The sequence below is a fragment of the Thermoanaerobacterium thermosaccharolyticum DSM 571 genome (assembly GCF_000145615.1).
In the GTDB taxonomy this organism is placed as follows: Bacteria; Bacillota; Thermoanaerobacteria; order Thermoanaerobacterales; family Thermoanaerobacteraceae; genus Thermoanaerobacterium; species Thermoanaerobacterium thermosaccharolyticum.
Window position 1 is genome coordinate 288,358 of record NC_014410.1, and the last position, 57,671, is coordinate 346,028.

Genomic DNA, 57,671 nt, shown 5'->3' on the forward strand with positions numbered 1-57,671 from the left:
CTAGATACAACCCTGCTTATCTTCCACTTCCTGATCTTTCTGAATGGCCTGCAAATGAAGATCTAATACCTTCTATAGTTTCAGATGCTATTAAAAAGGAGGTGAGAGCTGTTCCTGTTTGGGTACCAAATATTCAAGAGGAAGAAATGACGGAAGCAGACAAAACAAATGAAAGTTTGCTATCAAAATTAAGATGAAGGAGGAGATTTTATGCCAACAATTGTTACTGGTGCTTTTAATCTTTTAAATGATGCTTTAACATGGATTCTTTATATCATTCCGGCCGCCAGTGGAGCAGCTATTGGATATCATGCTCTTATGAAACAGATGGGAGATGGTGATCCGTCTGTCACTGCTGCTCATAATCGATCTATAAAAAACGTATTGATTGGAGGAGCAATTGGAATGAGTGCTGCATCACTTGTTAAAGTCTTTTTATCATATTTTAAATAATTAAAAGGGCTACATTTAAGGTCCTTTTAGGAGGTGTTTTTTTGTTAGCTTCAATAGAAAACATGATTATGAATTCAGTGACAAACTTTTTTTCAAATATACTTGACAGCCTTTTAAGCCTTTTTGTCTCCTTTTTAGGAGATGAAATGGCTTTGGCTTTAAAAATCCTTAATACGCCTTATATAACTAACGCGATTTACTTTACTAAGCTTATAGCAGGAACTCTTTTGGGAGTAAAGGTTGCTGCCGAAGCATTAAAGGCATATATTTTATACACTTCAGGTGATTCCTCTGCTCGGCCTTTTGAACTGGTTAAAAGGACAGGCTTTGCTGCTTTAATGGTTTCAGCAGGTCCTTGGGCTGTGAGTACAATTTATGAATGGGGGACGGAACTTGCAAAGGCTGTTGCATCACTGCCTTCAACACAGGCAAACAACCCTGTTGCAGGGCTTCAGAATATACTTTCAGAACTATCTTCTTTTTCTTCTGCAGTTATCTTCATAGCTCTCATAGCATTAGTAGTCTGGATATTGATTTTGGTTCAGACGGGAATAAGGGCAGTAGAGATAGCTTTTCTTTCAGTTTCAGCGCCAATCATGGCTGTAGGACTTACAAGGCCAGATGAAGGCGTATGGACAGTATGGTGGAGAGAGCTTATTGTATTATCTCTCTCTCAAGCTGTTCAAACTTTTATGATAAGAGGATTTCTTTCTACAGGAGTGAATATGCAGTTCAGCTCACCTGTTTTGAACTTGCTGATGCTTATAGGCTGGCTTTGGGTAGCATTTAAGACTCCTGCTGTCTTAAGACAGTTTGCATATCATACCGGAATGGGATCTGCAGTAGGTCAGGCTGGACAGTCGGCAGGAAGCATGTATATATTAAGAAAAGCTATATTGAGGGGGTAATTGAATTTGTATCAGGTACCTAAGAATATTTCAGGAAAATTTGAATTGCTGCCCGGTTTTGGATGGAATGAACTTTTTTTTGTTCTCTTAGGTTTTTTGGCAGGTATTTTTGTCTATGTTGTTTTATCTATTTTTACTCAATCTTTAATAAGATATTTAGTTGTGTTTATATTTACCGGACTTGCATACTTTTTAGTTATTCCAGGACCAGACGGAAGCAGTGTGTTAAGCTTAATAAAATATTACATTAGATGGAGCAAGAAGCAGAAAAGATATCTTAATATACTGGGAGGGAATAGAGGTTGATAGGTGTATTAAAAAGAGAAAAAGTTTCTAGAAAAGAGAAAATAAAAACAGATGAATTGAAAAAGAAGACTGTACAGGATTGGTTCCCTGTCAGAGATGTTGGAGATAATATGATTTTATTGAAAGATGGGAGATATGTATGCGTTTTAAGAGCTTGGCCATTAAATATAGGATTAAAAAGTGAGAATGAGAAGAAGAGAATAATTCAGTCGATGTATGAGGCTTTAAACGGTTTTAAAGATGCTATGCAGATATTTACTATGGGGCGGCCTGTAGATCTTGACCCATATATTGTTTCTCTTCAGCTGAAATCGAAAGAAGAGGTGAATATGACAAAGAAAAGATTGCTTCAAGAATATTTGAAATACGTTGCTTCTATTGTCACCAGCGGTGAGGCAATAGAAAGGCGCTTTTTTATTATGCTTTCAGGTAAGGAAAAAGAGGAGCTGAAAGTGAAGGCACACGAGCTTGCATCTAATCTTGAAAAATCAGGGTTAAAATCGGATGTAATTTCTGATCAAGAAATTATAGATATGCTTTTTAGTTTTACGCATCCATCTCAGGCGGCTTTTGAGAAAGCACCGGCATTTAGTGGACCTTACTTGCCGCCTGTCTTTGAAAGCTAAGTCATAAGATTGGTAAAGAGGTGAAATTATGAGAAAAAAAGAAGCAAATGTACTTACAGGTTTGATTGATATGATATCGCCTCAAGCACTTGAATTTAGTGGAAAGCAGGTTGTTTTTAATGATCAATTTGCAAGGATAATGGTTATTGCAGGTTATCCTCCTAAAGTAAATGCTGCATGGCTTTCTAAGATTGCAGCAATGCCTGGTGTTGTGTGTTCTGTTCACATTGAACCTACTGATCCGACAAATCTCATTTTAAGTTTAAATAAGGCTATAGGGGAATATGCAGGCAGACTTGAAATGGGCGGTAATGCCCTTACAATACAGCGAACTGAGCAATCTTTGAAGGATGCTGAGGAGCTTATGAGAAAAATAGACCAGGAACAACAGCAAGTTTTTTATGTTACTGTGGTTTTAATGGTTCTTGATAATGACCAGCAAAGTCTTGATAGGAAAGTGCGGCAGGTTGAATCAACTTTAGCAGCTTCGGGGATGAGAGGGAGAATTCTTGTCTTTAGGCAGGAGGAAGGTCTTAAGGCTGTAGGACCATGGTGTATGTTACACGATGATGTAAAGGATGCAGGAGGAAGAAATATGCCTGCAGAAACTGTTGCTGCTTCTTTTCCTTTTACTGCATCAGGCATAAATGATGGAAGTGGTGTTGTATTGGGAAAGGATAGAGATGGAGGATTGGTTTTGGTTGATATATGGAAGCGGGGTGGAGACAGGACTAATTCTAACTGGATTATCTTAGCAAAGCCTGGAGCAGGAAAGAGCTTTACTGCTAAAATGCTTCTTTTAAGAGAATACATGCAAGGCAGCAGAGTGATTATTATAGATCCAGAGAGAGAATATAAGGATATGTGCAAAAAGCTTAATGGAGTGTGGATTAATTGCACAGGCGGTGAAGGCAGAATAAATCCTCTACAAGTAAGGTTAAGACCGGTTGAGGAGAAAGAGACAGATGAATCTAATTCTCTTAAGAGTCCTTTGGCACTACATATTCAGACATTAAGGACTTTTTTTAGTTTATATCTTAGAGATTTGACAGATGTTGAAAAGGCAGCATTGGAAGATGCTTTAGTAGAAGTGTATAAAAAGGCTGGCATTTTGTGGGATACGAATCCTGAGGACATTTCAAATGATACGTGGCCAAATATTAGGGAGCTTTATGAGTATTGTGTTAAAGCATCTGAAAACAATCCTGATGCGTATGGAAGACTTTCAGTGCTTCTTAAAAGAGCTGCTGAAGGAGCGGATTCGTACCTTTGGGCTGGGCCAAGCACTGTTGAAGCTGATTCTGATTTTATTGTTTTTGATGTGCATGAACTGCAGAATGCAGAGGATCAAGTAAAAAGAGCACAGTACTTTAATGTTCTGTCTTTTGCATGGAATATTATTGAAAGGGATAGAAAGGAGAAGACAATCTTAGTTGTAGATGAGGCTTGGATGCTTGTAGATCCTCAGACACCTCAAGCAATAGCATTTTTAAGGGATACTTCAAAAAGAATAAGGAAATACAATGGAAGCCTTGTCGTGATAATCCAAAATATAATTGATTCTCTTGCACCAGAGGTTCAAAGATATGGACAGGCACTTCTGGACAATCCTACTTTTAAACTTCTTCTTGCACAAGGAGAAAAGGACTTAGAGACAATATCAGGGCTTATGAATTTGTCTGAAGCCGAGCACGATCTTTTAGCAAACGCAAAAAGGGGAGAAGGACTTTTTGTTGCAGGTACTAAGAAGATTCATATTAAGATTGAGGCGGCGCCTTATGAGCTTCAGTACCTTACTGGAGGCGGAAATTAATGCAAGTTTTAGGAAAGGTGATCATAGCTTTTTTGCCTGATGATCTAGGAAGTGTTTTAAAGTTTGCACTTCTTTTTATTTTGATTCCAATTGTATTTCTTACATTGGCTTTTGCTGGACCTGTTACTGCTTATGAAAAGATACCTCTTGTAAGCTATGAGCAAGTTCAGATGTACATAAGTACTGCAGAAAAGGTAAGTGAAAGTACAAAAAATCCTTATAGCGAAGGTGTAGAAGTTGATTGGAAAGATCTTGTTGCCATAGATGCTGTAAGATTTAAGCAGGATTTTAGTAAGGCAAACCTTAATGAAATTGAAGAACTGGCAAAGATGTTTATAGAGATAACAGGATATATAGAAGTTAAGGAAGGTGATGATGTTGTTAGATATCCTATTTACCGGCTTAGAAGTGTTGATGAAGTTTTAAATATGCTGAACTTTACTAAAGAACAAAAAGATAAGGTTAAGGAATTTCTAAGCATTGATTTTTCTGAGTTTTTGGATTCGCCTGCTACTGATATTTCTAGTGGGTGGACGCCTGTTGAAAATGAACTTAAATGGCCATTGTCTAGTGGGTACACAATAACTTCAGGTTTTGGTACGAGGATTGACCCTGTTTATGGTGGAGAAAGGTATCACTCTGGTGTTGATATTGCTGCACCGCTAGGCACTCCAGTCAAAGCTGCAGCAGATGGCGAGGTAGTATATGCAGGATGGAATGACGGTTACGGATTAGTTGTCTTTATATGGCACAGCAACAATTTAGAAACAAGATATGCTCATTTATCTAAAATAGCGGTAAATAAAGGTCAAATTGTAAGAGCAGGTGATGTTATTGGCTATGTAGGTTCTACAGGGAAAAGCACAGGTCCTCATCTTCACTTTGAAGTGAGAAACGGAGGGAAGGCTGTAAATCCGTTAGACTTTTTTAAATAGTATCTAATTGATTATTTGTGAATGAATAAATTATAATGGAGGCAGAGAGATGGAAAAGCTTTATTATATTTTAAATCCTTATAACAGCTGGGAAAATGATGAGGGAGAAGAAAGGAATTTAGAGGCAAGAAGGGCTTTGCAGGAATTTTACGTGGAATTTAAGAAATTGAAACCTTCCAAAAAATATGAAAAAAGAGATATACTTCATATGTCATACATTTTTCACCTTGTTAAAATTAAAAAGGCCCTTAAAGAGCAAAAATACATGAGGGCGTGTAATGAACTGATATCTTTGATGCATTATGAACCATTTCTTCAAGGCAGGATTTATTACAACGTCATTAAATTGTTAGAAGAGGAGGTGGGACGAAGTTTTGTTTAGAACAATTTTTAAGAGAAGGGTAGAAAATAAAAGTTTTTTAGCTAAGATGGATCCGGCTTATGAGTTTAAGTATGCTCTTGAATTTGCTCAACAAATCTATGAAGAAGAAAAAACAAAAGAAGACCAGATTTTAATATTGGATTATATACTTAGCGTTGTTAGAGAAGATTTAAAATATGATATTTTAACGGATATTTTTTATAGGGAAGAATGGTTTGATAGGGAATTGAGAATACAACTTCCTTTTCCTTACTATTATTACAATAAAGAAGGAATCAGGCTTTCAATATATGAAGCCGATGCTGAAGTAAAAGAGGTTGATTTAGCAAAAGAATGTGTTTTAGTTTTTCCATGGCACAGAGAAAAGATGAGAGAAAGTATTAAAAATATAGGGAGAAATGAATTTGTATATCAAAAAACCAATCATAAGGCCTATTATTTTTCACCTATAAATATCTGTTTTGTATATAATGGAATGCATTCTATAGCTGCAGGTGTTGGATTTAAAAGGGGATATATTGAAGCTGATGAATATGATGTCAGTAAACTTTACGATCATGTATATACAGATGGGTTATGCTGGTATAATAGCCATAATAACCAAAAATTAGACGATCTGCTTGATTTCCGTATCGGAATTATTTATGAGATATCAAGGATGAAATATCAAATTGAAAAAGAATAGAAATAGATTTTTATATTGAAGATATATGGACTTTTATGGTATTATATGGATATGGTAATCGGATATAGCAGGGTGTGGTTGCCACCTCTATTTCGCAAAAGAAAGGAGGTGGTGTGATATGAGTACATACCAAGCAATTCAGATAATGATTGCATTTGGGATGTTTACAATATCACTAATCTCCTTGATTGTTAGCCTGATAAAGGATAACAACAAAGGAAAAAAATAATCACCCTGCCCGCCACGCAGAGTGATTAGATAAATTTTTCGCTGTGTGGCGACCGCACTTTGCGGTGCCGATTACCTATGTTTATTATAACACAAAAAAGTGCAAAAGTAAACAATCATTCTATTATTAACACGTTTATGAATTGAACATGCAAAAATTGTATTAAAAGCAGTACGGATTTTTCATTTTCGTTTTACTCAAAACAAAAATCCGAATTTATAACGCACCTCTGCTTATATTTGCAGAAGTGCTTTTAATTTTATGGAGGTGAAAATTTGCTTCTATCAATTATTGTTACTAAACAGATGTCAGAGAAGATAAAAGATATTTTGGAAAGTGGAGAAGATATTGTTTTTAAGCATATTGGTAAACTGGACTCTGAAAGCGTGAAAGATGTATTCTACTCAGCTTCAAGAATTTCTTCTGAGGCTATACTGGTAGATATAGATGTTTTTCCAGGAAAGGAGATTGTTTCTGCACTTCAAAGTTTTAGAATATCAAGGCCAAATACAAGAGTGATCATTATTGCTCCTGAAAGAAAACCAGGCGATGAGATAATTTCTTCTATAGTTGGCCTTGGTATATACGATATAGTTGCAGAGGTAAAAGATTTAGATTGGAATGAGATAATTAATAATGTTTTGCTGTCTACTCCTGCAACATATTCACAGGCTGCAAGATGGCATACAGGGCAGTTTGTAAGTGATGGTGGACGAAATAGAGAAAGAGTAGTAATAGAAGAGAGACCTTCTGGTGTTATTGTTATAGCAGTTGCTGGTGCCGCACATGGTTTGGGATGTACTCATACAGCTTTTTCTTTAGCTTCTTTTCTTTCACGTTCAGGCTATTCGGTAGCTGTTATAGAGGATAACCAAAGACCTGCGTTCTCATATTTCATAAATGTTTTGAAAGCAAAAGAAGGGAAAGTAAAAGATTCGCATGTGATTCATGGAATAGATATTTTTGCATTAAATGAGAGTAAAGACAGAGGTGATTGGAATTTTGATACGTTGGTCAAAGAGATTAAGGCAGGACAATATGAATATGTCATTAGAGATCTTGGTGTTTTGGATTCGTCAAGGATTAGAGAGATGTATAGAGCAGATGAGGCTTTTATTGTTGCATCGGCTGCAAAATGGAGATGGAATGAGTGTATGGATAAGCTTGACAATGAATTTAGTATTATCTTTCCTTTAGCATCAAACAGTGATGTAGATGAATTTTCTTTTTATACATATATTAAAGGAACGGCTTTTCCTTACTGTCCCAACCCTTTCAGTAAAGACAATGATTCGGTCATTTTAAAGCTACTTGATCCGGTATTACCAAATAGACGGAAAAAGAGAGCTTTATTTGAAAAGTTACTGATTTAGAAACAGATTTTGCATTCTTATGTTGTAGATATCTACGTTATTGTGGTATTATATGGATAGAGTAATCGGATATAGCAGGGTGTGGTTGCCACTTTCCCGCGAAGGGAGGTGGTTGCTTATGATGAATACATATGAAACATTGTCTTTAATGATAATGTTTGGAATGTTCGTCATAGCAATTCTTAGTTTTAACAGAAAAAAATAACCACCCTGCTGCAACCAGAGTGGTTATAACTTTATAACTTACGCTGGGCGACCGCACTTTGCGGTGCCGATTACTCTCACTTATATTATAACACGATGAACATAAAAGTAAACAGTATTTTAGTGTTTTGTTCTTAGTTTAATAAAGGGAGATTTATACATGATTTTGAGAAAGCAGCTAAAAAATAGCAAACTTGGGTATCACTTTATTTTTGCAGGTGCTTTACTGATTTCTTTTACGGAAATTATTAGAAGATACATTGTAGTTGGAGATTTCGTAGATGGACTTTGCATAGGAATAGGTATTGGGCTAGAAATCCTTGGAATCATAGCTTTAAGGAAATACTATAATAGTCAAAGAGTGTCTAATCAGTAAATTGAGATAAAATGATTTTCACTACATTTTGTTTGAAAATTATATTGTATAAAATTCTATTATAGAAGTACGGATTTTTCATTTTCGCTTTGCTAATCAAAAATCCGAATTTATAACGCACCTCTGCTTATATTTGCAGAAGTGCTTTTATTTTTTGTATATTTTTTGGGTCTAAATAATGGAAAGTACTCTTGCGAGTACTTTTTTAAAATTTGCCTCCCGCTTTTTGGATTATACGCCTGCTCGGTTTACGGTCAAGAGGTTCGCTTTTGCCGTGTGAGCATATCCTCCTTTCGCTGCGCTTCAGTCCGGTATCCCTCCCACGCCTCTTGACCTTCAATTCGCAGGCTCTGTTTTTATTCCCTGCCGGGAGGCAAATTTAATTTTGATTTGAGCTTAATGTTTTGGGTCTTAGTAGAGTAGCATGTTTCAATATTATGATTTCTTAAAGGGGGATATCGAGATGGAAGTGATTAATGGTTTTGTTAAATGGAATTATGAGACAGACAGATATAACATAGGAGGGTATGATCTGCATTCTGGTGATTTCGTAGATTTATGGGATAATTGGAGTCTTAGATGGATATGTGGCAGGGTCGAGTTTAGAGATGGTAGATATGTATTATTAACAATAGATAAGGAGATCAAAGAGTTTTCTCTGAATCAAAAAGCAAAATTTTATAATATTTAGAAAAAATAACATGAATATGGATGTTTATGATATAATATAAGTGTAATGTTTCAAGAAAATTCGGATATATTAATGTTTTAAAAATAAGGAGTGATATTAAAATGCCAGAAATAACGAGGTTTTATGGGATAGTAATAAAAATGTATTTTGGAGATCATTTACCACCGCATTTTCATGCTATATATGGTGAATATGTAGGTATGTTTAACATAAATACTTTAGAAATGATTGAGGGAGATCTTCCTAAAAGGGCAAGAGAAATGATTATTGAGTGGGCAAGTAAATATCAAAACGAGCTATTAGATATTTGGGAAAGTCAAAAATTCATAAGGTTACCCGGATTGGAGTGATGAGATATGTATAAAATTATTGATGTAAAGGCTGCAGATGATTACAAATTGATTGTTACTTTTGAAAATGGAGTAATAAAAGAATATGATATCAAACAAAAACTTAATGAATGGCCATTTGAACTATTAAAAAATAAAGCATATTTTAGAGCAGTAAAAGTTGACGTTGGAGGGTATGGCATAAGTTGGAACAGTGATATAGACTTAAGTGAATATGAACTTTGGAATAACGGAAAGAGCATAAGTTTGGCTTGATAAAAATGTCAAATAGGACAGCTTTATACAGGAGGGAATATATATGTCATTACCAAAAGAAAGTAAAAAATATACGTATGCTGATTATTTGACGTGGCCGGAAGGAGAAAGATGGGAGATAATAAATGGAGTTCCATATAATATGAGTCCATCACTGGAGCGGAAACATCAGAAAGTTGTAGGAGAATTATTTGCTTATATCCATAATTATTTAAAAGGAAAGACTTGTGAGGTCTATAATGCTCCATTTGATGTAAGATTGCTTGATGAGAATGTTAGTGATGATGTGACAAATGTAGTACAGCCTGACATAGTGATAGTGTGTGATCCGAGAAAACTGGATGATAAAGGCTGTAAAGGAAGTCCTGATATGATTGTAGAAGTAGTTTCTCCTTCAACATTAAAGAGGGATTTAAAAGAAAAATTTTATTTATATGAAAAGGCTGGAGTAAAAGTATATTGGATCGTATTTCCTGATGAAAAAACTGTGCTGTCGTACCATTTAGGCGAAGATGGTAAATACAAAAGACCAGAAGTATATTCAGAAGAAGACAATATAAAGGTAGGGATTTTTGAATCATTGGAAATCGATTTGAAAGATGTATTTGATTATTAAAATGAAAGAAAGGAGCTTTTAAAATGAGAAAAACTGTTTCTATGGTCATTGCGTTTTTACTAATCTTTTTATCCATTCCTGTTTTTGCTTTAGCTTCAAGTCAGAGTGATGAATTACCTTATCAAGACTGGATAGACAAAGGCTGGATAAAAGCAATATCACCTGATGAAAATGGTCATGACAAATTAGGATGGTATAGTATTATGCCGGGTAAAGAAAAAGAAATAGCATATAGCGATAAGCTTAAAAATACGGACAGATTAATTGTTGTAGTTGGAAGCTTTTTAGCAAATAATAATTTAGAATATTATCAAAGTGAAGGTGGTAGTGCGGTTGCGTTATGCGATGTTACTAAACTGAGAGAAAATTATAAAGAATTATATGGCGAAATCAAGTATAATAATCCTGACACATTAAAATACGATTTTTGGAAAGGACTTGTTACAATAAATCTTGTCAGCATTAATGGTACTCCGTGGCAAGAGACGAAATACAAAGATGTATTGCTTCAAAATTTTTATGATAGATGGGAAGGTTTAAAAGATCCTGCATACAATAGATATTTGATTGATCCTAAGTGGAATGGATATACTGATGAATGTATCTATAATTGGGATGGGGTAGATGTTTGGATTGGAAAAGACGACATTACTGTAAGATATGAGCTTAAAGAAAATAAAGGGAAACTGCCGACGGAAGTCATATCCGATAATGGAGTCTCAATGATACCGCTTAGAGGCGTAATGGAAGAATTGGGTGCGACAGTTGATTACGACTCTAAAACACAAGAAATAACCATAAAAGATAAAGGAAAAACAGTTGTATTAAAAGTAGGTTCTGATAATGCAGTAGTAGATGGAAACACTGTTAAAATGCCAAGAAAAGTATATGTCAAAAGTGGATATACAATGCTTCCTCTAAGATTTGTAGCTGAGAATTTAGACCATGCAGTACAGTATTTAAATGATGGGACAATAATGATATGGAGAGCTAAATATACTACGCCTCCGAGTATATAATGCTTACTTTATAGAAGCTTCAGGTGAAACTGAGGCTTCTTTTTTTATAGAAAAAATTTAAAAGGAGTTGATGCTTTTGTCAAAAAGATTTAAAAGAATTCTATCTATTATCACTTTAATTACTTTTTTGACAGGATTAATTTATATGCCAAAGTCTAAGAATGTTTATGCTGCAGTAATAGATGATTCAGGAGATTTGAATTTAGCCATTGATACTCCTGTAACAATTACGGCAATAATTCCTTTTGCAAACCCAATTCCACCAAAATCTAATGATAAGAAACTTTACTCAGGCAAGTGGAATGTGATGGTAGATGGTACGCTTGCAGGATATGACAAGGTAGTAAGACACATCTATTCAGGTGGCAGTGCAGAACAGTACAATTTTATAAAATACAGCACTATACCACAGTGGATAACAGCGTTTGGTGGTAATCCATCTTTCGTTAATACATATTTAAGTCAAATCAAGCTTAATATATCTGGTTCTGACCGAGTATATATTAGATATCTTACGGAGCTTTGTGGTGCTCATGTGACAGGATATAAGGTATTGGATGAGAAGGGAGGCAAAGGAGAAGTATATGTTGCTACAACAAGACCTCCTTCTGCAAACATATCTATTTCACCAGCAAATCCTAAGGAAAATGATAATGTAAAGATTATGGTTTCTGGAACATCATTTTTTAATTTCTGGAATACCGATTTAAAAAATACTTTAGGACTTCAAGATAAAATTGTATATACAGTTGACATAGATGGACAAAGAGTTATTAGCGCTAAGACATTGTTAAATCAACAAAATTTTACTGATACAATTGCAAAGACTTTTAATGCTGGCCAGCATACTATAACTTTGTATGTTAGAGATGCTGTAGATAGGCTTACAAGAAAAGATTTCACATTTACGGTAAGTGCTGCAGCAACACCACCACCTCCACCAGGAAATATACAAGCGGGAATAAATCTTACGTTAGATCCACCATCTCTTAAAATAGGAACAACAGGAAATGTAAATGCGACCATTGATGCCAGTTCATCAGTATCGAGTGGTACAGGACCTTTTGGTGCAAGATTTTGGCTGCAGGTGAATGGAACAGATTTATTGGGTTCAGATGGCACAGTATTGCAGAATTTAGCGTCTCTTTCACAGGCAAAATATACAAAATTAATAAGTAATGCAAAACCGGGAGATAAAGTTTGGGCGAAAGTCCGAGTTTATGACCAAAGTATAAACAAGACTTCAGAAGTAGAGACGACAAAAATAATTGGTCAATATGAAGATGCGCCAACGCCGGAACCTACACCTCCACCAGCCCCAACACCTGTACCGCCAGTTGCCGGAATAAATGCCCCATCAGAAGTTATACAGGGTGATGATGTTAGAATAAGTTCTTCCAGTTATGATCCAGATGGGGTTATAACAAATTATAGCTGGGGATTCAGCCCGTCAAGCGGCATTGAAGGCTCTATTTCAGGTGACAGTGGAACAATATCTTTTAGCAATATTGGGACATATACAATAAAGCTTACTGTAACAGACAATGATGGATTAAAAGACACTGCAGAGAAACAGATAGAAGTAAAACCTGCTATTCCTGAAGCGTTTTTTGATTATACAGGAGCATTAAAAGAAAACAGAAAAGTAGTTTTAGATGCATCAGGAAGCTATACGTCGCCGAAATATCCAATGGTTTGGGATGCAACAGAATGGGAGATAACACCTGTAAGCAGTGGTTTGACGCAGGATGATATAAAGATAGTGTCATCAACGGATATGAAAACAAGAACAGTTCTCTTTAAGAAAGCTGGAGATTACAAAGTAAGAGTAAAAGTAAAAAACAGTGCAGGAAATTACTCTGATTGGTATGAAAAGACATTAACCGTTGTTGAAGATTTACCGCCTGTTGCTGACTTTTTTGTAATGACAACTGCTTTAAGAGACCCTGCAAACAGTAATATGGCAAAGATACAGCTTATAGATGCTTCTTATTCTCCTGATGGAGATAAAATCGTTCAAAGAATCTGGAAATACAAATATGACAGTAATAATGATGGAAATTTTGATGATGAACAATGGGTAACTTTAGACAGCGGTAATAATGTTAATCTTGTTTTGTATACAAAAGATGTTGGTAAGTATTTATTTGAGCTTTCAGTTAAAGAAGATTTTGGGGAGGAAACTATACCTGAGTTTGTGTCACCATCTGATTACAAAACTGCTGATACTTCAAATAAACCTATGAAAGATAAGATATGTGAAGTAATAAACTTACAGCCTGTAGTAGATTTTGAGATGTATGAAAAGAAAAAAGCAGAATTGGTCATAAGGGTTGGTAAACTGAATAATTATGATGCAAGGGTAAAACAACTGGAGGATGGTATAAATAATTTATTAATACCGCTTTTAAAGAGCAAAAATATTGATGTGAAAGTTATTGATAGCGACTTTGGAACAGGAACATATGGCGGTAATACAAGCTTCAATGGCAGCCAGTATACTGTGTCGAGTTATATTATTAAAGCAACAGTAGATACTACAGGTAGGTTTGGAGTTACTACAGTGGAAGGATTTCCGGGAATTACGACAGATGATAATAAATTTTTGCTTTATGCAGGAGATGTTTCAGGTACATCTGCACTTGTAGTGAAGATAGATGGCAATTTATATAATTTATATGGCTATACGCCTACTTCAATTATTACATCTGATGGAAAGATAACAGTGAATTATGGAACAATAAATGGAGTGGATATACAAGTAATATATACAATATATGATGATAAATATGTACTTATTAACTTCGTCGCGACAAATAAAACAAACGTACAAAAAAATATAGGATTTAAGATATATTATGATACATGTGTTGCAGGTAATGATGGTTCTCCTATAAAAGTAGTAGATAAAGGATTTGAGATTTACAATGATTCTTATCAGGTCAGAGCGGTCGGTGTATTGAAAAATAATGATGTAGTTACGCCTCCAACAGATTGGCGTATGGAACACTGGAGCAGTAGCAATTTTACTTATTTCCCTTACGACGATGGAATTCCGCATTATTCTAACAGCTACTATGTTGGACAAACATATCAGACTAGTGATACAGCCATAAGTTTATGGTGGCATTCTCAAGAAGTTTCACCCAATCAGAAAAAAAGCATAACTACTCTACTTGGTATTGAAAGGCCTACTGAAGCAAAATTAAGTATGATCAGGGATAGTCTTTTAAATACTGTTTTCAGCGATTTAGATGCTGGCAAGTATGTATTACTATTTGATGATTTATCTTTTTTAGATTATAGTGATGATAATGCTAAAACTAATTTTGCTAATACAATAAATCAATTGTCATCAAAATTAATAATGGCAGGACAGACGAGTTTTCCTACATCACAAGCAGATGGACTTATTGGCTTAATAACAGATGGGGGATTTAAAACTATTGATGACAATATAAGCAATCAGCTTACAGCTATTGCGAATTATATTGCAAAAGATTTAGAAAATCAGCAGAATATTATTGAAAAGTATGTCGTATTAGGCGAGCCGATAGATATAAAGACATATTACAATGATCCGGAAAACGACCCTAAATATCAAGAAAGATGGATGTACATTCATGATCCGAATTACTTTGAAAACAGTTTGGGACTTGCTGACTTTAATGAAAAATATCTGAATAGTCCTGTAACTGTATTTGATAAGGTTGGTAAATATGAGGTCCAGTATCAGGCGAGGGATAATCCTAAAGATGATGATAGATTTGATAACTACAGATTGTGGAGCTATAAGCCCTTAAGCACTATGTATATATATGTCCACAGAAGACCTATTGCACAGTTTGCTGTGTCGATGACGCCCAGCGGTTCTAATTATGTTGTTTCAATTGCTGACCAGAGTTATGACCTTGACCATATGTCACTACCTAATAAAGGTATACAAGCATGGGAATGGAAATGGAAAGAAGTAAATGAAGCAACATGGCACGATGGGAAAATGTCAGGTACTTTTCCTGTAGGCAATACTTATTTGGTGTATCTTAGGGTGCAAGATTTAGAAGGAGCATGGAGCGAGCCAAAAGTGCAGACAATAACGACGCAGAACATAAACTTACCTCCTGTTGCACAGTTTACTGTTAATCCAATTACACAGGTTATTAATAAAACAGTTACAATAACTGATCAAAGCTATGATCCAAATGGCGATCCTATTGCGGAGTGGCAGTGGAGAGTGCAAAAGCCTGACGGTACGTGGATAAATTATGGCGGTACAATGCCAAATAATATTTCCTCACTGGGAGTTGGAACATATACGATAGAGCTTAAGGTTAGATGTTAAACAGCAAGATATTACATCCTGAAAAATAGAGATTAATTAAGCTGACTTATCCTAAAAAGTATAAAGATTAAACAATCACTAAACATTGTTTTTACTCAAAAATTCACATTATACAATCTATAAGATCATATTATTCTAAAATCATATACATATAGCTTTAAGTATATCCATCTTTAGGTTTTACGCTTTTTGGGTAAATGCCATCTTGAATGTACCTTCTCCCCCCGGATTGAACCGGGAGAAAGTTGTTTTATGGCACCAACCCTCTCCGAAGTGCTCAGGTTGCACCCCTGCATTTCCTTATCCCCTCCGGAGAAGAAGATACACTCATATATCCAATTATTCTGTAATATTTATATCACTTTGAGCTCTAAATACTAGCTCACCATTTATAGTTTTTTGACTTTCTTTAGCTCCTAATATCATTGACATTTCTGCAAGTAAATTAATTTTTCTCAAATATCCATTTGTGCTTGAATATATTAATTCAATTGCGTCATCAGTAAATATTGTTTCATTGCATCCTGCACATTTTAATCTGGATGTTATATATTCTTTTGTTTCATCTTTGTTTAAACCCTTAAATGAATAATTTAAAACTATTCGCTGCCTTAATGCTTCATGTGCTTGTCTATTCAACTGTATAATTAATTGTGTTTGTCCAGATAATATAAGTAATGCATAATTTTTTGTGTCCATGTCAAAATTAAATATAATACGTAAATCATCAAGGATTGAGTTGCTTATGAACTGAGCCTCATCAACGATGATAACGGGAGTTATGTTTTTTGAATGATAACTTAATATTACATCCTGTATCTGGCGAAACATATCACATTTTCTATGCTTCGGTATTAATCCTAAGCCGTCGGATAAATACCTGTAAAAATCCATAACGGTAAGTGTTGATATTGGTATGTACACAACCTTGTACATATTAGGATTTAAAGAAGTTACAAAGCATTTTAGTGTATATGACTTACCAGATCCAGGATCTCCTGTTATTAACCCAAATCCTTTTTTATCTTTTAAAAATTCTAATCTGCTCATTGCTTGTATATAATCCTGTGATTTGTAGTGATATTTCACATCACAGTCTTTAGAAAATGGATTAAATGTTAATCCATAATATACATTGAACATTGTTTTTCCTTCTTTCTTCATTTACAAAGAAAAGTCTATTTCTTTTCTTCTTATCTTAGAATTATCAATTTTGTTTACTGGATGTATTGTTTGTAAGAGTTTACCGTCTTCGCTAAAAATATATGCTTTATCAAGTGATTTTGGATAATATCGTATATTTACATAATCCCCAATATACTGCATTGGTACTTCAAATTTAATTTTTTCTATTGATACTGTCGCATCTTTAATTACACGCCTTTTGACTCTATAGAGAAATATGTTATCAAGATCTTCTTTAGAATTTATGAATTTCATCGTGTCTGTGTATTTAATGAATTTCTCTATAGGCTTCATATTTGTTGATGAATGTACTGTTTGATGATATATTCCTTCAATATATTTATTCAAGTTCTCATTCAATTCGTCTATGGAAGATATTTTCTGCCAATCAAATCCATACATCCATTGATCTTTTAATGTCCTGAAAAATCTTTCGATTTTTCCTTTTGATTCTGGCGAATACGGTTCAGCATAACATAAAGACGTTCCCAATGATGCACATATTAAATGCAATTGTTCGCTTTGGAATACTTTGCCGTTATCAACAAATAGCTTTTTAGGAACACCTCTTTTCGAAACGGCTTTTTTGAACGCATCAATAAGTGATATGACATTATCTGTATCATAAAATTCTGCATGTGTTATTAACCTTGATGAATCATCCAGAAAAGCAATAAGGTATGTTTTAATCTTCTTGTCGTTGATAATTAAGTATGGACCCATTGATATATCAGATTGCCAACAGTCATTAGGATACTCCATTTCAAAAGATCTCCTGTCTTTTGTGTTTAATGCTGATGTAGATATTTTAGTTTTTCGAAGATATCTTTGAACTGTAGATAAGGATACTTTATCAAGCTCAATAAACTTTTTAACCAAAAGTTCCTGATAGATTGATTTAGCTGATCTTCTTGGATTATCAAGTTTTAGATTCTTAATATAGGCTTTAACATCATCAGTTAAAACTCTCGAAGCACCTTTGTCGCATCTGCTTTTTGGATATAAACCTTCAAATCCATATTTTCTGTAACAGTAAAGCCATGTCTTAATTGTATTAGGAGAAAATTCTCTTTTACCTAATGAAGGCACATCATAAACTTTAGAAGTAATAACCTCCATATATTCTTTTGCAGTTTCCTGAGTGTAATTTTCATTGATAAGCGGTGCTATCAAAGAAAATTTAAAGTAAGCAATTTTTTGTTTAACATCATTATCCATGCCTAAAAACCTCCTCGATTTAATTATCAGTATTATTGACTGGATAATGATGGTACATTCACAAAGGTTATGTGGAGAGATAAAATGCGAATTAGATAAATTTACATAGACAAATTCAGATTAAACATTTTTAATCGAATTAAAATAATTATACAGTCAAAAATAGCGGTAAATTATGATAAAAAAACACGACTTTTGTAAAAAAGCAAAAAAATTCTACCAAGAATTAAATTTAAACTTTTTTGAAAAAATGTACTTTCATCAAATCAAAATAGTGTAAATTAAACTTTAGCTTTTCTTTTGTATATTTACAAATATTGCTTATCAAAGTTCTAGGTGATAAACTGTTCATTGTTTCAATGTATTCTCGAAAATTAGCAAAAAAGCTGTGAACATAATTCAAAATCGAGAGAAATCTCATTTTGAAATAACTGATATTTTGCTCTTTTACAAAAGACAAATTAAACTCTTTAATGATTTCATCAGCAACATATGTAGTGCCATGTCCATCGATAAATATTTTTTTCAAAGAAGTTAGAATAACAGATAAAGGATAGATAAAATATGGCACAAGGAAATCCGGTATTAAAGCATGTGTCTTATGGCATACAGGACAAATAACTCTTGCTATGGTAATATCTATGCAATTATTGTCAATAAAGACACCCCTGCAGTAATAACCGTGCCTATACAATTTACCGTTGTAATTGCAATTAGGACATCCAGATGGTGTATCTATGTACAAATATGATTCATTTTCGATATATTCATGTATATTTTTAACTGGAAAGGCTATAATTATCATTGTGATACCTTTCTTGGGGTGGTAATTAATTTTACCGCCCCATTATTTTTCTATAATTGTAGGCAAGATTAACCAATCTTATACATGAATATGAAAATTAATTAACTTTATATAATGGATAAGGTTAAATTATTTTGCTTTTTATATCACTTTTTATATTGAAATAATTTGCTGTATAACAGTTAGAGATAATCCTCGCGTTGGTACATCATTATGGTCAGAACCTTACACACAGACTGTAACTATTATACCAGAGAACAATAAACCAGTGGCCAGATTCACAATAAATCCAAATCCAGTAGTAGCTGATGAACCATATACGATAGATGACACAAGCTATGATCCAGATGGAGATCCAATTGTGGCCAGGGAGTGGAAGGTTCAAAAACCTAATGGAACGTGGGTGACGATAAGCGAATGGAAGCCTACTTTTGAGGAAATGGGACTTGGAGATGATGGGACGTATAAGATACAGCTAAGAGTATTAGATGACCCAACAGGCAGAAATCCAAACCTCACGCCTATGTGGTCAGATCCTTATACAGTTACAGTACAAGTTCAAGGAAAGCTTATTGTAATTGGAAGCTCTAACAAGTCAACATATAAAGCTGGCGAAGCAATGATTTTATACGCCAATACAGAAGGGAAAGCTTACAGAGTAGAAGCAAAGATGTGGTATTCTAAAAATGAATTTACTTCATCTAATGTTACTACTTTAGTATCAGATATTACTTTAACCAGTCCACCACAAGATGTAATGACGTGGCATACAAAGCATACGAAAGCAGAGGGAAGGGATATTGTAGTGATAATTCCTAAAGATATGGCTGATGGTACTTATCAAGTTGTGTTTACTGCTTATAAGCAACTTTTAAGCGGTGGAATAAAGACGGTTACAGATACTATCACTGTAAAAGTCAAGGGCTCAATATACGACCATTCAAAATCAGAAATAATAGGGCCTAAGATTTGATAAATGGATGTTTATATAAGTTGATTAAAAAAGGTGGCCTTTTTTACAGGTCACCTTATTTGCTAAACTTATAGCTTATTTTTAGTCACCAACAGTCGCAATTTGGCCTTCTTGATACCAATTTACAGATTTATTGAAAAGTTGGCTTATTGCTCTTAATGGCACCATTACTCTATTTTTATATATTATGGCAGGTGCATCGATTGCTTTTGCATTTCCATTTACTTTTATATTGGTTGTATTTACAGGCATGTATATATTTATGTTGCCTGTTTTAATATTTACTGTTCTGTTATTGTTATCCCAGCTTATAGCGTTATTGTCCACACCAATTGCGTTTGCCACGGCTCTTAAAGGAATGTATGTACGATTGTTGTATATCATTGGATTTACATCAGATAATACTTCTTTGCCATTAGCAAATACATGCGGTGTATTATCTTTTTTTACCATGTGATATATTTTTCCAAGAAGCGCATAATTATCTTGAGAGTGCTTTAAGCTAATTATTTGTTTTATTACATTGATTGCATTATCAATTTGGCCATTTTGAAAATCATTTATTGCTTCTGTTTTTAGATCAGCGATTTGTGCTTCTAACTGATCATTTTGACTTAATGTCTTAAGTTTTTGCTCTAATGCTTTAATTTTATTAGAGATTTCTAAAGCTTTTGCAAATTGATTGTTATTTATAGCTGTTTCCAATTCCTGTTCTAATTCTTGAATTTGTGAATTTATTGCGTCAATCTGAGAATTTTGTATTGTTGTGCTGTCGCCTGAAGTTTGATCATAAACGCTGTCGCTTACAGTAGTGTTATCGTTGCTTGTTACTGCTTGTGTTGATGTTGTTGTGTTATCAGATGTACTACTTGTCGTATCATCTGCAAAAGCCATAAATGGAATGACAACCAATGATAAAATCAACATCGCTGTAATTATTTTTTTAAACATAACATCCCTTCAAAAATATTTTTTTAAATTGTACCATAAAATTGTAAACAAACTGTGAACAATTTATAGCTAATTTGTGAACAAAATAAAAAAATACAAAATAGACATAAAAAGTTAAAATGCAAGGAGGAATTTGGAGAATTATGTAGAATATATTTATATAAAGCTGTTGTATTAAGTAATAATTTGTCGTCTACCTTAAATAGTGCAAAAAGAGCAGGACATCGACGACATTTTAGGGATTTCTTATTTAAGCTTTTATCAGGAGAGATTAGAGTTTGCAGCATTATCAAGTATGATAGCTTGACGTTGACCTGATTTTTTATAAAATAAGAGTGGCTTTATATAAGGAAGTGAATGAGTTTTTAGCCTACCTATAAGGGATTGAAACTTTTACAAATACAGTATCCAGTACAGGTGCTACAAAGTTTTTAGCCTACCTATAAGGGATTGAAACTGACTAAAATTAAAGCAGTAGCAAGAAGAGCAGGTTGTTTTTAGCCTACCTATAAGGGATTGAAACCCTCCTTCTGATATATTCTTGTCTTGATTTCTTGAAAGTTTTTAGCCTACCTATAAGGGATTGAAACTTAGATCCAGTTATATTATTAAATCTTATTTTTATCCAAAAGTTTTTAGCCTACCTATAAGGGATTGAAACGGTGTAAAGATTTATAAAAAGCTTTCAGGTAGTAGAGTTTTTAGCCTACCTATAAGGGATTGAAACTTAGTCTTAACAACAATACCTTGACGCAAAATACAAGTTTTTAGCCTACCTATAAGGGATTGAAACCTGTCAACATAGCCATTATTGAAATACTTTGGCGGAAGGTTTTTAGCCTACCTATAAGGGATTGAAACCCGCTTGCGATAGCGTCTTCGACAGGACTTTCAAGGTTTTTAGCCTACCTATAAGGGATTGAAACTCATAACGAATAAATTCAACCTTCCCGCCCCTTTTGGTTTTTAGCCTACCTATAAGGGATTGAAACGCTAATACAAACGCCCAGGCAGGAAGACAAACGGCCCAGGTTTTTAGCCTACCTATAAGGGATTGAAACTCAGATGCAAAAGCTAAGGATTTAATATACGCTGCTAGTTTTTAGCCTACCTATAAGGGATTGAAACCTTCGTCCCTGGACATTGGAGCGGCCATGTTTTCGTCGTTTTTAGCCTACCTATAAGGGATTGAAACGCGTCCAAGATCGCCATAAGAATGTCCTTCTGGTGGGTTTTTAGCCTACCTATAAGGGATTGAAACTTAGTAACCTTAAACAATCTCATAGTATCATATCGATGTTTTTAGCCTACCTATAAGGGATTGAAACCCTATGACAGTTAGCATATCCAGTACCTTGTCCGCTTCGTTTTTAGCCTACCTATAAGGGATTGAAACTTGTATCCGTATATCGCTCCGGCCAAGCCGCCGGTAGTTTTTAGCCTACCTATAAGGGATTGAAACTCAATACAGGTTAAGAAATGGAATATCTCACCTGTATGTTTTTAGCCTACCTATAAGGGATTGAAACAATGTTCTAATTGTTTAATTTTGTCATTCATAACATTAAGTTTTTAGCCTACCTATAAGGGATTGAAACAGAAGAATGTCCTCCTGCTTAATTCCTCCGTCTCGCGTTTTTAGCCTACCTATAAGGGATTGAAACCCCTGACCCTTATCCTCCTTGGTGTCGCCCTGATCTTCCGTTTTTAGCCTACCTATAAGGGATTGAAACCATAATCTTCTAAACATTTAAAATTGTCTGATAATAGATGTTTTTAGCCTACCTATAAGGGATTGAAACATAACAAAATACTCCCAAGAATTCCCGCTTTCTGTATCCGTTTTTAGCCTACCTATAAGGGATTGAAACCTTTCTTTCTTTTTTGTGTTCAATGATCCATGTTGGTTTTTAGCCTACCTATAAGGGATTGAAACCATGTTGGCGACTTCTAAAAGCGCTCTATCGCTTGTATAGTTTTTAGCCTACCTATAAGGGATTGAAACAAACCTTCCTCTCCAGAATAAGGCAATGTGTACCACGTTTTTAGCCTACCTATAAGGGATTGAAACACATTTTTAATAGCTCTGAACCAACCTGGAATATGTTTTATGTTTTTAGCCTACCTATAAGGGATTGAAACTTCGTACCAACCAGTCACCAACAGGTTCTGCCAAGAGTTTTTAGCCTACCTATAAGGGATTGAAACCATCTCCAGCTTGTCACCGTTCAATATAGCGACTTGAGTTTTTAGCCTACCTATAAGGGATTGAAACAATAATATGCATAATGGAAAGGCGATATAACAATAAGGTTTTTAGCCTACCTATAAGGGATTGAAACTTATATACTTGTCAGAAAAAATAATAAAATAATAAAAAGTTTTTAGCCTACCTATAAGGGATTGAAACTGATAATATAATTCCGTCTATATAAGAGCCGATATGTTTTTAGCCTACCTATAAGGGATTGAAACTCTGTCAAAGTTATCTTTTTCATTCAAAACATCTCCGGTTTTTAGCCTACCTATAAGGGATTGAAACAATAATATGCATAATGGAAAGGCGATATAACAATAAGGTTTTTAGCCTACCTATAAGGGATTGAAACTTATATACTTGTCAGAAAAAATAATAAAATAATAAAAAGTTTTTAGCCTACCTATAAGGGATTGAAACATGTCAGACCATTTTAATCCCAAGAGTTCACCCCGGCGTTTTTAGCCTACCTATAAGGGATTGAAACCGCCATTCTTCTATTGTAACCACCTCATTATAAATATTGTTTTTAGCCTACCTATAAGGGATTGAAACTATTCATTTACCTGAAATGTTTCAAAAGTTCTATGCCGTTTTTAGCCTACCTATAAGGGATTGAAACATTAATTTTGCTACTTCTGCAACTGTATAAAGTATTTCGTTTTTAGCCTACCTATGAGGGATTGAAACTACCTAAAGAACAAAGCAGAGATGGGCAAAGCAACAAGTTTTTAGCCTACCTATAAGGGATTGAAACTTAGTTCTCCAGTTATTTTGTTATAGTCCCAAATGATGTTTTTAGCCTACCTATAAGGGATTGAATTAGTTAGGAAAAGTAAAATAAAAAATATGTCATTGCATATAATGAGGTGAGAAGTAGAATGAGTGAAATTATTTATTATGGTGCATATGGTTCAAATTTGCTGAGAGAAAGATTTCTTATATATATAATATAAAAGGCGGAGAATATAGAGGTAAAGAATATAGCGGATGTAGAGACAAAACAGAACCAATAGATATGGGTTGGATATATGCTCCTTACAGACTTTATTTTGCAAAATGTTCTCCACTATGGGAAAATAAAGGTGTAGCTTTCCTATCTGGTAAGAAAGAAAAAAATCACGAGTACTATTCAGTTATTAGACTATGGAAGATAACTGAAGAACAATTTTATGAAATCCAAAAACAAGAAGGGAAATGTTGGTATAACCTTATTTTAGAACTTGGTGAAAAAGATGGAGTTAAAATTAAAACAATAACTGGATGTTGGATCGATGAAATACAAGCTCCATCAGAAGAATATTTAAAAGTTATTGAGAAAGGATTAAAAGAAACAACTAATTGGGATGACGAAAGAATAAGGGCATATCTGAAGAAGTTTATGTAAAAATAGGATATTTAAAAATAAAAAGAGTTATACAGCAATAGTATTTTATTGAATTTGGTGTTAAAGAAAAAATTTTGAGAATTTTTATAGAAATTTGTGATATAATCGTTGTATAAATATGAGGCTCTTCTTTGTACGAAGTACTGGGAAAAGCCTCATGAAATACAGAAGAAGATTCTTGATGCAGATAGAAATAAAGTACGTTCAAATCTGCGAGCGATTCGCCGCTACCAAATTAGTAAATTGAAGGGTTTAAAGGTTAAAAAAACATATGGTCAAAATGAATGAGTATAATCACTCACCTAAAAAGGTGGGTGATTTTTTGTTAGTAAATTTTATGTATGTTGAATTTGAAAATGATTTTTTTGACAAAAGTCGTTAATTTTATATAATTTATTATAGAGCTTTGCTATAAGTTAAAAAATTAACGTATTAAGGAGGACTAAACTTGATAACTATATCTAAAAATGAAATGCTTGACTTTTTTCATAAATTAACAGCTTTTTTACCTATACTTTTTGAGGACAGTGTATCCTTTGCTATTGTAGATAATGAAAAGTATTTAGAGATACAAAATTGTGATGAGCTTCCTATTAATGCAGAAGTAGGTGATGCAATTCCAGAAGGTGGTGCAGCCTTTGAAGCCCTTAGAACTGGAAACTACATCATAAAAGATGTACCTAAAGAAGTATATGGAGTACCATTTAAATCATATGCCATCCCTATAAAAGATTATGATAATGCTGTAATTGGAGTTTTTCTTATGGGAAAAAGTTTAGAAAAAAGACATAAAGTATTGTCACTATCAGAAAATCTGGCAGCATCACTTGAACAAATATCTTCAGCTATTCAAGAGGTTTCCTCTGGAGTTGAAATTGTAGTTAATTCCAATACTAAGATATTAGAAGAAGTTGATAAAGCTATTGAAAATGCAAAAGGTACTGATGATATTTTAAATTTTGTTCAAAACATTTCTAAACAAACTAATTTATTGGGACTAAATGCAGCCATTGAAGCCGCTAGAGCTGGTGAAATGGGTAAAGGCTTTAGTGTAGTTGCTGAAGAAATACGAAAATTATCTAATACCAGCAGTGAATCTATAAGGAGAATAGACTCAGTATTAGAAAAAATACAAGAATCTATAAAAAGTATATCTAACAAAATAAATGAATCAAGTTCATTTTTTGAGACCCAAGCTGCTGCCTTTGAAGAAATTACTTCTTCCATAGAGGAATTAAGTGATACATCTCAACTCTTAGAAGAATTAGCAAGGAATTTATAGGATTGTGAAGAAAATAAAATATGATTGTGCTATAAAAGCAGTACGGATTTTTCATTTTCGCTTTGCTCAAAACAAAAATCCGATTTTATAACGCACCTCTGCTTATATTTGCGGAAGTGCTTTTATTTTTTTCAGTATATTTTTATGGTCTTTGTATGAAAAGTACTCTTACGAGTACTTTTTTGGAAATTTGCCTCCCACACTTATTGACCTCAATTTGCAGGTTCTGTTTTTATTCCATGTCGGGAGGCAAATTCAATTTTGATTTAAGCTTGATATCTTGGGTCTTAATGGAGTGGCATACGTCAATTTCATGATTTTGTGATGGAGGATATGGATTATGGAAGTGATTTGTGATTTTATTAAATGGGATAGAGATTTCTTTAAACCAGAAATCAAGATTTTATAATATTTAGAAAAAATAACATTTAAATGGATGTTTATGATATAATATAAGTATAATGTTTCAAGAAAATTCGGATATATTACCACCACATTTTCATGCTATATATGGTAAATATATAGGTATGTTTAAGTGAATACGAACTTTGGGTTAACGGAAAGAGCATAAGTTTAGCTTGATTATAAATGCCAGATAAAAAGTTTTATACAAGGAGGGGTATATATGCCACTACCGAAAGAAAATAAGAAATATACGTATGCTGATTATTTGACATGGCCGGAAGGAGAAAGGTATGAGATAATTGATGGAGTGCCTTATATGCAGGCGGCACCGACATGGCAGCATCAAGCAGTGCTATTGGAGTTGTCAAGACAATTTGCAAATTATTTGCGAAATAAGACTTGCATGGTATTCACTTCACCCTTTGATTTACGTCTGCCAGAGGATAATAACCAAAATGATGATGATGTAACTAATGTCCTACAGCCTGATATAGTTGTTGTGTGCGATAGATCTGGATTGCGAAAGACTGGATATTATGGTACGCCTGATTTGATTGTAGAGATTGTATCGTCATCAAGTATGAGGCGGGACAAATTAGAAAAATTTAATATATATGAGAAATCGGGTGTTAAGGAATATTGGATAGTGGAACCAGAAGGGAAAATTGTAAGTGTGTTTGTTTTACAAGATAGTAAAAGATACGGAAGACCTGAAATATATGCTGACGAAGATAAAGTTAAGGTAACTATTTTTGATGATCTTATAATTGATTTAAAACCGGTATTTGATTATTAGAAAAGAGAAAAGGGATTGTTTTATATGACAGACAATAATTATTATCAAGATTTGTTTAAAAAACCGTATACGGTGTAATGAAATACGATGGAATTGTCATAGGAAGGTTATTTGTAAATCAGCATATAGAAAAAGACTGTCTTTATCATGAAATCAACAAATATAGCAAAAGCACAAAAATATTAGGCATTGGCAGAAAACCTAACATTGTGGAAAAAATACAGGAAAAAGTATTTGAAGTAGCACACAGCTTGTGTTGATGATGTGTTGTCAGATGTACTACTTATTGTATCATAAATTGTAAACAAGCTGTGAACAATTTATAGCCAATTCGTGAACAAAAATAAAAAATACAACATAGATAAGAAAAGTGAAATTGTATAAAGAGGAATTTGAAGAATTATGTAGAATATATTTATATAAAGTTGTTGTATTAAGTAATAATTTGTCGTCTACATTAGATAGTGCAAAAAGTGCTGGGCATCGACGACATTTTAGATATTTATCTTTTAAGCTTTTATTAGGAGAAAGGAGAGTTTGCGTCATTATCAAGGATGATAGCTTGACATTAACCTGATTTTTTGCAAAAAGAGAATGGCTTTGTAAAAGGAAGTGAAAGGTTTTTAGCCTACCTATGAGGAATTGAAACAATGCAATTGATAATAAAGTAAACAATATGCAGATTGTTTTTAGCCTACCTATGAGGAATTGAAACTGTAAGTAAGTTGATGAAGAGCCAGTAACATCTGAGTTTTTAGCCTACCTATGAGGAATTGAAACTTTTGCATTTATATTTGCTCTCGATTTCTCTTATATAGTTTTTAGCCTACCTATGAGGAATTGAAACAATAAATGACTTAGAAAAGACATCTTATGCAAGCACGTTTTTAGCCTACCTATGAGGAATTGAAACCTAACTCTTTCATACTATTACCTCCCTCTATAATCTTTGATTTTCTTTTAATATCTCACTCATTCTCAAATTTTCATGATCTTCAAAGGAGCCCTCATGTATATTAATGCTATTTATTCATTAATTTTACATATGATAGGTATCCCAAATAAGCTTCTGTTGTTTTTCCATATTTTGGCCTATGAATTCCACTTAAGCTCATGTGGCATACCCTCCCATGTCTCACAGGATCTTTGTCCTTAATTCCTTCGTTCTGCCTTACATGAGGTGGATGTCAGTTATGCTCCCTTGCTGGGTCTTAAGCCCTTATGGTGAAATTACCAACCTGACAATTCCGGCTCTCTTTGTCAATCTTCGAATTTTTAAATTGAGTTTTAAATCTTTATTTGCTTTATTTTTAGCACCGCTTAATTATCCAAACCATCGCAGGAGCGAGGCTGTCAAGGGTCAGCTTTGTGAAGTGAAACGCAGCAAAGCTGAGACGTGGTCCTTGCCCTTGACTGACGAGGGACTGCGGTGTATCATCACCACAGCGGTGCAATTTATGCAGCATTCCTAATCTCTGGTCTTTTTATATCTCTTAACATCTTATTTCCGTTGTATTTTACTCCTTTTTTCAGTATGACAAAAAATACTCTGATTAGCTTGCAGCATAAAACTATCATTGACTGTTTCTTTTTAAGCGGGTTTTCTTTTCTTGTGGTGTAGTATTTGTGTAATTCCTGAAATTCTTTATTGTTTGCAAGTATTGGCATTATCATTTTGTATAGAGCACTTCTTAGCCTCCTTCTTCCTCTTTTGCTTATGGTGGTTTGCCCTTTATGCTGTCCTGAACTATTCTCTACCAGATTGTAACCCGCAAGCTTCTGTATTTGTTTTGGATGCTCATATCTTGTTATATCGCCAACTTCAGCAATAAATATTGCTGCTGTTATTACTCCTACACCTTTTATACTTAGCATTTCATTAGCACCAGGTACTTGCATGAAAAGTTCTTCTATTTTGCTTTCTATTTTTTTTAACTGTTTTACAAGCATTTCGTACTGTTCAAGTATAATTTTTATCTCTATCTCTGCCATCTCAATGCCATCTCTTTTACCAACACTTTGACTGGCAGCTTCTATAAGCTTTAAAGCCCTCTTTGCACCTACAGCACGATTAATTTCCTTTTTCCAAGCTGCAAGTATTTCCTCAGCTCCAATACCTAATATCTTTGCAGGCGTTGGAAATTCTTTTAACGTTATCAGTGCTGCTTTCCCTTCCCAATCTGCAAAAACTTTATTAAACTCAGGAAAGTATATATCAAGCCATCTTGCAACTCGGTTCTTTATCTTGTTTAAATCCTTTGTAAGCATCTCTCTTATGTCCACTGCAATTCTAAGTTCGCTGTATATACCCTCAGGTATATTAGGTTCAACATATCTTCCATCTTTAACTAGCATTGCAATTGTCTTAGGGTCTTTCCTGTCATTTTTAGTTGGCGAGTTATCATCAAATTCCTTACTTCTCTTTACATGGAATGGATTTACCAGTACCACCTTATGGTTCTTATCTCTAAGAAACTGTGCAAAGCAGAGCCAATAATGGCCTGTTGGTTCCATGCCAACCATCAGATGCTCTTTGTTGCTTTTATTCATAATATCTGCAGCCCATTTTAAAAATCTTTTCATTCCATCAATGTCATTGCTAAATTCAATACGCTTACCGTATTCTATTCCTCTGAAATCGAAAGCTCTAGCGTGATGTATCTCTTTAGCAATGTCTACACCTACAATTAATGTCTTTTCTGTTATTTGCATTATTTTTGTATTTTGGTTATACTTCATATTAGGTACCTCCTTGTTATTTGAGAGTCGTGTTCATGAACAATCGACATCTTGTATTTTATCAGGAGGTACTTTTTATTTCAAATCTTATATTTCTTTATTACAGGAATGCTCCCTAAAATTTTTAAGTTTTTAGCCTACCTATGAGGAATTGAAACTTTCAAATTCGACTTTTTGCACTTCTTATAACCTCTGTTTTTAGCCTACCTATGAGGAATTGAAACCGTCCCAAGCGTTGCAGATCCATACATAATACAGCGTGTTTTTAGCCTACCTATGAGGAATTGAAACCTTGGCATGTTCAAGGATAAAGTTGATGTAAACGTGGATGGTTTTTAGCCTACCTATGAGGAATTGAAACATTGCTTCTATAAGTTTAAACTGGACCATCTCGGCTTTTGTTTTTAGCCTACCTATGAGGAATTGAAACTTTTTCTCCTGACTGATGCCATACTTCTTCCTAAATCGTTTTTAGCCTACCTATGAGGAATTGAAACCAATTATATGTTATGTTTAGTTACAAGTCAATTTTAAGTTTTTAGCCTACCTATGAGGAATTGAAACATTCAAACAGTTAATTGAACTTATAGAAAAACTTTAGTTTTTAGCCTACCTATGAGGAATTGAAACCTTAGTACAATTGCCGACACACAAAACCTATATAAAGTTTTTAGCCTACCTATGAGGAATTGAAACATAGATCACACGGCCCCAGGGGATATAAATGTGACAGTTTTTAGCCTACCTATGAGGAATTGAAACGTGTTTCGGCAGACATACCGTAAATGATACCAAATGGTTTTTAGCCTACCTATGAGGAATTGAAACAGTAGCCAATATGTGTGTATACCATTACCGCTATTAATTTTTAGCCTACCTATGAGGAATTGAAACTTGGATTCCGCATATGGCCAACACATAGGAAACTCAAGTTTTTAGCCTACCTATGAGGAATTGAAACAAACTAACAGGCATAGAAGAATATTTAAAAAAGATACAGTTTTTAGCCTACCTATGAGGAATTGAAACTGTCAGCAGGTAATTTCCATTCTAGAATCCATCTGGTTTTTAGCCTACCTATGAGGAATTGAAATGCAAAATAGACGTATTTGCCGATACGTCTATTTTGTTGTTTTTAGCCTACCTATGAGGGATTTATTTGCATATAGTGAGGTGAGAAGAAAAATGAGTGAAATTATTTATTATGGTGCGTATGGGTCAAATTTGCTAAGAGAAAGGTTTCTTATATACATAAAAGGTGGAGAATATAGAGGCAAAGAATATAGAGGATGCAGAGATAAAACAGAACCAATAGATATGGGCTGGATATATGTTCCTTTACAGGCTTTATTTTGCAAGATGTTCTCCACGATGGGAAAATAAAGGTGTAGCTTTCTTATTTGACGAGAAAGAAGAAAATCCCGAGTACTATTCAGTCATTAGACTGTGGAAGATAACAGAAGAGCAGTTTTATGAAATCCAAAGACAAGAAGGCGGTTGGTATAACCTTATTTTAGAACTTGTTGAAAAAGATGGAATTGAAATTAAAACGATAACTGGACGCTGGAGAGATAAAAAACAAGCTCCATCAGAAGAATATTTAGAAGTCATTAAGAAAGGATTAAAAGAAACGACCAATTGGGATGATGAAAGAATAGAGGCATATGTGAAAAAGTTCATGTAAAAATAAAAAATGAAAATCATTATTAAATTAATTAAAATCATGACCACCTGTAAAACAGATGGTCATGATTAATATACTTTCATTATATTTTTTAATACAAATGAGTTGAAGCGCTAAAATTTTATATCTAAGTTGGCCAGAATATCACTGCTTATTTTACTCATCGTATTTTTTAAATCACCGTAAATTTTTTTAAATAGATCCACTATTTGTTCTAAACCATTTTTCTTTAAGTAAACTATGTATTCATCTAAGATTTCATCCGAAATTAAGTCTTGTAATTTTACTTCTTTGTCTATGCCCTCTACTTTTGCAGGCAAATTATTCAAAGTTCTTAAAATATTTACTTTCATTATTTGTTCAAATATTTCCATATTCCAATGATTAATAGGCAGACTTAAAAGTGACAGAACATTTTCAAAAGACATTTTTACCTTCTCGTCATTTATACTTTCAGATTTTAATTCTAAGCTCGTGAGGATAGTCTTTAAAGCTTTTTCATAAATAATTAGCTCTTTATAAAGTAAGTTTTGTAATACCTCATCAAATAATGAATCGTAAAATTCAGTGGGTGTCTTAAAGTCAAATAAAAATGATGATAAAATTCTATGATAGAATTTAAGCAAAAACAGATATACTATGAAAAAAGGAATATCTATGCGCTCATCTAAAACATAAGCCAAATCATTTGTAATAGTATCAAACATTTTACTGCTTAGATATTCATTGAATGATGGATACTTCGAAGCTATGTCATAGATTTTATCCATAGTCTTAGTACCATTTATAGCGTGTATTTCTTCCAGAGCCTTAGCTATCTCAATCATAGTAGCTCCTATTGCCACTTTTACTAATGTATTATATTCATCTAATATAGATATCCGTATTAAAAGAAAAAGATCCTTTATTTCTTTTTCATTAAAATTAAAATTTTGCAACTCAAAAGCAATACTTAAAAGAATTTCTTCAACTAAATTTTCTTCTACAATCTCTTTTAAGAGATTATCTACATCTAATTCATTTCCTATTTCAATATCCTTTAAAAGGTCGCCAGGTACTCTTACTTTTTTTAATCTTTTATCTTCAGCTATATTTCTGGTCATTTTTCTAAGAAATTGTATGTAATCATCATTTGTATAATTGTCTTCTGTTTCGAATGTCTCTAAAATCAATTTGACAATTTTATCAGCTTTAAAAGATTTATTCTTTTCAGATAGATTTGCTCCATAAAGTATACTTACGATTTTAATAAACTCAACATCATCTGAAAAAAGATTAACCTCATTAGACAAGGAATTTGTCAAAGTTTTTTTTATTTCTTCGATGTTATTCATACAACACTTTTTATATTTTTTCCCGCTACCACAGATACAATCATCATTTCTGCTAATGTCAAATATTTTCATGTTTAATATCCTCCCATTTTTTAGACTAGTTTAATTTTAAACAAATATCTTATAAATTTCAATTCCTCTTTTTAAAGAGTTGCATATTTTATAGACACAGTTTTGTTACAAAATTTACATTTTTTTAATATATTTGCAAATGAGATTTTGATATGGTATAATGTAATTAGTTTAATAATATGCTATAACGCTGAATTCGTAAGAAGCGGGAAAACCAATTTCAGGGGTGAATCCATTTAATATGGAAGGGTTATCTTTCAACCCTAACCCGTCAGCTAACCTCGTAAGCGTTGAAAGAGGAGGAAATAGCATGGATAGATTCGGTTTTGTTGTTGCCTTCTATTAGAACCGGGTTCAAGCTGTAGATTTTCTCTATGGCTTTTTTAATACCCAAAAATAGAAGGAGGCTTTATGGATGAACTTACCATCATTTTCTGTCATTGGAGCTGGTAACGGCGGTCAGGCAATGGCAGCACACCTTTCACTAATGGGATTTACGGTTAATCTTTACAACAGAACTCGCGAAAAATTGATTCCTATCTTAAATAATGGGGGCATATATCTTGAAGGGGCAGTCAGCGGATTTGCTAAACTAAATATGATTACTGATAGCATAGAAGATGCAATAAGAGATACAGATATAATCATGGTAACTATTCCAGCATCGGGTCATAGTGATGTTGCATATGAAATGCTTCCATATCTAAAAAGTGGGCAAATAATTGTTTTAAATCCTGGAAGAACTTTTGGAGCAATTGAGTTTTACAATATTATAAGGGCCAGAAGTGATTTAAATGTAGTCATAAGCGAGACAGATACATTTATATATGCTTGTAGATCGAATGATGGCAGAGGGAAAATTTTTAGAATAAAAGATGTCGTATCATTAGCATCTATACCATCATGGAAGACAAATTACGTCGTTGATTTGCTGAAATTGGCTTATACACAGATAGTTCCAGCTGAAAATGTTTTAGAGACAAGTTTAAATAATATAGGTTCTATTTTTCATCCGGCACCTATACTATTAAATTCTGCACGAATAGAGACTACAGAGGGAAGCTTTCAATATTATTTGGAAGGTATATCTCCATCAGTTGCAAAGATATTGGAAAGAATGGATAGAGAAAGGGTTGCAGTAGCACATGCATTGGGCGTAAATGCAATTACAGCGTTAGATTGGTTAAAAGATACGTATGGTGTTGTTTCAGATAATTTATATGAGGCAATCCAAAATACAGATGCATACAAAGGATTACTAGCACCAAGGACACTAGACTGCAGGTACATTTTTGAAGATGTTCCCATGAGCTTAGTCCCAATTTCTTCAATTGGAAGGCAGTTAGGGGTTTCGACACATACTATTGATTCTATAATTCATTTGGCATCATGTATGCATGAAAAAAATTACTGGAAGATAGGGCGGACGGTAGTAAAGCTAGGATTGGATGGCAAAAGTGCAGCAGAAATAAAAGAAATAGTAGAAGGTGTAAAGGAGGAGAGCACTGTCGCATGAAAAGATTAATTATAGCTGCTTCGATTGAGAATGACGTTCACGTTGCTGGCGTTTATAAATTTTTACGGCTTGCAGAGAGCGAAGGATTTGATATTCAGTTTTTAGGCCCTGCAACGCCAATTGATAAACTTGTAGAAATTATACGGTTAAGAAAACCTGACATAGTTGGAATAAGTTATAGATTGACTCCTGATTCACTTAAATCCATATTAGATGTTCTTAAAAGCAGGATAAAAGAATACAATCTTAATGGCATTAGATGGATATTTGGCGGTACGGAACCAAATTGCATAGTTGCCAAAGAATCAGGTATTTTTGAGGAAGTTTTTGACGGAACTTCAGGTGATGAATTTACAATTTCGTATTTGAAAGGACAAAAAGTCTTAGCCGATGAAGTGGAGTATGGGCAGGATATAGTTGATAGAATTGAAAGAAATTATCCTTATCCTGTAATAAGACATCACTTTGGCCTGCCGTCGTACAAGGATACACTTGCCGGCATAAAAAAGATTGCGTCAGAAAAAGTTCTCGATGTGATATCAATAGCACCTGATCAAAATACACAGGAGCACTTTTTTGATAAAAAGTATAATACTGCACTTGATGGTGCAGGAGGTGTGCCAATAAGGTCAGAAGAAGAATTTAAAAAACTTTACGATGAATCAAGGCGTGGAAATTATCCATTGCTTAGATGCTACAGTGGGACAAATGACGTTTTTAAAATGGCTAAAATGCTAAAGGATACGATAAACAATGCATGGGCTGCTATACCCCTTTGCTGGTACAATGTATTAGATAGCAGGGGACCTAGACAGGTTGAAGAATCTATAAGAGAGAACCAAAAGCTGATGAAGTGGCATGCCGACAGAAATATACCTGTAGAAGTCAATGAAGCACATCACTGGGGACTTAGGGATGCACATGATGCCATTTATGTGGCGGCAAGCTATCTTGCAGCATATAATGCTAAAAAAATGGGTGTTAAAAACTATATAGCACAGTTTATGTTTAATGTTCCACCAGCTACATCGCCTAAAATGGATCTTGCTAAGATGTTGGCATCTATAGAGCTTGTTGAAAGCCTTCAGGACGATAACTTTAGAGTGTTTAGACAGGCTAGGGCAGGGCTTGCAAGCATGCCGCAGGATCTTTTTGAGGCGAAAGGGCAACTTGCTTCAAGTGCATATCTCTCCATGGCTATAAAACCTCATATATATCATGTTGTAGGTTTTTGTGAAGCCCATCATGCTGCAACGCCAGATGATATAATAGAAAGTGTAAAGATTGTAAAAGCTGTAATAAAAAATACCTTATCTGGCATGTTCGATTTTACTCAAGATTTAGATGTTTTAAAGAGGAAAGAGGAACTTATAAACGATGCAAAAGTGATACTTAATGGTATAAGAGAGCTTAATACATTGTGCAGCGATCCGCTGTCAGATCCTCATACCTTATCGTTAGCGATAAAATTAGGCATATTGGACGCGCCGCATCTTAAAGGGAATAAAAGTGCAAGTGGTGCACTGCAGACGAAAGTTATAAATGGAGCATGCTACGCATTTGACTACGAAAATAATAGAGTGATAGAGGAAGAAGAGAGAGTCTTTAATATAATTCAAAACTATCAAAAGATGATAATTGTGGCGTAAAACTAAAATTTATAAAACATATAGATCGGAATATACCAAAAGTGTATATCCGATTTTTTTATGCAATCAATATATAAATTTTTTTATCCAAAAACATATTATAGAAGAAGTAAATATTTAAAGTGAAAGGAGGGTTTTAATTGCTGATTGTTGTAGATCCCGGACACGGAGGGCTTGATAGCGGTGCTGTTGGAAATGGATTTTTTGAAAAGGATATAAACTTAAGTGTATCTCTTAAATTGAGAGACATCTTAGAGGCAAATAATGTAGATATAATCTTGACAAGAGATAAAGATATTACATTGGGACTTAGCGAGAGGTGTGACATTGCCAATAAAAACAAAGCAGATTATTTTATATCAATCCATTGTAACAGTTTTAAAGATTCTACTGCAAAAGGAACAGAAACTTATTCATATCCTGGAAGTATTTCTGGAGGAAAATTAGCTAAAAGTATACAGCAAGCTATAGTGACAAATTTAAATACAGTAGACAGAGGTGTAAAGACCGCTAACTTTTACGTTTTGCATCATACAAACATGACGGCAGTATTGGTTGAATTAGGATTTATAACCAACAAGGAAGATTTAGACCTGATTTTAAACAAACGAAATCTATTTGCGATATCAATATCAAATGGGATATTAAATAACATAGGACTTAAGCAAATAAGCAAATCGGATTCAATTGAAAAATTACACCAGATGGGCTTTATTTCTGACTATTACGATCCTGAAAGTTATGTAAAATGGAAAGATATTGCAGATGCATTATTAAAGATTATAGGAGGTTGAGAAAATGAGGGATCTTATTATGACAATATTGACTGCAGGGCTGCAGCTTGTAATACTTGCCACATTAGGGTATGTCATAAATTTCTTGTATTCTAAAATAGGAACTGAAAAAACAAAAAGGTATTTTGAGATAGCAAAGATGATTGTAAGGGGAGTAGAACAAGAATTTGGTGCAGGAAATGGCGCAGATAAAAAGGCAGAAGCGGTAAACCTCATAAAGAAAATAGTAGGAAACAAGCTTACAGAGGAGGAAATAGACAAATTGATAGAAGCGGCTGTATTTGAGATGAACTACGTATTAAATCTAAAAGGACTTAGCACCACAAGCAAAAAAACTTGATTTAAAAAGAAAAAAGGACTGTTGCAAAACTACGTTAAAATAGTTTGCGACAGTCCTTTTTTTTACGCTTGTGTGATGACGCTGTCATCTTTTACTTTCGATTTTTCACCTTTTGGTTTTGTAAGTTTAATTTTAGGAAGCACCAAATTTAGGATTATGCCTGCTAGTGTTGCAGGACCGACGCCTTCAAACACGAAATTTCCTAATCCTATTTTGATGCCGCCAACTCCAAGAGTCAAGATTACTGATGCTATTATCAAATTTCGACTATCAGAAAAATCAACCTTATTTTCTACTAACGTTCTTATACCTGCGGCTGCAATCATCCCAAATAGGATTATGGTGACACCGCCCATTACAGCTTGTGGTATAACCTGTATAAGTGCTCCTATCTTTTGAATAAAGCTTAGAAGTATCGCTATGACAGCGGCACCTTCTATGACTCTTGAGCTGTATACTTTTGTCATAGCCAATACACCGATATTTTCACCATACGTCGTGCTTGGCGGACCGCCAAACAGTGCAGCTATTGACGTTGCTAAGCCATTTCCCAGCATTACTCTATGAAAACCTGGATCTTTTATCAAGTCTTTATCGACTATATTTCCTATTACAAGAACGTGACCTAAATCTTCGATTATAGCGACTAATGCCAAAGGTGCAATCAATGTCACAGCACCCCATGCAAGCACAGGTGAATGACCAACGAGAAATGAAAATTTCGGTACAGCAATCCACGATGCTTTTAAAACGGGAGAAAAATCTACAAGACCTCTGAATATGGCGAAGATGTATCCGCCGATAGTTCCTAATAGGATTGGTATAACTTTCATGAATCCTTTTCCAAACATGCTGAAGATTATGACGAGTGCGGCTGTAACTAAAGCCGTAGGTAGATCTTTTTGTGCTTCTTGTATCGCTGTAGGTGCTAAGCTTAAGCCTATGATCATTACAACAGGACCTACTACTACAGATGGAAGAATCCTTTCAATCCAGTCTATGCCGGTTAAGCTTATTATTATGAAAACTGCCACGTAAACAAGTCCTGCGGCTATCATGCCGGTGAAAGCTCCTCTTACGCCGTAAGCTTTGGTTGCTGCGATTATAGGAGCTATAAATGCAAATGATGATCCTAAGTATGCAGGAACTTTTCCCTTTGTCATTAAGTGAAATATCAATGTGCCAAGACCTGATGTAAATAATGTTACGGCAGGATCTAATCCTGTCAAAAGCGGTACAAGTATTGTTGCACCAAACATTGCGAAGACATGCTGAAAAGACAGGGGGACAGCTTCATTGATAGGGGGTACATCTTGTATACCGTAAAATTTGTTCTTCATGACGATTCCTCCTTTAATTTTTGGCATAAAAAAACCCTCTCAAGGAGGACAAACATATAGGGATATGCAGAAATATCGTTCCTCCTTTTTAGCCTCACTGGACTAATTTTAAAGGGTCTTATTAAACTACACAAATTATAACATAAGAAAATTAGATTGTCTATATGATATTTTAAAGTTGCAATTTGTGCTGTTAAAACAAAAGCGTTAAAAATGTCGAGAACTTACAAAAATCTTTTGTTGGAACGACTTACAAAAAGTTTTAAAATAGAAATGTAAAGATTTTTGATGGGATGTGGATATTTAATGATAGTTAAATTAAAAAATAGAAAGTTACTATATTTATTTATATCGATAAATATATTGATAATAATTTTATTATCAATAATAATTTCTAAATATTTTATCTATAAACACGAATTGGTTTATCTTTACCATTATGCGAATCTAATGGATGAAAATAGAGCAATTTTAGAAAGTGTGAAATTTAAGGATTTTCATGATGAACAATTGATAGAAGATAGTTATAAGAATTTAGAGCAATTTGTGCAATATAATAATTTATATATTTTAAAAGGAAAACTGAATAATAAAAATGTTGGATATTTTGAATATGGTTTCCTTCATAATGTAAAAGAAGCAACAGATAAAGTTATTAGTGATATATATAATAACAAAGTTAATATACGGGATGAAAGTTATATAAAAGATATGTCAAGTAAATATGATATTTTATTTAATGAGTATATTAAATTTATTAAGGAATCAAACTTTATAAATTTGAAATATTCAAAACTTGAAAATGCATCAAGAATATACGAAATTATGAATAATATTTCGTCTGAGTTTATTAATGCCCGATGATTGGAGAAAGAGGCTTAGTCAAGCCTCTTTCTGAATCTTAGTACAGCGATTAAGAGCAGTGCAAATCCCATTGATGTCATGACTATGATTTGGCTTAATAATATGTTTGCGTTGACTCCTTTTATTATGATTCCTCTCAATATGTCAAGGAAATATGTGAGTGGAATAATATCACTTATTGCTCTTATGACAGAGGGCATTTGCTCTCTCGGGAATATGAAGCCTGATAAAATTATTGTAGGCAACAGTGCCATAAAAGCTCCTTGCATTGCCTGTGTCTGAGTTTTTGCCGCTGTCGATATAAGCATGCCTATAGCGAGAGCACATATTATAAAGTCAAAGCCTAAAAGGAGCAGTAAAAATATGCTGCCACTTACGGGGACGCGGAACCAATAAATGCTTAAGGCAAGAACCATCAAAAAATCTGTATATCCAATTAAAATATACGGTATCAATTTTCCTATCATAAGCTCTACTGACTTTATAGGAGTCACGATAAGCTGTTCCATTGTGCCTTTTTCTTTTTCCCTTACTAAGGCAAATGCCGTCAATATTATCGTTATATTTTGCATTACTAATCCAAGAAGTCCCGGTATGGTAAATATCAATGTGTTTAAATCGGGGTTGTATTCGACTTTTGTACTTAAGTCTATACCTATATTAGGTATGTGCATACCTTTCTTGGACAATTCTTCCTCTGTATTTTTGTTTGAGAAGTACTGGGCGACCATTATACCGCTGGACAATGCGGTCCGTGCTGTTGTAGGATCGGAACCGTCGATTTTAAGCAATGCATTCGTCATCTTATTTTTATATTGAGAGAAATCTGGCGGAATGATAAGTCCTGCTTTAACTTTTCCTGTATCAAGCAGATTGTTGAGCTAATCCATATTGTTTACATAATAATCGGGATTGAAGTATAGGGAATTTCTATATGCATCAATAAAACCACGACTTTCTTGCGTTTTGCTTTGATCAAATACTGCCATTGGTATATGATCTACTTCTGTAGAAACGGCGTAACCGAAGAGAAAAAGCATAGCAAGAGGCATTATTATTGATATGACTAGACTTGGTTTATCCCTTTTTATCTGTATAAATTCCTTTTTTATTATAGCAAAAAGCCTTGAAATACTCATATCTACTATCCTTTCATTACAATTTGTCCATACCACCATGTTCATTGACATATTTTATAAAGACATCCTCCAGGTTGTTTGAATTGTTTTCTCTGATGATTTCTGAAGGTGTGCCAAACGTCAAAAGATGGCCGTTAAACATGAATGCGACAAAATCACTTTCTTGAGCTTCTTCCATGTAGTGGGTTGTGACTAATACAGATAGCCCTTCTGATGTGAGCTTTTTTATTGTGTTCCAGAAAAGCCTCCTTGAGACAGGATCGACACCAGATGTCGGTTCATCAAGTATGACAAATTTTGGATTGTGCAAAAGGGCACATCCAAGAGCCAACCTTTGCTTCCATCCTCCGGATAGTGTGCCAACTATTTGGTTCTCACGGTCATGTAATTCCATCATGTCGATTATAATTTTTTCTCTCTCGATTCTTTCTTTTTTGTCAAGCCCATATATACTGGAGTAAAAATCCATATTTTCTTTAACAGTCAAATCCTCATAAAGGCTGAATTTCTGTGACATGTATCCGATAGACTTCTTTATCTTTTCACTTTCCTTTACAATGTCGAAGCCCAGGACTGTGCCGTGACCAGATGTGGGTTTTATTATTCCGCATATCATTCGTATCGTTGTTGATTTTCCCGATCCATTAGGACCTAATAGGCCGAAGATTTTACCTGACGGAACTTTAATTGAAAGCTTATCTACGGCAGTGATGCTGCCAAAGCGTTTTGTCAGATCTTTTAATTCTATAACATAGTCCATTCTATCACCTTCATCATATAGTCACATCTGCCAGCATTCCAGGCTTTAACTCTTTAACATTGTCTTTTATTTGTATTTTTACCTCATATACGATGTCTTCTTTTGAAGATTCTGTAGTAGTATTTTTAGGTGTAAATTCACCGTTTGGAGAAATGTACACGACTTTACCACTTATTTTTTTATTGATTGAGTTTACGTTTACTGTTACATCTTTATTAAGAGATACTTTGTATAAATATTTTTCTGGGACGTATATTTTAATCCAAAGATTGTTTAGATCAGATACTTCAGCTATACTTCCGCCTGGAGTCTCTATTTCTCCCACATTAAAATATATGTCTGTAATAGTACCACTAATGGGAGCTGTTATGGTGCCTTTTTTTACCATTAGATTAGACAAATCGTAAGCTGCTTGAGCTTGTTCTACCTTAAGATTTGCAATATCTGCCTGTTCCTTAGGCCCGTTTTTAATTTGCTCATAATTTAATTTTGCCATATCGAGAGCTGCCTTTGCTTCTTTTGCCTGCTCTTCATATTGGCTGACATCAAGCAAAGCTATTTTGTCTCCCTTTTTAACTTGTTCACCTGTACTAACGTATAAATCTACGATACGCCCAGAAATTTCTGACTGAACGTTTACCGTTGTTGATTCAATTGTTCCAGAATATTTATTTTCATCTGAATTTGTATTTGAACATCCTGAGACAATGAATAGTGATATGGATATCAATGCTATAAACGCCATTAAACGCTTCATAGATTACTACTCCTTTCTCGATTTTATGCCATTCATAAAGATCTCTACGATCATCCTGATTTCTTTGTCCACGTCTTTTGATTTTTTGTCATCCGGGAGAAATTGCTGCTCAGCAATAAGCATCATTATAGAACCAAACAGTGAGCGGACAACAGTACGTGGAGACAAGCCCCTAAATATTCCCTTTTCGACACCTTTTTGATAAAATTCTTCTCCTATTTCCAGTGTCTTTATTGCAACGTGTTCAACTAGTCTTTCGCGTATTTTTTCTTTTGTCAATGCTTCTGTGCCTATTACTTTGATTATTGAAAAATTTTTTGTGATCATTTCATACCTGTCTTTCAAAAGGTCAAAAAGAATTTCTTCTTCCGGTTTTTCAGTATGGAGTATTTTGTTAAGAGGCAATACGATAAACTTTTCAGAAAAAAATTGGATAGCTTTTGTGACTATCGACATAAGTATATCTTTTTTTGTCTTGAAGTACCTAAATATAGTTCCTTCTGCGATGCCTGCATTTTTGGCTATCTCGCTTGTCTTTGTGCTGTCAAATCCCTTTTCGCTAAAAAGTTCAATTGATGCATTTATGATTTTTTCTTCCGTTGTAATATCATCTTTTTTCATTTATGCACCTCCTAAGTGAGTGCTCACTCATTTTTATTTATTATATTCTACGATGAAAAGATTGTCAATATGATAAAAAATTAGATTGTACCCGACAAAGTGTATGTGGCTATAAAAGCAAACCAGAGTAATGTGTATGATAATCATTTTTTATGAAATACTAATTTTAGCAAAATTCAATATTGTTTTATTTGAAAGAGGAGGGTTAAATATTTATGACTGTCGAAATGAAATCTATGGATGGAAATACTGCCGCAGCGTACGCTTCATACGCTTTTACAGAGGTTGCCGCCATATATCCGATTACTCCGTCATCGCCTATGGCAGAAAGTGTTGACGAATGGGCTGCACATGGCAAAAAAAATATCTTTGGTGATACGGTTAAAGTGGTAGAGATGCAATCAGAAGCAGGTGCTGCAGGAGCAGTGCACGGATCACTGCAAGGAGGCGCTTTGACGACTACATACACGGCATCACAGGGCCTTCTCCTTATGATACCTAATATGTACAAAATTGCAGGTGAGCTTTTGCCTGGTGTTTTTCACGTAAGTGCCCGTGCAGTTGCCGCACATGCACTATCAATTTTTGGAGACCATCAGGATGTAATGGCATGCAGGCAGACAGGTTTTGCTCTTCTTGCATCAAACAGTGTTCAAGAAGTCATGGATTTGGGATGTATTGCACATCTTTCTGCAATCAAGTCGCGAGTACCGTTTTTGCATTTCTTTGACGGTTTTAGGACATCACATGAGATAAAAAAGATTGAAGTAATTGATTATGAGGATTTAAAAAAGCTTGTAGATTACAATGCCATAAATGAATTTAGAAATAGAGCGCTAAATTCCGAACATCCTGTGGTAAGGGGGACTGCTCAGAATCCTGATATATACTTTCAAGGTAGAGAAGCATCAAATAAGTTTTATGAAAAGGTACCAGATGTGGTTGCTTTATATATGGAGAAAATAAAGGAGCTGACAGGTAGAGAGTATCATTTGTTTGACTACTACGGTGCAAAAGATGCTGAATATGTAATAGTTGCAATGGGTTCTGTATGTGAAACGATTGAAGAGACGATAGATTATCTTTTGGGATTAGGTGAAAAAGTTGGACTAATTAAAGTACGCCTATATAGGCCTTTTTCAGAGAAATATTTCATGAAAGTTATTCCACATACAGTGAAAAGAATTGCAGTATTGGACAGGACAAAAGAACCTGGTTCTATAGGTGAGCCTCTTTATCTTGATGTAATAAAGGCGTTTTTTGATAAACAAGATAAGCCTTTGATTGTAGGTGGCAGATATGGATTAGGCTCAAAGGATACGACGCCATCACAAATTATAGCAGTATATGAGAACCTTAAAAAATACAATCCAATAAATAGATTTACAATAGGCATAAAAGATGATGTGACGATGACATCACTGGATGTTGGTGAACCGATTGAGACAGTACCACAGGGTACTATTAGCTGTAAATTTTTTGGACTTGGGTCTGATGGAACTGTTGGTGCAAATAAGTCTGCCATAAAGATAATCGGTGATAATACAAATTTATATGTGCAGGGATATTTTCAGTATGACAGCAAGAAATCAGGAGGTACGACCATATCTCATTTGAGATTTGGACAAAAACCTATAAAGTCCAGCTATCTCGTTTATCACGCTGATTATATAGCCTGTCACAACAAGTCATTTATATACAATTATGATATTTTAAAAGGATTAAAAAATGGTGGAACTTTTGTCTTAAACTGTCCGTGGAGTGAAGCAGAACTTGATGAAAAGCTTCCTGCATCCATGAAGAGGTATATTGCCAAAAACAACATTAATTTTTACACGATTGATGCTATATCGATTGCTAGAGAAGTAGGTCTTGGCGGCAGAATAAACATGATAATGCAGACAGCATTTTTCAGGCTTATTAATATAATTCCATTTGAAAATGCCATAAAATACTTGAAAGAATCTATACAAAAGACATACGGCAAAAAGGGGCAGAATATAGTTGACATGAATATTAAGGCAGTTGACAGAAGCTTAGAATCATTGAAAAAAGTAAATGTTCCTGCTTCATGGGTAAATGCCGTAGAAGATGAGGATTTTGCCAAAGATGAACCTGAATTTTTGACAAAGATACAAAGACCCATGGCTAAAAATGAAGGTGATGATTTGCCTGTAAGTGTTTTTTCCGGCATGGAAGATGGAACATTCCCATTAGGCACTACTGCATACGAGAAGCGTGGTATAGCTGTAATGATACCTCAATGGCAAATAGAAAAATGCATACAGTGCAATCAATGTTCATTTGTATGTCCACACGCTGTAATAAGGCCATTTTTGCTAAACGATGAAGAGGCGAAAAATGCACCACCTACTTTTGAGACTAAAAAAGCGGTAGGAAGGGGGCTTGAAGCGTTTCAATACCGCATACAGGTAAGCCCACTTGACTGTACAGGATGCGGCAACTGTGCAGATGTATGCCCGGCACCTGGAAAAGCACTTGTAATGATGCCGGCGGAAGGGGAAATAGAGAGTCAGGCTGATAATTGGGAATATGCAGTTAAAATCAAGCCAAAAGACAACATTATGGAAAAGACGACTTTGAAAGGCAGCCAGTTTTCTAAGCCTCTCTTTGAATTTAACGGAGCATGCCCAGGATGCGGCGAGACGCCGTACATTAAGCTACTGACACAATTATTTGGAGATAGAATGATAATAGCAAATGCTACAGGATGTTCTTCAATATACGGTGCAAGTGCACCATCGGTGCCGTACACTACCAATAATTTAGGTAAAGGCCCTGCATGGGCAAACTCGTTGTTTGAAGATAATGCAGAATATGGATATGGAATATATCTTGCAAATAAAAAGATAAGGCAAAGGCTTGAAGATTTAATCGGCCAAGCGTTAAATACTCAGATTCCTGACGAATTAAAGGATGCATTTGTAGAATGGCTAAATAACAAAGAAGATGGAGAAGCATCACAAATTGCATCCAGCAAAATCATAAATATAATTAGTCGCGAAAATTTAAAGGCGAATAAAATTGTGCAGGATATTTACAGATTGAAAGACTACCTCGTCAAAAAATCCCACTGGATAATAGGAGGCGATGGCTGGGCGTATGATATAGGGTTTGGAGGATTAGACCATGTTTTGGCATCAGGGGAAGATGTAAATGTGCTTGTGCTAGATACCGAAGTTTACTCCAATACCGGCGGTCAGTCGTCAAAATCTACGCCTACGGCGGCTATTGCCAAATTCGCAGCATCAGGGAAAAAAGTAAGGAAGAAGGATTTAGGTTTAATGGCTATGAGCTATGGATACGTCTATGTGGCTCAGATTGCGTTAGGTGCAAACATGAACCACACAGTAAGGGCAATTGCAGAAGCTGAGAAGTACAAAGGACCTTCTCTTATAATTGCGTATTCTCCGTGCATAAATCACGGTATAAAGTCAGGGATGGGTACAAGTATTAAAGAGGAGAGGAAGGCTGTTGAAGCAGGATACTGGCATCTTTATAGGTACAATCCAGAGCTTAAAGCTGAAGGCAAAAATCCATTCATATTAGATTCTAAAGAACCGACAGCGTCTTACATAGACTTCTTAAAAGGAGAAATAAGGTATTCATCATTGGAGACGCTTTTCCCGGATAAAGCACAAAAGCTGTTTGATGAGTCTTCAAAAAACGCGAAAGAACGTTATGAAATGTACAAAGCACTTTCAGAACTTTAAAAAGTATGGCCTCCAATCAACGAGGCCATACTTTTACTTTTCGTTTTCATCTACCCATTCTTTAGCATTTATGACTTCTATTTCATTTGGAATTGGGACTTTTGCCTTACTTGCATTTTCTTTAATATTTGCCCATGGAGCAGTTTCATGCTTTTCAATAGGTTCTTTATAGTATTTCTTGCTTTTCCTTATCATAATATCACTCCTCAAGATGTAGTATAATCATTGTGTACTGTTTTATTATACAAATTTAAGGGGGTTTTTACATGATTTTAAGAGGACATCATCTTTTGTGCATGCTAGGTTTTAAAGGGTTAGGATATGACAGTGATTTTATTAAAAATATGGATACAATTATAAAAAAGCTTAAAGACGATGATGATGTGTTGATAAAGCTTGTGGATAATGTGGATAACATTTGTGAAAAATGTCCTAATAATATCACTGGTGTATGCGAAAATGAGCATCATGAAGATAGCATTAAGGAGATGGACGACACTGTACTCAATATCCTCCAAATAAAACCCGAAACGTATATGAAATACAATGATATCTTGGACAAAATAAAACTATTAATGACAGAAGAGGCTATGGATGATATATGCTGTAATTGTGCTTGGAAAGGATATGGTTATTGCGTAGATGGGTTGAAGAATTTGAGATAATTAGAGATTTCGATATTTTATTAATTATGATTTGATGCTAAAATAAAATTAAGAAAAGAAGGAGGAATATGTAACAATATGAATGTAAAGAGCTTTTTAAAATTGGTAGAGATACAGACTAAGGCTGCCAGTGTTACGCCATTTGCACTTGGAACTGTCTATGCTTTATTTGCTTTCCATGACTTCAAGCCTGTTAATTTTTTGCTTATGTTATTATCGTTGCTTTCGTTTGATATGGCAACTACCGCAATTAATAATTATATGGATTATAAGAAAGCAAATAAGACACATGGATACAATTATGAAAAGCATAATGCCATAGTCAGAGATAATTTATCTGAATCATCTGTAGTTGCTACAATAATAGTTTTGCTTCTTATAGCATCTACAGCCGGATTTATATTGTTTTTACGCACAAATGTACTAGTACTTCTAATAGGTATGGCGTCTTTCGCAGTTGGGATTTTGTATTCATTTGGACCAATACCTATATCTAGGATGCCGCTGGGAGAGATTTTTTCAGGGTTTTTTATGGGATTTGTAATTGTATTTTTATCTGTTTTTATTCATGTATACGACAAAAACATAGCTTATGTTACATACAGCAGTGGGATTTTCAATGTATGGTTTGATGTGCTTGTTGTACTAAAGATTTTCTTTATATCACTGCCAGCGGTTATGGGAATTGCAAATATCATGCTAGCGAACAATATATGCGACATTGAGGACGACTTAGAAAACAGGCGTTACACATTGCCAATATATATTGGAAAAGAAAAAGCCCTAAAATTGTTTAAGGCTTTATACTATATTTCATACATTGACATTGTGGTTCTTGTGATTTTGAAGGTACTGCCTTTATTGGCACTTATTGTATTGTTGACGTTTGTGCCTATAAATAAAAACATAAAAGAGTTTTACAAAGTCCAGACAAAAAAAGATACATTCCCATTGTCTGTTAAAAACTTTTTGATGATGAATGTTGCAGAGATAATTACAATAGGGCTGGGATTACTGCATTGATTCTGCTATTTTTAATAATTGCTCTTCTGAAATGCCTGCTGCTTCCATTTGGTATATAATATCATCTTCTATCCAGACTATTTGGAGATATTTCACGCTTTTTTCTTTGTCTTTATTTAAAGCATTTGCATCTTTTAAATAGTACGACACTATAATACCTTTATTTTTATTAATTGTGGTGTAATCCAGTTTTTCTCTTTTTGCTGATTCTGGTATGTCTAATAAATTTTTTAGATCTATTGTACCCGCGATTTGGCTTTTTAAATAATACGGTAAAAAAGGCAAACTTGATACAGCGTATTTAACTTTGTTTTTATCAACTCCAGCTGGAACGTCTATTTTTGGAATTTTTCTAATTTCAAAGCTAAAATTTATTGAACCCGGAAAATTATATTCATTACTATTATCCATGTGAATATATACTATTTTATAAAAATCTATTCTGAAGTTTTTACCTTTTAAGTTTTCTGGGAATACATTATTGTTTTTATATGATTTTATAAGTTTATTAATAGTATCTATATTTAAATTAAATTCGATTATTTGATTTCCATAAATATTACTTTCTATCTTATTAAGAACGCTCAGAATGTTATTTACCTGTGGCAGTTTGAAATTATAATTTACGTCAGATTTGAGCTTGTATAAATCGCTTAGTTTATATTCATATTTTTTTTCTTTATCATCTTTATTTACCCTTAAATACCCTAATTGTTTGAGATCAATATATTTATTTCCATCTTCAGACAATTGCAACATTATTTTATTAAAATAGTCAGGTGATATGTAATCAGTCCGGTAATCATATGTCCTTAAATTGTTTAAAAAATTTCCCGTATTTGGGAATATGGACAACAATGCTATAACAACAGCAAATCCTATTCCTATCAATATAGTTCTATGTTTTTTAAATATCATAAATTAATTTCCTTTCTATGTATTTATGGTATTAAAATGAGGCAGATAAGAAATATCCTATTATTTTTTATCTGCCAGCACTATTAAAGAACTTCATAAAAGATGTAATCAGGTGACTATTACAAATCTCTTTTTTCAAATTTCCTTACTCCGTAATACAGCAAAAAACAGATATAGAAGGCGATGTACACAAACATAATAGGACTTGGCTGTGAGGTACCGCCAAAGGGTCCTTGTGCAAGAAAGCTTAAGCCTGTATTTTGAGTAAGAAGTTCTGCATTCATCTTTCTAAATATCACATCTGTAGGTAAAATTAAGCTTGTGATAATACCAACGTTTGAAAGACCTTGACTTGTTGCATCTGTGAAAAATGATCCCATTTGTTCGAGAATGCCACCTATCATTGCAATACCGTATGTCATGACAGCTAAAACACCTGTATTTACAGTTGACATTATTGAACTTGAGGCGATTACTAATGATAAAAGGACTACTGGACCAAGATCAAAAAAGAATAATGCACGGAAGACGTTTCCTAATCCTAAGTATACTTTCGTGCCAAAAGCGATATTAAGCCCTATTACTGAAAGAAACAACAATGTGCTGTATACAGTGATGATTATGCCAAGCCCTATAAATTTGCCAAGTACGTATTCATACCTCTTAAGAGGTTTATACAGTAAAGCGTATATAGAGCCACTTTCAACATCGCCTGATACGGCACCTACAGATGTAAGTACTATCAAAAATGCGATTATAAAATTTGAAAAGTAAAGCCCTGCGGAGAGAAGCTGTGATTCAAGTAAGATTTTGCCGATGTCTGGTACATTGCCTATAAAGGAACTGCTGCTATGAAAAGCTAAACTCAATCCATAGCCATAAATAAAAAGATATCCTACTGTAAGCATTGCAATTAGGAGGAATGCACGCTTTTTGATCATCTCTTTAATGGTGTATTTAGTTATTGTCAGCATACATCCTCATCCTTTCCAACTATATTTATAAATAGATCTTCCAATGAACTTGTTTTTGAGTCCAATTGATACAGTTTTGCGCCGGAATCTACCACAATTTTTGCGATCTCTGGAATACTGTCTTTATCTTTTACTTTAAATGTAAGTTTGCCATCTTTTAATACAATGTCATATGCTAACTTAGAAATCTTTTCGATTAATTCGCTATTATAATCTGATATAACCATTTCCACATAAGTGTTTTTACTTAATAGGTTTTTAAGCTTTCCTTCAGCTATTACATGCCCGTGGTTTATAATTGCGACTTCATCGCAGATCATTTCGACTTCACTTAATAAGTGGCTGTTTAAAAATACTGTCTTGCCATCGTCTTTTAGTCTTTTTATTATCTCTCTAACATCTATTCTGCCAACAGGATCAAGGGCTGATGTGGGTTCATCTAAAAAGATTACTTTTGGATCATTTAAAAGTGCTATTGCAAGCCCTATCCTTTGTTGCATACCTTTGCTGTAATTTTTTATTTTTTTATTTTCATGTCCTTTAAGCTTAACCAGATCAAGAAGTTCTTCAATTTTTTTATCTGGGTTTTTCATCTTGTATAATTCTGCATGAAATTTCATCAATTCTTTTCCTGTCATCCAGTCGTAATACTTGAAGTTTTCAGGAAGAAATCCAATTTTTCTTTTTGATTCTATAGTGCCGATGGGAAAGCCATTAATCCAAGCAAAACCACAGGTGGGGTATAAAAGCCCCACCATAGTTTTTACAAATGTGCTTTTTCCGGCACCGTTTGGGCCGAGAAATCCAAAAACCATACCACTGTCGATTGAGATGTTTACATCTTTAAATCCGCCTTTACCATCAAACTGTTTTGTGAGATTCTGAGTCTCAAGTATCATTTCATCACCTCATTGATTCTGCTATTTTTATAAGCTCGTCTGGTGAAATATTGTTTCCGCTGAATAAATATATTACACCATTATCATTTATTGCAAGATTTGAATATACTTCTAAAATATCAGAACCTTGGAATTTTTTTGATATTACAATTCCTTTACTGCCGTTTATAGTAACGTCTTTTATATCATCTGTATCTGACACAGGAAATGGTATTGTGGTTTTCCAGTCTTTTATGCTGGCTATTTGATTTCGAATGTCGTCTGGAATGAATGGCATATTTATGACAGCATCTCTTACTTTTTCAATATCGACACCATCTGGTACGATTATCTCAGGGGCTTTCATTATATCAAGTCCGTAGCTTATATTTTTTGGAGAATCTGATTCATTTTTATCTGTAGAAGATATATGCACGCTATTGCCTAAAATTATTTTAAATGTCTTTTCATTTAAGTTTTCTGGCAGCAGCTTATTTCCTCCAAATGTCTTTATGAGGTTGTTTATCTTATCTACATTTAATTTAAATTCAACAGTTTGACCTTTTTCCACATAAATGCTGTCTCTTAATTTGAAGTTGTCCACATCTTGAGGAATTTTAAAATTGTAGCCAACATATGACTTTATTTTATCCAAGTTGTTTTTGCTGAATTCTTTGGATGAACCATAGTCACCAATTACTTTAATATCACCGTACTGCTTTAGGTCGATTTCTTTATTTCCCGCTTGATAGAATTTATTTTTTATATCTTGTAAATCATCAGGTGTTATTGTTACAGCTTTAAAATTATTAAGTCTAAACAAGCTTAAAATCTCGGCTTCTGCTTTTTGCACAGGAGGCAATGCCACAGATGCGATGATTACAGCTATCGCAGCGGCTGCTGCTATATATTTTTTGTATTTTTTAAACATATGAAATACACCTCTTTCTTCTTTTTTAACCTTTTTATTTAGATTTTCCCACGCTTCATTGAGATCAATAGAACTCGTCTTTAAGGCTTTATCTAAAAAGCTATTTAAATTTTTAAGCTCATTAAGTTTGACTGAACACTTTTCGCATGTATCAAGATGCTTTTTTATCTGTTCTTTTAGTGATTCATCTATTTCACCGTCTAAGTATGATTGCAGCGTCCCTTCATCGAAGCACATATACTACACCTCCTTTTCATAAAGCTCTTTAAATTTCTTATGGGCTCTTGCTACTGTTGTTCCAACAGATGATTTTTTTATTCCAAGTGATATAGAAATTTCTTCATAATTGTAACCTGAGTGTTTCAGCACGAGACAAAGCATATCGCGTCTATCCATTTTAGACAAGACTTTTCTAACTTTGTCTATCTCTATTTTTTCAATTGCTATGTCCTCAGGTGATATCAAATCGTCATTAAACTGAGATACTTTTAATTCCCTTGACTTAAGGTTCTTTTCTGAGCGGATGAAGTTTAGTGCTTGATTAATAGCCACTTTCGACAACCAGCCTCCTATATTTTCATCGCTGTGGGGAGGGTTTTTAATTAACTTGATAAAAACTTCCTGTGCAATGTCTTGTGCATTGTCATCATCATTTATGATAAGAGCTATTTGTCGATAGATCTTAGAGTAGTATTTTTCAAAGATATCTTTGAATGAATCAAGTATTTTGAACACCTCCCACATGAGACTTACACTATATAAACACATCAGAGGTTAATTTTGTGACATAAAAAATTAGTACTTTTGGGCAGTTGACAAATTTATGTAATAGTCTATTATAGTTATTAAGAGAATTACCGGTAAGCTCTCGGGCATCAAAAGTAAAGTCAAACAATGCATTAAAGATTTAAGAAAACCTTCAAAATACAATTATTATAATACTTGCAATTTGATTTTCAAAATGTTTTTTTGCGCAATAAGTATAAAGCTTTATAGTCTAAATGCGCATAAGCAATGACGCAAGTATTCCAGACACAGCCGTTGTACAGTATATACAGATCGACAGTACTGGTGTTGGAAGTTGGTCAGGACAGCATAAGTACATTTATTCACCACAGACACGAGTTCGATATGAAACTTATCCAGGATTGGATTATGTTCTAAATATTCCCGAAAATACTTTATCTGTAAAACAACAATGGGGTATTTCAACTGGAATAGAACATCTTTTTACTCCAACCGCAAAATGGACTCCGAATATTTATTTCGCGTATAAATATATTATTCAATAACGGTGTAGGTATTTACGCTAATGTGCCGATATATAAAATGCGGTGTAAATCGCACTAAAAATATAAAAAATCAAATAAAAACAAAAATATATTTGTGTAAGATGAGGATATATTGTTTAAATAATATGGTTTATTCCTTTAAAAAATATGGAGGTGAACGTTTTGAGGGTAGAAGCTTATAATACGTATGCGTCAATAATTTATCAAGGCAATAAAGTTAACAAAAGAATGCCTAACTTTACGCCACAAGACAATTTATATGCAGAGAGCCTAAACGACGAATCTAAACAGCTTAAAAATGTATATTACGATGTGAGTGAATTTAATCCTTTGAATTTTTTAGGTACAGCATATATAAGTTCAAAAGCTATTGAATCAGTACAAGTTCAAGAAAATTCTATTAACTTAACACCCGGAACCACAGTAAGCCTTGGTGAATATTCTGGGCAGGATGTTGTACTGCATGTTGGTGATAGTTCTATTAGCATGTTTTGGGGTTCAAATCCGATAGGCACTGATTATAGCAAAAGAATCACGGATTATATAAATCAGATGATAAATTATGCTGTTGATAAATACGGATTCCCTGACATGTCAAAATTAACGAAAGAACAAGTCGCTCAACTTTGGAAAGTTGAAAAGAATCAACAAAATGTTATATATAAATTAGGGGGACCAGAAGAATATGATTATTTAACCAAAATAGGCGGTGCAGTAGACTGCTTAATACGTGTAGCGAATGGCCAAATGCCAATAGCTTCGTTAAGTCATGACGTGTATGAAAAAATCAAAACAGGTTTGGATAAAATGGGGATAGATACTTCAAGACCATTTTATGTTAATGGACAGAAATTTGTATTTTCAGATGACGGAGTTTTGAGATATGCTTAACATATACTTTGTAGGAAAAGCCTGACGGATGCCGTTGGGCTTTTTTTATCACTACAAACACTATCCCCTACCCAAACATATAATGTATTGTACTTCTATTTGTAATATGTTCTTTTTAAATTTGCCTATATTATATCATTAATTGTTTAAACTATGAAGCGGTGCAGGGATTCTTCCGCCTCTTTCTATGAAATCTTTTGGCGAGAAGCTGTTTACTTTCATAACAGGCGCATGGCCTAAAAGTCCGCCAAATTCTACGTAGTCACCTTCTTTTTTGCCGGGAGCTGGAATGATTCTTACAGCAGTCGTCTTTTTGTTTATCATTCCTATTGCCATTTCGTCGGCTATTATGGCTGATATGGTCTCGTAAGGAGTATCACCAGGAATTGCTATCATGTCAAGGCCTACAGAGCATACGCACGTCATGGCTTCAAGTTTTTCTAGTGATAAGGCACCTGCTTCAACAGCTTCTATCATTCCGGCATCTTCGCTTACAGGTATGAATGCACCGCTTAAACCTCCAACGTATGATGATGCCATGACACCGCCTTTTTTTACAGCGTCGTTTAAAAGGGCTAGTGCCGCTGTAGTTCCATGTGAACCGCATTTTGAAAGTCCCATAGATTCTAATATGTTTGCTATACTATCACCTATTTCAGGTGTCGGTGCTAGAGACAAATCAAGTATACCAAATGATGTGCCTAATTTTTTTGCTGCAAGGCGTCCTATCAATTCACCGGCTCGAGTAATCTTAAATGACGTCTTTTTTATAGTCTCAGATATTTGGCCAAAATCGGCATCTTTCGGAAGCTTTGAAAGTGCTGCTAATACTACACCTGGTCCGCTTACACCTACGTTTATGACACATTCACCTTCGCCGACGCCATGAAAAGCGCCTGCCATGAATGGGTTATCTTCTGGTGCGTTGCAAAACACTACAAGTTTTGCAGCACCTATACCGTCATTTTCTTTTGTAAGCTCTGCTGTATCCTTTATTATTTTCCCCATCAAAGCTACTGCATCCATGTTTATGCCTGCTTTAGTCGTTGCTACATTTACAGATGAGCAAACTCTTTCTGTCTCACTAAGTACCTGCGGAATTGAATTTATAAGGTTTAGGTCGCCATCTGTAAATCCTTTATGTACTAAAGCTGAGTATCCGCCGATAAAGTTTACTCCCACGTTCTTTGCTGCTTTATCAAGAGATGATGCTATCAATATAAAGTCTTCTTTCTTAATATTATCCGCCACGATGGCGATAGGCGTTACAGATATACGCTTATTGACAATCGGTATTCCGAATTCAGATTCTAATTCCTCTGCTACTTTTACTAGATTTTCAGCCTTTTTCGTAATTTTATCATAAATCTTTTTAGATATTACATTTGCATTTTCACCTGAACAATCTCTGAGATTGATTCCCATGGTTATGGTCCTGATGTCAAGTTTTTCCGATTGAACCATTCTAATAGTTTCTTCTATTTCTTCAAAAGCAAACCCCATTTTTAATCATTCCTTTCAGCTAAAACAATTAAGTTTATAATCTGTGCATAGCTCTAAATATGTCTTCTTTCTGAATGTCGATTTTAACTCCCAGTCTTTCGCCTAAATTTTTAAGATCTTCTTTTAAGTTGTTAAAGCCATTTATAGAATTTTTAATATCAACTATCATGATCATTGTAAAAATATCTTTTAAAATAGTTTGGCTGATGTCTAAGATATTGATGTTGCTTTCTGCTAATAATTTGGATACATTATAAATTATTCCTACTCTGTCTACGCCGATAACGGATATTATGGCTTTTTGTTCATCCATAAAAAACACTCCCTCCACGTTTGTACATAGTATACTATATGATAAAATTGCATGCAATACATAGATGATAATAAAATCTCAAAGGAAATTAGGTGGGTAATGGAGCACTTACCCACCTTTGATTAGTTCTGGATTATGTTTGTAGCACCACACTGCTCCATTGCTTCTCTTATTTTTGATAATTCTTTCTTAGGTGCTTCAACTGTTATTAATATTCCTGAATCAACATCATCGAGGTAAAAATCAGTATAGGGTCTTCTTTCGCCGAAACCTTCTCTTTCAGACTTTATATCAACAACGTTGTCAACCATAAAGTCCATATCTTGTACAGATTTTTTCATATCTGTTATTATCATATCATTTCTGTCAAAGCCCATTTTTTTCAATGTATCAACTAATGCTCCTGCCATATCTTGTGTAGGTAAAACTGCGGTTATTTTCATAAAAACACCTCCAAATTCTAATATTCCACATAATCAATTTATTATAAAGAGATTAGTTAAATATGTTAAAAGAGTTTTTATATTTACTTTGATAATCTTATGTGGTATACTATTTTTAAAGTACCACCCCCTATATAGGGGATATGTAAAGCTGTTATAAAGGGCGGTGAAATAGTGGACGCAAAGGAAAACATCATAAATAGATATGAAAAATTAGCGGAGGAAGAAGATAATTTAAGCTGTGGTGGCAAGAATATCGTGCTGGCCGAATTAAAAGAAGGTGAGAATGTCCTTGATCTAGGGTGCGGAAGAGGCAATGATATTCTCAATGCTGCAAAGACTATAGGCGAAAAAGGCATTGCCGTGGGACTAGATCTTACTAAGAGAATGATTGAAAAAGCGGAAAAAAACAGAGAAAAGTTGAACATAAAAAATGTTGAATTTATTGTAGGCGACGTAGAAAATATACCGCTTCAAGACGGAAAATTTGACGTTGTCATAAGCGATTGTGTTATAAATCATGCAAAAGACAAGGAGAAGGTTTATAGGGAAATATACAGGGTGTTAAAAGACGGTGGAAGGTTTGTTGTTTCTGATGTAGTGTCGATTGACAGACTTCCTGAGGAAATCGTAAATGACCCTGATGCGTGGGCAGACTGTTTCGGCGGTGCGATACTGGAGGAAGATTATATTAAAGCTATAAAGAATGCCGGTTTTAAAGATGTCCAATATCTGAAAAGGCGAGAATACAAGAAAAATGGATATCTTGTTGCTAGCATAACTATTAAGGGATTTAAGAGATGACAATCCATTAAAAGGAGGTGATTTAGGTGAAAGCTGTAACAAATAAGAATGCTAATTGCTGCACAACACAGAATAGCAGTGTTGCACAATGCTGCTCAAAGTCATCAAAGCTGGTTGTAGGCTGCCATGACTAAAAAAAATGCGGTAGTTTACCTACCGCATAAATTAAGGAGTGATTTTATTGTACTTTAGTAAGTATAACATGATTCTACCTTTTAGTGAAGAGAAAAATAGTTATATTATTTTAAATTTGCTATCAGGCAGTTCTGATATCGCTTCAGAAGATGAAATCAATAAATTGTATGATATAAAGTCAGGCGGAGATATTGATGACATTGACTTTTTAGACTACGTGATTGACAGAGGATATGTATATGAAGATAAAGAGTATGAGGATTTAAGGTTAAACGAAGCATATGAAGAATTTAAGGAAATAATGGAAGAGTCACCAACACAGATATTGCTGGTACCCACATATGGATGTAATTTTTCTTGTATCTATTGTTATGAAAGAGGTATACCAACAAAGAAAGATTTAATAACGAGAGAGGCTGTAGATGCCTTTTTTGATGATATAAATGAAAGGTTAAAAGGTGAGAAAGTAAAGCCGTACATCACTCTTTTTGGCGGTGAACCATTTATAGATACAGACGTTCAAAAGGAGATAATAGATTATATTGTAGAAAAAAGCAAAGAGTACGGCTATGAGATAGCTGCAGTTACAAATGGATACAACTTATTGGAATATATAGATATTCTTAAGAAAGCGAATGTAAAAGAAATACAGGTAACTCTTGATGGACCGAAAGATGTTCATAACAAAAGAAGAAGATTATTAGGTGGAGGAGACAGTTTCGAAAAAATTTTAAGG

58 protein-coding genes, 3 CRISPR repeat arrays and 1 riboswitch (2 of these 62 only partly in view) are annotated in these 57,671 nt (G+C 34.2%); of the genes, 37 read left to right on the forward strand and 21 right to left on the reverse strand.

Features of this window, described 5'->3' with window-relative positions; all coding sequences use genetic code 11:
* The 19 genes from TTHE_RS01470 to TTHE_RS01550 all read left to right on the forward strand — a co-directional run.
* Nucleotides 1-197, forward strand: the end of a protein-coding gene (locus TTHE_RS01470; protein ID WP_013296850.1) for a VirD4-like conjugal transfer protein, CD1115 family. 1,618 nt of this gene lie to the left of the window's left edge; 197 of the gene's 1,815 nt are visible here — the last part of the coding sequence; its start codon lies beyond the left edge, outside the window; it ends in the stop codon at nucleotides 195-197.
* Nucleotides 198-210: 13 nt separating this feature from the next.
* Nucleotides 211-453 carry a hypothetical protein gene (locus TTHE_RS01475; RefSeq protein ID WP_013296851.1) on the forward strand — a complete coding sequence of 81 codons (243 nt, stop codon included), beginning with the start codon at nucleotides 211-213 and terminating at the stop codon, nucleotides 451-453.
* Between the two features lie 41 nt (nucleotides 454-494).
* The gene (locus tag TTHE_RS01480; protein ID WP_013296852.1) at nucleotides 495-1,361 is read left to right on the forward strand and encodes a conjugal transfer protein TrbL family protein; all 867 of its coding nucleotides are present in this window, start codon (nucleotides 495-497) and stop codon (nucleotides 1,359-1,361) included.
* 6 nt (nucleotides 1,362-1,367) lie between these two features.
* Nucleotides 1,368-1,667 (forward strand): PrgI family mobile element protein, encoded by a 300-nt coding sequence (locus tag TTHE_RS01485; protein ID WP_013296853.1) that lies wholly within the window; start codon nucleotides 1,368-1,370, stop codon nucleotides 1,665-1,667.
* Nucleotides 1,664-2,293 (forward strand): TraC-like domain-containing protein, encoded by a 630-nt coding sequence (locus TTHE_RS01490; RefSeq protein ID WP_013296854.1) that lies wholly within the window; start codon nucleotides 1,664-1,666, stop codon nucleotides 2,291-2,293. The genes TTHE_RS01485 and TTHE_RS01490 overlap by 4 nt, the downstream gene beginning before the upstream one ends.
* Nucleotides 2,294-2,321: 28 nt before the next feature.
* Nucleotides 2,322-4,106: a VirB4 family type IV secretion system protein gene (locus TTHE_RS01495; RefSeq protein ID WP_013296855.1), complete on the forward strand. Its 1,785-nt coding sequence runs from the start codon at nucleotides 2,322-2,324 to the stop codon at nucleotides 4,104-4,106.
* On the forward strand, nucleotides 4,106-5,041 hold the full coding sequence (locus TTHE_RS01500) for a M23 family metallopeptidase (RefSeq protein ID WP_013296856.1): 936 nt from the start codon (nucleotides 4,106-4,108) through the stop codon (nucleotides 5,039-5,041). The genes TTHE_RS01495 and TTHE_RS01500 overlap by 1 nt, the downstream gene beginning before the upstream one ends.
* 49 nt (nucleotides 5,042-5,090) lie before the next feature.
* Nucleotides 5,091-5,423, forward strand: a complete 333-nt coding sequence (locus TTHE_RS01505) for a hypothetical protein (protein WP_013296857.1) — start codon at nucleotides 5,091-5,093, stop codon at nucleotides 5,421-5,423.
* Entirely contained in the window at nucleotides 5,416-6,108 is a 693-nt protein-coding gene (locus TTHE_RS01510) for a DUF6710 family protein (RefSeq protein WP_013296858.1), read from the forward strand. The genes TTHE_RS01505 and TTHE_RS01510 overlap by 8 nt, the downstream gene beginning before the upstream one ends.
* Before the next feature lie 118 nt (nucleotides 6,109-6,226).
* Nucleotides 6,227-6,337 (forward strand): putative holin-like toxin, encoded by a 111-nt coding sequence (locus tag TTHE_RS13875; protein WP_081441837.1) that lies wholly within the window; start codon nucleotides 6,227-6,229, stop codon nucleotides 6,335-6,337.
* A gap of 275 nt (nucleotides 6,338-6,612) precedes the next feature.
* Nucleotides 6,613-7,710 (forward strand): hypothetical protein, encoded by a 1,098-nt coding sequence (locus TTHE_RS01515; protein ID WP_013296859.1) that lies wholly within the window; start codon nucleotides 6,613-6,615, stop codon nucleotides 7,708-7,710.
* A 121-nt stretch (nucleotides 7,711-7,831) separates the two neighbouring features.
* Nucleotides 7,832-7,915 (forward strand): putative holin-like toxin, encoded by an 84-nt coding sequence (locus TTHE_RS14960; protein WP_223814591.1) that lies wholly within the window; start codon nucleotides 7,832-7,834, stop codon nucleotides 7,913-7,915.
* Nucleotides 7,916-8,074: 159 nt separating this feature from the next.
* Entirely contained in the window at nucleotides 8,075-8,290 is a 216-nt protein-coding gene (locus TTHE_RS01520) for a hypothetical protein (protein WP_013296860.1), read from the forward strand.
* Between the two features lie 463 nt (nucleotides 8,291-8,753).
* Nucleotides 8,754-8,981 (forward strand): DUF5348 domain-containing protein, encoded by a 228-nt coding sequence (locus TTHE_RS01525; protein WP_013296861.1) that lies wholly within the window; start codon nucleotides 8,754-8,756, stop codon nucleotides 8,979-8,981.
* Nucleotides 8,982-9,082: 101 nt separating this feature from the next.
* A complete protein-coding gene (dhiT, locus tag TTHE_RS01530; RefSeq protein WP_013296862.1) occupies nucleotides 9,083-9,331 on the forward strand; it encodes a type II toxin-antitoxin system toxin DhiT in 249 nt (82 codons plus the stop codon).
* Nucleotides 9,332-9,337: 6 nt separating this feature from the next.
* On the forward strand, nucleotides 9,338-9,586 hold the full coding sequence (locus TTHE_RS01535; RefSeq protein ID WP_013296863.1) for a DUF2442 domain-containing protein: 249 nt from the start codon (nucleotides 9,338-9,340) through the stop codon (nucleotides 9,584-9,586).
* Nucleotides 9,587-9,629: 43 nt separating this feature from the next.
* Nucleotides 9,630-10,202, forward strand: a complete 573-nt coding sequence (locus TTHE_RS01540) for a Uma2 family endonuclease (RefSeq protein ID WP_013296864.1) — start codon at nucleotides 9,630-9,632, stop codon at nucleotides 10,200-10,202.
* Between the two features lie 23 nt (nucleotides 10,203-10,225).
* Nucleotides 10,226-11,221: a stalk domain-containing protein gene (locus tag TTHE_RS01545; RefSeq protein WP_013296865.1), complete on the forward strand. Its 996-nt coding sequence runs from the start codon at nucleotides 10,226-10,228 to the stop codon at nucleotides 11,219-11,221.
* Between the two features lie 145 nt (nucleotides 11,222-11,366).
* Nucleotides 11,367-15,563 (forward strand): PKD domain-containing protein, encoded by a 4,197-nt coding sequence (locus TTHE_RS01550; RefSeq protein ID WP_231292703.1) that lies wholly within the window; start codon nucleotides 11,367-11,369, stop codon nucleotides 15,561-15,563.
* Nucleotides 15,564-15,902: 339 nt separating this feature from the next.
* Here the strand turns inward: TTHE_RS01550 and TTHE_RS01555 are convergent, their stop codons facing one another.
* From TTHE_RS01555 to TTHE_RS13690, 3 genes are all read right to left on the reverse strand, one after another.
* Nucleotides 15,903-16,727 (reverse strand): ExeA family protein, encoded by an 825-nt coding sequence (locus TTHE_RS01555; RefSeq protein ID WP_231292682.1) that lies wholly within the window; start codon nucleotides 16,725-16,727, stop codon nucleotides 15,903-15,905.
* Entirely contained in the window at nucleotides 16,728-17,966 is a 1,239-nt protein-coding gene (locus TTHE_RS01560) for a DDE-type integrase/transposase/recombinase (RefSeq protein ID WP_013296616.1), read from the reverse strand.
* Nucleotides 17,967-18,198: 232 nt separating this feature from the next.
* Nucleotides 18,199-18,771, reverse strand: a complete 573-nt coding sequence (locus tag TTHE_RS13690; protein ID WP_013296617.1) for a DUF6431 domain-containing protein — start codon at nucleotides 18,769-18,771, stop codon at nucleotides 18,199-18,201.
* A gap of 268 nt (nucleotides 18,772-19,039) precedes the next feature.
* Here TTHE_RS13690 and TTHE_RS14120 point away from each other — a divergent pair, with 268 nt between their 5' ends.
* Nucleotides 19,040-19,744, forward strand: a complete 705-nt coding sequence (locus TTHE_RS14120) for a hypothetical protein (protein WP_041587405.1) — start codon at nucleotides 19,040-19,042, stop codon at nucleotides 19,742-19,744.
* An 81-nt stretch (nucleotides 19,745-19,825) separates the two neighbouring features.
* On the opposite strand, the gene TTHE_RS01575 is transcribed toward TTHE_RS14120, so the two are convergent.
* On the reverse strand, nucleotides 19,826-20,695 hold the full coding sequence (locus TTHE_RS01575) for a copper amine oxidase N-terminal domain-containing protein (protein ID WP_013296868.1): 870 nt from the start codon (nucleotides 20,693-20,695) through the stop codon (nucleotides 19,826-19,828).
* Nucleotides 20,696-21,056: 361 nt separating this feature from the next.
* Nucleotides 21,057-23,776: direct repeats of the CRISPR family, unit length 30 nt; unit sequence GTTTTTAGCCTACCTATAAGGGATTGAAAC.
* A gap of 194 nt (nucleotides 23,777-23,970) precedes the next feature.
* On the opposite strand from TTHE_RS01575, the gene TTHE_RS01580 reads away from it, so the two are divergent.
* From TTHE_RS01580 to TTHE_RS01600, 4 genes are all read left to right on the forward strand, one after another.
* Nucleotides 23,971-24,339: a hypothetical protein gene (locus TTHE_RS01580; RefSeq protein WP_041587406.1), complete on the forward strand. Its 369-nt coding sequence runs from the start codon at nucleotides 23,971-23,973 to the stop codon at nucleotides 24,337-24,339.
* A 448-nt stretch (nucleotides 24,340-24,787) separates the two neighbouring features.
* Nucleotides 24,788-25,621, forward strand: a complete 834-nt coding sequence (locus TTHE_RS01590) for a methyl-accepting chemotaxis protein (RefSeq protein ID WP_013296869.1) — start codon at nucleotides 24,788-24,790, stop codon at nucleotides 25,619-25,621.
* A 625-nt stretch (nucleotides 25,622-26,246) separates the two neighbouring features.
* Nucleotides 26,247-26,822, forward strand: coding sequence for a Uma2 family endonuclease (locus TTHE_RS01595; protein WP_013296870.1), 576 nt, complete (start codon nucleotides 26,247-26,249; stop codon nucleotides 26,820-26,822).
* A 77-nt stretch (nucleotides 26,823-26,899) separates the two neighbouring features.
* Nucleotides 26,900-27,082 carry a hypothetical protein gene (locus TTHE_RS01600; protein WP_041587408.1) on the forward strand — a complete coding sequence of 61 codons (183 nt, stop codon included), beginning with the start codon at nucleotides 26,900-26,902 and terminating at the stop codon, nucleotides 27,080-27,082.
* 359 nt (nucleotides 27,083-27,441) lie between these two features.
* A CRISPR array of direct repeats spans nucleotides 27,442-27,735; the repeat unit is 30 nt; unit sequence GTTTTTAGCCTACCTATGAGGAATTGAAAC.
* A gap of 542 nt (nucleotides 27,736-28,277) precedes the next feature.
* Here TTHE_RS01600 and TTHE_RS01610 read toward each other — a convergent pair.
* A complete protein-coding gene (locus TTHE_RS01610; protein WP_013296871.1) occupies nucleotides 28,278-29,561 on the reverse strand; it encodes an IS110 family RNA-guided transposase in 1,284 nt (427 codons plus the stop codon).
* Nucleotides 29,562-29,689: 128 nt separating this feature from the next.
* Nucleotides 29,690-30,722: a CRISPR direct-repeat array (repeat unit 30 nt; unit sequence GTTTTTAGCCTACCTATGAGGAATTGAAAC).
* Between the two features lie 24 nt (nucleotides 30,723-30,746).
* Here TTHE_RS01610 and TTHE_RS01615 point away from each other — a divergent pair.
* Both TTHE_RS01615 and TTHE_RS01620 read left to right on the forward strand, forming a co-directional pair.
* Nucleotides 30,747-30,944 carry a hypothetical protein gene (locus TTHE_RS01615; protein WP_041587409.1) on the forward strand — a complete coding sequence of 66 codons (198 nt, stop codon included), beginning with the start codon at nucleotides 30,747-30,749 and terminating at the stop codon, nucleotides 30,942-30,944.
* On the forward strand, nucleotides 30,892-31,245 hold the full coding sequence (locus TTHE_RS01620; protein WP_013296873.1) for a hypothetical protein: 354 nt from the start codon (nucleotides 30,892-30,894) through the stop codon (nucleotides 31,243-31,245). The genes TTHE_RS01615 and TTHE_RS01620 overlap by 53 nt, the downstream gene beginning before the upstream one ends.
* Nucleotides 31,246-31,358: 113 nt before the next feature.
* On the opposite strand, the gene TTHE_RS01625 is transcribed toward TTHE_RS01620, so the two are convergent.
* Entirely contained in the window at nucleotides 31,359-32,651 is a 1,293-nt protein-coding gene (locus TTHE_RS01625; RefSeq protein WP_013296874.1) for an SEC-C domain-containing protein, read from the reverse strand.
* A 178-nt stretch (nucleotides 32,652-32,829) separates the two neighbouring features.
* Nucleotides 32,830-32,955, forward strand: a riboswitch (cyclic di-AMP (ydaO/yuaA leader).
* Nucleotides 32,956-33,066: 111 nt separating this feature from the next.
* On the opposite strand from TTHE_RS01625, the gene TTHE_RS01630 reads away from it, so the two are divergent.
* The 4 genes from TTHE_RS01630 (at nucleotide 33,067) to TTHE_RS01645 (ending at nucleotide 36,950) form a co-directional block, all read left to right on the forward strand.
* Nucleotides 33,067-34,167 (forward strand): NAD/NADP octopine/nopaline dehydrogenase family protein, encoded by a 1,101-nt coding sequence (locus tag TTHE_RS01630; protein ID WP_013296875.1) that lies wholly within the window; start codon nucleotides 33,067-33,069, stop codon nucleotides 34,165-34,167.
* On the forward strand, nucleotides 34,164-35,816 hold the full coding sequence (locus TTHE_RS01635) for a cobalamin B12-binding domain-containing protein (protein WP_013296876.1): 1,653 nt from the start codon (nucleotides 34,164-34,166) through the stop codon (nucleotides 35,814-35,816). The genes TTHE_RS01630 and TTHE_RS01635 overlap by 4 nt, the downstream gene beginning before the upstream one ends.
* Before the next feature lie 140 nt (nucleotides 35,817-35,956).
* Complete coding sequence (locus TTHE_RS01640) at nucleotides 35,957-36,610, forward strand: N-acetylmuramoyl-L-alanine amidase family protein (RefSeq protein ID WP_013296877.1); 654 nt, start codon at nucleotides 35,957-35,959, stop codon at nucleotides 36,608-36,610.
* Between the two features lie 4 nt (nucleotides 36,611-36,614).
* Nucleotides 36,615-36,950 (forward strand): phage holin, encoded by a 336-nt coding sequence (locus tag TTHE_RS01645; RefSeq protein ID WP_013296878.1) that lies wholly within the window; start codon nucleotides 36,615-36,617, stop codon nucleotides 36,948-36,950.
* A gap of 62 nt (nucleotides 36,951-37,012) precedes the next feature.
* Here the strand turns inward: TTHE_RS01645 and TTHE_RS01650 are convergent, their stop codons facing one another.
* Nucleotides 37,013-38,290: a solute carrier family 23 protein gene (locus TTHE_RS01650; protein WP_013296879.1), complete on the reverse strand. Its 1,278-nt coding sequence runs from the start codon at nucleotides 38,288-38,290 to the stop codon at nucleotides 37,013-37,015.
* A gap of 306 nt (nucleotides 38,291-38,596) precedes the next feature.
* On the opposite strand from TTHE_RS01650, the gene TTHE_RS01655 reads away from it, so the two are divergent.
* Nucleotides 38,597-39,154 carry a hypothetical protein gene (locus tag TTHE_RS01655; RefSeq protein ID WP_013296880.1) on the forward strand — a complete coding sequence of 186 codons (558 nt, stop codon included), beginning with the start codon at nucleotides 38,597-38,599 and terminating at the stop codon, nucleotides 39,152-39,154.
* 14 nt (nucleotides 39,155-39,168) lie between these two features.
* On the opposite strand, the gene TTHE_RS01660 is transcribed toward TTHE_RS01655, so the two are convergent.
* From TTHE_RS01660 to TTHE_RS01675, 5 genes are read right to left on the reverse strand one after another with little or no spacing between them, the layout of a single operon-like run.
* Nucleotides 39,169-40,026 (reverse strand): ABC transporter permease, encoded by an 858-nt coding sequence (locus TTHE_RS01660; RefSeq protein ID WP_269207946.1) that lies wholly within the window; start codon nucleotides 40,024-40,026, stop codon nucleotides 39,169-39,171.
* Between the two features lie 9 nt (nucleotides 40,027-40,035).
* The gene (locus TTHE_RS15070) at nucleotides 40,036-40,338 is read right to left on the reverse strand and encodes a hypothetical protein (RefSeq protein ID WP_231292704.1); all 303 of its coding nucleotides are present in this window, start codon (nucleotides 40,336-40,338) and stop codon (nucleotides 40,036-40,038) included.
* The gene (locus tag TTHE_RS01665) at nucleotides 40,310-41,053 is read right to left on the reverse strand and encodes an ABC transporter ATP-binding protein (RefSeq protein WP_013296881.1); all 744 of its coding nucleotides are present in this window, start codon (nucleotides 41,051-41,053) and stop codon (nucleotides 40,310-40,312) included. Before TTHE_RS01665 ends, TTHE_RS15070 begins: the two co-directional genes overlap by 29 nt.
* A gap of 13 nt (nucleotides 41,054-41,066) precedes the next feature.
* Entirely contained in the window at nucleotides 41,067-41,810 is a 744-nt protein-coding gene (locus TTHE_RS01670; protein WP_013296882.1) for an HlyD family secretion protein, read from the reverse strand.
* Nucleotides 41,811-41,816: 6 nt separating this feature from the next.
* Nucleotides 41,817-42,431 carry a TetR/AcrR family transcriptional regulator gene (locus tag TTHE_RS01675; protein WP_013296883.1) on the reverse strand — a complete coding sequence of 205 codons (615 nt, stop codon included), beginning with the start codon at nucleotides 42,429-42,431 and terminating at the stop codon, nucleotides 41,817-41,819.
* Nucleotides 42,432-42,646: 215 nt separating this feature from the next.
* On the opposite strand from TTHE_RS01675, the gene nifJ reads away from it, so the two are divergent.
* Complete coding sequence (nifJ, locus tag TTHE_RS01680) at nucleotides 42,647-46,165, forward strand: pyruvate:ferredoxin (flavodoxin) oxidoreductase (RefSeq protein ID WP_013296884.1); 3,519 nt, start codon at nucleotides 42,647-42,649, stop codon at nucleotides 46,163-46,165.
* A 33-nt stretch (nucleotides 46,166-46,198) separates the two neighbouring features.
* Here the strand turns inward: nifJ and TTHE_RS13885 are convergent, their stop codons facing one another.
* The gene (locus TTHE_RS13885; protein ID WP_013296885.1) at nucleotides 46,199-46,360 is read right to left on the reverse strand and encodes a CDIF630_02480 family spore surface protein; all 162 of its coding nucleotides are present in this window, start codon (nucleotides 46,358-46,360) and stop codon (nucleotides 46,199-46,201) included.
* Nucleotides 46,361-46,431: 71 nt separating this feature from the next.
* Between TTHE_RS13885 and TTHE_RS01685 the strand changes: the two genes are divergently transcribed.
* Together TTHE_RS01685 and menA are read left to right on the forward strand one after the other, a co-directional pair.
* Complete coding sequence (locus TTHE_RS01685; protein WP_013296886.1) at nucleotides 46,432-46,830, forward strand: DUF1284 domain-containing protein; 399 nt, start codon at nucleotides 46,432-46,434, stop codon at nucleotides 46,828-46,830.
* Nucleotides 46,831-46,908: 78 nt separating this feature from the next.
* Nucleotides 46,909-47,853, forward strand: a complete 945-nt coding sequence (gene menA, locus TTHE_RS01690; protein ID WP_013296887.1) for a 1,4-dihydroxy-2-naphthoate polyprenyltransferase — start codon at nucleotides 46,909-46,911, stop codon at nucleotides 47,851-47,853.
* Here menA and TTHE_RS01695 read toward each other — a convergent pair.
* The 5 genes from TTHE_RS01695 to TTHE_RS01715 form a co-directional block, all read right to left on the reverse strand.
* Nucleotides 47,842-48,771 carry a hypothetical protein gene (locus TTHE_RS01695; RefSeq protein WP_013296888.1) on the reverse strand — a complete coding sequence of 310 codons (930 nt, stop codon included), beginning with the start codon at nucleotides 48,769-48,771 and terminating at the stop codon, nucleotides 47,842-47,844. The genes menA and TTHE_RS01695 overlap by 12 nt on opposite strands.
* A gap of 119 nt (nucleotides 48,772-48,890) precedes the next feature.
* Nucleotides 48,891-49,745, reverse strand: a complete 855-nt coding sequence (locus TTHE_RS01700; protein WP_013296889.1) for an ABC transporter permease — start codon at nucleotides 49,743-49,745, stop codon at nucleotides 48,891-48,893.
* Entirely contained in the window at nucleotides 49,739-50,644 is a 906-nt protein-coding gene (locus TTHE_RS01705) for an ABC transporter ATP-binding protein (RefSeq protein ID WP_013296890.1), read from the reverse strand. The genes TTHE_RS01700 and TTHE_RS01705 overlap by 7 nt, the downstream gene beginning before the upstream one ends.
* Nucleotides 50,645-50,648: 4 nt before the next feature.
* Nucleotides 50,649-51,791, reverse strand: coding sequence for a DUF2275 domain-containing protein (locus TTHE_RS01710; RefSeq protein ID WP_013296891.1), 1,143 nt, complete (start codon nucleotides 51,789-51,791; stop codon nucleotides 50,649-50,651).
* A 3-nt stretch (nucleotides 51,792-51,794) separates the two neighbouring features.
* Nucleotides 51,795-52,289 carry an RNA polymerase sigma factor SigX gene (locus tag TTHE_RS01715; RefSeq protein ID WP_049774944.1) on the reverse strand — a complete coding sequence of 165 codons (495 nt, stop codon included), beginning with the start codon at nucleotides 52,287-52,289 and terminating at the stop codon, nucleotides 51,795-51,797.
* 719 nt (nucleotides 52,290-53,008) lie between these two features.
* On the opposite strand from TTHE_RS01715, the gene TTHE_RS01725 reads away from it, so the two are divergent.
* Nucleotides 53,009-53,737, forward strand: a complete 729-nt coding sequence (locus tag TTHE_RS01725; RefSeq protein ID WP_013296894.1) for a hypothetical protein — start codon at nucleotides 53,009-53,011, stop codon at nucleotides 53,735-53,737.
* Between the two features lie 138 nt (nucleotides 53,738-53,875).
* Here TTHE_RS01725 and TTHE_RS01730 read toward each other — a convergent pair whose 3' ends face one another.
* From TTHE_RS01730 to TTHE_RS01740, 3 genes are all read right to left on the reverse strand, one after another.
* A complete protein-coding gene (locus TTHE_RS01730; protein WP_013296895.1) occupies nucleotides 53,876-55,240 on the reverse strand; it encodes a PFL family protein in 1,365 nt (454 codons plus the stop codon).
* Nucleotides 55,241-55,274: 34 nt separating this feature from the next.
* Nucleotides 55,275-55,553: an ACT domain-containing protein gene (locus TTHE_RS01735; RefSeq protein ID WP_013296896.1), complete on the reverse strand. Its 279-nt coding sequence runs from the start codon at nucleotides 55,551-55,553 to the stop codon at nucleotides 55,275-55,277.
* Between the two features lie 122 nt (nucleotides 55,554-55,675).
* A complete protein-coding gene (locus tag TTHE_RS01740) occupies nucleotides 55,676-55,996 on the reverse strand; it encodes a hypothetical protein (protein ID WP_013296897.1) in 321 nt (106 codons plus the stop codon).
* Between the two features lie 174 nt (nucleotides 55,997-56,170).
* Between TTHE_RS01740 and TTHE_RS01745 the strand changes: the two genes are divergently transcribed.
* Nucleotides 56,171-56,800 carry a methyltransferase domain-containing protein gene (locus tag TTHE_RS01745; RefSeq protein ID WP_013296898.1) on the forward strand — a complete coding sequence of 210 codons (630 nt, stop codon included), beginning with the start codon at nucleotides 56,171-56,173 and terminating at the stop codon, nucleotides 56,798-56,800.
* Between the two features lie 172 nt (nucleotides 56,801-56,972).
* Nucleotides 56,973-57,671, forward strand: the 5' portion of a protein-coding gene (locus TTHE_RS01750) for a radical SAM/SPASM domain-containing protein (protein WP_231292705.1). 669 nt of this gene lie beyond the right edge of the window; 699 of the gene's 1,368 nt are visible here — the first part of the coding sequence; the start codon lies at nucleotides 56,973-56,975; its stop codon lies off the right edge, out of view.

Bases quoted from the DNA above. Each gene is read 5' to 3' on its own strand.
- TTHE_RS01540 (WP_013296864.1), top strand. From the start codon at position 9,630: ATGTCATTACCAAAAGAAAGTAAAAAATATACGTATGCTGATTATTTG.
- menA (WP_013296887.1), top strand. From the start codon at position 46,909: ATGAATGTAAAGAGCTTTTTAAAATTGGTAGAGATACAGACTAAGGCT.
- TTHE_RS01495 (WP_013296855.1), top strand. From the start codon at position 2,322: ATGAGAAAAAAAGAAGCAAATGTACTTACAGGTTTGATTGATATGATA.
- TTHE_RS01525 (WP_013296861.1), top strand. From the start codon at position 8,754: ATGGAAGTGATTAATGGTTTTGTTAAATGGAATTATGAGACAGACAGA.
- TTHE_RS01625 (WP_013296874.1), bottom strand. From the start codon at position 32,651: ATGAAAATATTTGACATTAGCAGAAATGATGATTGTATCTGTGGTAGC.
- TTHE_RS01710 (WP_013296891.1), bottom strand. From the start codon at position 51,791: ATGTGCTTCGATGAAGGGACGCTGCAATCATACTTAGACGGTGAAATA.
- TTHE_RS01670 (WP_013296882.1), bottom strand. From the start codon at position 41,810: ATGAAGCGTTTAATGGCGTTTATAGCATTGATATCCATATCACTATTC.
- TTHE_RS01555 (WP_231292682.1), bottom strand. From the start codon at position 16,727: ATGAAGAAAGAAGGAAAAACAATGTTCAATGTATATTATGGATTAACA.
- TTHE_RS01600 (WP_041587408.1), top strand. From the start codon at position 26,900: ATGAAATACGATGGAATTGTCATAGGAAGGTTATTTGTAAATCAGCAT.
- TTHE_RS01575 (WP_013296868.1), bottom strand. From the start codon at position 20,695: ATGTTTAAAAAAATAATTACAGCGATGTTGATTTTATCATTGGTTGTC.
- TTHE_RS01735 (WP_013296896.1), bottom strand. From the start codon at position 55,553: ATGGATGAACAAAAAGCCATAATATCCGTTATCGGCGTAGACAGAGTA.
- TTHE_RS15070 (WP_231292704.1), bottom strand. From the start codon at position 40,338: ATGAACATGGTGGTATGGACAAATTGTAATGAAAGGATAGTAGATATG.
- TTHE_RS01730 (WP_013296895.1), bottom strand. From the start codon at position 55,240: ATGGGGTTTGCTTTTGAAGAAATAGAAGAAACTATTAGAATGGTTCAA.
- TTHE_RS01630 (WP_013296875.1), top strand. From the start codon at position 33,067: ATGAACTTACCATCATTTTCTGTCATTGGAGCTGGTAACGGCGGTCAG.
- TTHE_RS01560 (WP_013296616.1), bottom strand. From the start codon at position 17,966: ATGGATAATGATGTTAAACAAAAAATTGCTTACTTTAAATTTTCTTTG.
- TTHE_RS01545 (WP_013296865.1), top strand. From the start codon at position 10,226: ATGAGAAAAACTGTTTCTATGGTCATTGCGTTTTTACTAATCTTTTTA.
- TTHE_RS01500 (WP_013296856.1), top strand. From the start codon at position 4,106: ATGCAAGTTTTAGGAAAGGTGATCATAGCTTTTTTGCCTGATGATCTA.
- TTHE_RS01610 (WP_013296871.1), bottom strand. From the start codon at position 29,561: ATGAAGTATAACCAAAATACAAAAATAATGCAAATAACAGAAAAGACA.
- TTHE_RS13690 (WP_013296617.1), bottom strand. From the start codon at position 18,771: ATGATAATTATAGCCTTTCCAGTTAAAAATATACATGAATATATCGAA.
- TTHE_RS01595 (WP_013296870.1), top strand. From the start codon at position 26,247: ATGCCACTACCGAAAGAAAATAAGAAATATACGTATGCTGATTATTTG.
- TTHE_RS13875 (WP_081441837.1), top strand. From the start codon at position 6,227: ATGAGTACATACCAAGCAATTCAGATAATGATTGCATTTGGGATGTTT.
- TTHE_RS01620 (WP_013296873.1), top strand. From the start codon at position 30,892: ATGTTCCTTTACAGGCTTTATTTTGCAAGATGTTCTCCACGATGGGAA.
- TTHE_RS01665 (WP_013296881.1), bottom strand. From the start codon at position 41,053: ATGGACTATGTTATAGAATTAAAAGATCTGACAAAACGCTTTGGCAGC.
- TTHE_RS01615 (WP_041587409.1), top strand. From the start codon at position 30,747: ATGAGTGAAATTATTTATTATGGTGCGTATGGGTCAAATTTGCTAAGA.
- TTHE_RS01580 (WP_041587406.1), top strand. From the start codon at position 23,971: ATGGGTTGGATATATGCTCCTTACAGACTTTATTTTGCAAAATGTTCT.
- TTHE_RS01635 (WP_013296876.1), top strand. From the start codon at position 34,164: ATGAAAAGATTAATTATAGCTGCTTCGATTGAGAATGACGTTCACGTT.
- nifJ (WP_013296884.1), top strand. From the start codon at position 42,647: ATGACTGTCGAAATGAAATCTATGGATGGAAATACTGCCGCAGCGTAC.
- TTHE_RS01550 (WP_231292703.1), top strand. From the start codon at position 11,367: ATGCCAAAGTCTAAGAATGTTTATGCTGCAGTAATAGATGATTCAGGA.
- dhiT (WP_013296862.1), top strand. From the start codon at position 9,083: ATGCCAGAAATAACGAGGTTTTATGGGATAGTAATAAAAATGTATTTT.
- TTHE_RS01505 (WP_013296857.1), top strand. From the start codon at position 5,091: ATGGAAAAGCTTTATTATATTTTAAATCCTTATAACAGCTGGGAAAAT.
- TTHE_RS01700 (WP_013296889.1), bottom strand. From the start codon at position 49,745: ATGCTGACAATAACTAAATACACCATTAAAGAGATGATCAAAAAGCGT.
- TTHE_RS01705 (WP_013296890.1), bottom strand. From the start codon at position 50,644: ATGATACTTGAGACTCAGAATCTCACAAAACAGTTTGATGGTAAAGGC.
- TTHE_RS01655 (WP_013296880.1), top strand. From the start codon at position 38,597: ATGATAGTTAAATTAAAAAATAGAAAGTTACTATATTTATTTATATCG.
- TTHE_RS01475 (WP_013296851.1), top strand. From the start codon at position 211: ATGCCAACAATTGTTACTGGTGCTTTTAATCTTTTAAATGATGCTTTA.
- TTHE_RS01740 (WP_013296897.1), bottom strand. From the start codon at position 55,996: ATGAAAATAACCGCAGTTTTACCTACACAAGATATGGCAGGAGCATTA.
- TTHE_RS01685 (WP_013296886.1), top strand. From the start codon at position 46,432: ATGATTTTAAGAGGACATCATCTTTTGTGCATGCTAGGTTTTAAAGGG.
- TTHE_RS14960 (WP_223814591.1), top strand. From the start codon at position 7,832: ATGAATACATATGAAACATTGTCTTTAATGATAATGTTTGGAATGTTC.
- TTHE_RS13885 (WP_013296885.1), bottom strand. From the start codon at position 46,360: ATGATAAGGAAAAGCAAGAAATACTATAAAGAACCTATTGAAAAGCAT.
- TTHE_RS01675 (WP_013296883.1), bottom strand. From the start codon at position 42,431: ATGAAAAAAGATGATATTACAACGGAAGAAAAAATCATAAATGCATCA.
- TTHE_RS01695 (WP_013296888.1), bottom strand. From the start codon at position 48,771: ATGATATTTAAAAAACATAGAACTATATTGATAGGAATAGGATTTGCT.
- TTHE_RS01650 (WP_013296879.1), bottom strand. From the start codon at position 38,290: ATGAAGAACAAATTTTACGGTATACAAGATGTACCCCCTATCAATGAA.
- TTHE_RS01535 (WP_013296863.1), top strand. From the start codon at position 9,338: ATGTATAAAATTATTGATGTAAAGGCTGCAGATGATTACAAATTGATT.
- TTHE_RS01645 (WP_013296878.1), top strand. From the start codon at position 36,615: ATGAGGGATCTTATTATGACAATATTGACTGCAGGGCTGCAGCTTGTA.
- TTHE_RS01520 (WP_013296860.1), top strand. From the start codon at position 8,075: ATGATTTTGAGAAAGCAGCTAAAAAATAGCAAACTTGGGTATCACTTT.